Origin of the sequence: Evansella clarkii (assembly GCF_002019695.1) — a bacterium.
GTDB lineage: Bacteria > Bacillota > Bacilli > Bacillales > Salisediminibacteriaceae > Evansella > Evansella clarkii.
The window spans coordinates 4,378,347-4,436,017 of record NZ_KV917376.1; the positions used below are offsets into that span (position 1 = coordinate 4,378,347).

Below are 57,671 nucleotides of genomic sequence, written 5' to 3' on the forward strand. Positions count from 1 at the left end.
CTGAGATTTCCACATTTACTTTATCTGTTTCAAGCTCTACGAGGTCTTCCCCTTTTTCCACGTAGTCACCTGGCTGCTTAAGCCATTCTGCTACCGTACCTTCTGTAACGGATTCTGCTAATTCAGGAACTTTTATTTCTATCATTTCCCGTCTCTCCCTTCACTGTTTCGAGTCAGAGCTTCATTTATAATGCGTTGCTGTTCTTTTTTATGTGTTTTAGGATCCCCTTCAGCAGTACTTGAGCGGCGGCGGCGGCCAATATACCTCAATGGCAGTTCATCGCCTCCGATATCACGGAGATAAGGAAGGGCGTAATGCCATGGCCCCATGTTTCTCGGCTCCTCCTGAACCCAGAACCACTCTTCCACATTTAGGTATTCCTGTTTAATTTTTTGTACTTGTTCTGTAGGGAACGGATATAGTTCTTCCACACGTGCTATATGGAGCCAGTCAGGGTTTCCGTATTCTTCAAGTGATTCTTCAAGGTCAACAGCTATTTTTCCTGAGCAGAACACAATACGTTTTACTTTCTCTTTTTCTTCTCCCAGGCCAGGCTGCATTACTACAGGCTGGAACTTACCTTCTGATAAATCGGATACGGAAGAAGCAACTCTTTCATTTCTAAGCAGGCTCTTCGGTGTCATAATAACAAGCGGCCTCACTTCATCTTTTCCAAGTAACTCTGCCTGTCGTCTGAGAATATGGAAGTACTGACCTGCCTTCGTTAAGTTGGCAACATGCCAGTTATTCTCAGCAGCCAGCTGGAGGAACCTTTCCACACGTCCGCTGGAATGCTCAGGACCCTGTCCTTCATACCCGTGAGGAAGAAGGAGAACAAGACCTGACTTCTGGCCCCATTTTGCTCTTCCTGCGGAAATAAACTGGTCAAACATCACCTGCGCTCCGTTAGAGAAATCCCCATATTGTGCTTCCCAGATAGTGAGAGTTTCAGGAGCATGTACATTATAACCGTATTCGAAGCCGACACAGGCCATCTCTGAAAGCGGGCTGTTAAACACCGCGAATGACGCTTTAGCGGAAGGCATTGTATGCAATGGCGAATATATTTTGTCTGTTTCGTGGTCATGGAGCACTATATGCCTTTGTGAGAACGTTCCTCTTTCCGTATCCTGCCCTGTCATCCGGATAGGCGTACCGTCATTGATAATACTTGCAAGGGACAGCGTCTCAGCAAGTGCCCAGTCGATTTTGCCCCCTTCATCAAAAGCATGAAGCCTTCTCTTAAGTATTTTCTCAAGTTTAGGAAATACGTTGAACTCCTCTGGGAATTCCAGTAACTCCTTATTTATTCTGGCAAGTACGTCAGAATCCACCTTTGTTTCAATACCTCCAAGTGTGTTTCGTACATACTCAGGAGGCTGCATTTCATCGTCAATTTCAGACTTCTTCTTTTTCTTTACTTCTTCAAACTGCCCTTCCAGATCCTTCAGAAAGGCTTGTCTTCGTTCATCAATCTCATTGCTGCTGATGATATTTTCCTCAACAAGCCGCTGTCCATATAAATTGTAAACTGTTGGATGCTTTTTGATTTTCTTATAAAGTTTCGGCTGTGTCGCTAAAGGCTCGTCCATTTCATTATGGCCGAATCTGCGGTAACCGATCAGGTCGATAACGATATCCTTTCTGAACTTCCTTCTGTATAAATAAGCCAGGTGAGCCGCAGCCACACATGCTTCCGGATCATCTGCATTTACGTGGATAACTGGCACTTCGTATCCTTTTGCCAGGTCACTGGCATATGTCGTAGACCTGGAATCTGAGCTCGTCGTTGTAAAACCGATCATATTATTGGCAATGAGGTGGACAGTTCCGCCAGTTGCATATCCTCTCAGTTTACTAAGGTTAAGTGTTTCGGCAACTACTCCCTGTCCCGGGAACGCAGCGTCTCCATGGATAAGAACTGCCATAGCTTTTCTCTGGTCCTGTTTAGGGTATCCAGGCTCTCTCCGATCGTCCTGTGCTGCTCTTGCGAAACCTTCAACAACCGGATTAACGAATTCCAGATGACTTGGGTTATTAGCCAGTGTAACTGTCGCCTGAGCAGTTTCCCCTTTAATTTCACGATCAGCACCCAGATGATATTTCACGTCCCCAGTCCAGCCATAGTTAATGCCGATTGAACCTTCCGACGGAACGAGTTCCTTGTTTGGCGCATCATGGAATTCGGAAAAGATCGCTTCATATGGTTTGCCAAGTACATGAGCAAGGACATTCAGGCGTCCTCTGTGCGCCATACCGATCATAATATTTTCCATGCCGTCCTGGCAGGATTCTCTCACAAGATCATCGAGCAGCGGCACCATAGCATCAAGTCCTTCAATGGAAAAGCGCTTCTGCCCTACAAATGTTTTATGCAGAAAGTGTTCAAAGCCTTCCACCTTGTTCAGACGCTCCAGTATCTCTTTTTTCGTCTCTGAAGTAAAATCAGGCTTGTATTCTCCCGATTCTACCATTTTCAGAAGCCAGTAGCGTTCTTCTATATCGTGCACCTGATTGAATTCAAATGCCATTGTACTTGTATAAACTTTTCTCAGATGCTTAATTGCATCTAAACCATTTTTCACGTGGGCAGGTGCGTGAGGGGCGAGAAGTTTCGCAGGCAGGCTTCTCAACGCATCTTCGGTGAGATCATAGTCTTCATATTCAAACGATTCGTCACCTCTGTCTTTTTCAAGAGGAGATATTTCCGCTAACAGATGACCATTTCTGCGGATAGCTTCCGCTAGTTTAATCGCATTAGCAGCACTGAAAATACTATCTTCGGAAAAACCGGAAGCGGGAGAATATGATGATGACTCTCCTGATTTATCTTCTGATACCGAAGGAGCTCCCCATTTTTCGAAAAAGATACTCAGCTCTTCACTGACCGACTCAGGATTTTCCTTATAATCCTCGTATAACTCAAGCATATAACCCAGGTTTGGCCCGTAAAACTGGCTCCACCCCTGGTCAAAACGAATTCCACTGTTACTCATTGCCTGTAACCCTCCATTGTCCTCTTTTGAACACGAAATAGTTTTTTCTTAATTATCACTATGTAAACAGTTTAAACGCTTCCATAGATATTTTATCACTATAGGAATTTTTACTCAAAAGAAATTCATCAATTTTTTAAAATTTTCTATCCAAATATTTATATTCCCTGTTTTTTTGCCGGCAATCGTGAAATTTACATGCTTCTTTGTAAATAATACTCTTGTTTTTCCGATCCTGGTTTTTTAATTTTAATACCACTTTACATTGCCTGAATACAGGACGGGGAATTATTTCGCGGATTATTCACCTCTTCTGCCACAGGGTACGCTGTCATCAGCTCCGATGGAAAAGGATCGAAAAAGTGACTCGCCTCTCTGCTGGCAACCCATTCCTGCCACTTGTCTTCCTGAAGAATAACCGGCATCCTGTCATGCAGTGAGTTCATTAATTTATTTGGCCTCGTGGTAAGTATGGTACAGGTGGTGAGCAACTTCCCATCATCACTTTTCCACCGGTCCCACAGACCGGCAAACAGGACAGGGGCATTATTCGCCATCTTAATATAATATGGCTGCTTCCCCTCTCCCTCCTGCTTCCATTCATAAAATCCATCCGCTGGAATCACACATCTCCTTTTTTCTACAAGATGTTTGAACGCGGGTTTTTCATGAACTGTTTCTGACCGTGCATTAATCATTTTGTAACGTGAAGAAGGAGCAGCACTCCAGGATGGAATGAGCCCCCACTTTATTAAACCGCCTCTGTAGCTTATTTTCCCCTTAACCACAGCGAATACAAACTGGCCAGGTGCTATATTATAGCGGGCTTCCATCTGAAAGTCTTCTTTGTTTTCCAGATTAAAATAGCCAGCGAGAAAGTCAGGATCTGCATACAGTGTAAAACGTCCGCACATTTCACTCACCTTCTTTGTACTTTTTTCCAGAACTGTTCAAGCCTGTTAAGTGCCTCTTCAAGTTCCTCCATGCGGTAGGCATAAGACAATCTGATATAGCCTTCACCATAGGAAGAAAAAGCATTTCCCGGCACAACAGCAAGTTTTTCTTCCTCAAGGAGCCTCACAGCAAATTCAAACGAACTAAGCCCTGATTCACTTACCGACGGGAAAACGTAAAAAGCTCCTGAAGGTTCATTCACTTTCATCCCCATATCTTTCAGCCTGCTGATGACAAAGTCTCTTCTCTTCCTGTATTCCTGTTTCATATACAACGGATCTTCCGCGCCATTTTTTAGGGCTTCCAGTGCGGCACGCTGAGACACAGAAGAGGCACAAGTAATATTATACTGGTGCACTTTTAACATATGTTTCACGATATAAGCAGGGGCAAGGGCGAACCCAATCCTCCATCCTGTCATAGAATGCGATTTAGAAACCCCATTAATAACGATAGTCTTTTCTTTCATATGGGGAAAAGAAGCGATAGAAATATGCTCCTGCCCATAATTCAGTTCAGAATAAATTTCATCGGAAATAACGAACAGCTCTTTTCCTGCTAAAAAGGATGCCAGCTTTTCAGCCTGGCTGTACGTAAGGACCGCGCCTGTAGGGTTTGAAGGGTAGGGAAGTATGACCGCTTTCGTTTTTGCAGTCAGATTAGCTTCTATTTGTTCGCTTGTTATTACAAAGTCAGATTCTGTCGTATCTACAAATACCGGGGTTCCTCCACATAATGAAACAATCGGAGCATAAGCAGGATAAACAGGTGCAGGAATAATTACTTCGGATCCTTCTTCTAAGATTGTCCGCATCGCAATATCGATTGCCTGAGAAGCCCCTGCAGTAGTAATAATTTCACTATTCCAGTCATAAGAGAGGTTGTATTTTGATTCCATAAAATGTGCAGCTGCTTTAAGAAGCTCCTCCTCACCGGCATTTTTTGTATAGCCGGTTCTGTTTTCATCAATAGCCAGTTTTGCGGCCTCTTTGATGTGGTGAGGAGTATGGAAGTCAGGCTGCCCCAAGGTGAGCTGTACTGCGTCAGGCACCTTGGCGACCCTGTTAAAAAACTGCCTTATACCGGATATTTCTATATTTCTTACTTTAGAATTGATTAAGTGTTCCATTGTATACCTGCCTTTTTGGTCTGTTTACAAAAACCAGTCTATGCTTAATATCATAATTATAAAATAAATCATATAAAGAATTATTGCACTTATTGCAACTAAAAACAAAAGTTTTGTGCCTGAGTATTCCACCTTAAACAATCTGCGTACATAACCGCTGGAAAAGAGGCTGATCATAGCCAGGAACAGGACAAGAAGTATAATATCTGCTATGAAGAGGTTCAGCTGCAGTGTTTCTGCTATAGTTCCTGCCATTATATTTAAAACAACCACTGCAAGAGCGATAGCATTAGCAAGAAACAGTTTACTGTGAAGAATAATTGTTAACCACCAGCTCCAGGTTTTCTTCATCAGCAGACCAACAGAAGATATAATCAGAAGCAGATAGACACTATCTGATATAAGATCAAGAAGTATCCTCTCCGTAAATCCCCACTGTATACCGATATAAGCATAATATATAAAATAAACGGCTACTAATAAAATCTGAAGTATTGCAATGATTTTTACAAATAAAGGTGTTTTTTCATCCATTAGATTCTCTCCTTCAGCCGCTGTTTTCAGACAGACAAAAAGCGGGAAGGCCCGCTTTTGTCTTTTACTGATTAATAAAATTAGCTCCTGTTCTTCCAAGAAGGTATGCAGCTATCGCAAAAGCTTCCGTCTGGTCCCTGACCCTGTCGAAGCCCTGAGGCGGCTGTCTTACCTGCAGCTGATACGGGTCTGTTACCTGCAGTGTATCATCATGAGCGTGGCGAAGGAAGCTGGCTGCTTCCTGGAGACCATACTGGCCGCTCTGCATCACTTCATAGAAGGAAACAAATCCATGCATTACTCCTCTGTATCTGGTGGCTCTCACCGGTACTCCTGATTGAGCCAGCCTCTCAGCATAAGCTTCCCCTTCGTCTCTTAACGGATCGAATTCCGCGGTTATCACCAGCGCAGGAGGAAGGCCGCTCAAATCTTCAGCCTGCAGAGGGGAAGTATACGGACTTCCCCACATCGTCTCATCCGGGGTGTATAAGTCTCTTGCCCGGTACATCACTGATCTGGATAACAAATAATATCCGCTGTCGTATATATCCCGGGACTCCAGAGGAACGTCCTGAAATGTTGTTAACGGGTAAAGGAGAACCTGGGAAGTAATATCAGGACCGTTCCTGTCTCTCGCCATGAGTGTCATTACCGTTGCCAGGTTTCCACCTGCGCTGTCTCCAGCTACACTTAACCTGTCAGCATCCCCATTAAAGGTTTCTGAGTTTTCAACGGCCCAGTTAATCGCAGCATAACTGTCTTCCACGGCAGCCGGAAAAACATGTTCCGGTGCCACTCTGTATCCAACTGCAACAACTACACTTTGCGTTCTGGCAGCTAATGAACGTACAATATTGTCATGAGAATCTATATCACCAAAGCCTTGCATGAAAGCTCCACCATGGTAATACATTACGATTGGAAAAGGTCCCTCTCCCTGAGGCCTGTACACTCTTACAGGAATCTGGACATCATCCTGAACAGGAATATACAGGTCTTCCCTGAGGAGGGGATTTCCTCCTCCGCCGCTCCCTCCTGAAACAATTTGCGGGACTCGGATATTTATATCTAAATTAACGAGGTTATTATTAATAGCATGAAGCACGACTGCAGTTTTTGCAGGCAGCCTTCCTTCATCAGTTGTCTGCCATAAATATACTGAAATGGCAATCAGGACAAATAAGGAAGCGGTCAGCAATGAGCCGAGAAGAAATATATTTTTTAGCAGACGGCTGGCCCATTTCATACTACGTTCCCCCTCCCCGGTTGATGTTTAATATAGTATATTATTAAACTGCCTTTTAAGTGATTTTACCATCTCCGCTAAGTAAATAAAACGGAAGGAAGACAATTATTTTCCTTACATAATGAATTTCATATATAGACATTGAAAAAACTAACATTACTTTTCGATTGCAGCGTAAGACGGCGACTGTCTCTTCCTCTGCTCCTGCAGTTACTCGTCGCAAAAAGAGTTTTGCCAGCTCAGCTCCGCAAGAATATCCGTCGATACAAATCGATGCATTTGCGGTGAAGAAGATGCTCGTTCCGACGGGAGAAGCGCGGGCTGAAAATCCATTTTTGGCGGCGGTCAGCCGGCAAAAATTAGTTGAAGCCGTGCCCGCAGAACGCGTCCGTCTGAAGCGCAAATCGAACAACAAAATAACATTATAAGATAAGGTTCCTATTAATGAGGAAGATCTGGAATTAACTTCACTTATGGCTGTGTAATCCCGTTTGTGAGGATCAGTGGAAACCCAGTAATAATAAATAAGTCCAGGAGTCTCTTCAACCGGGAGTCGTCCTCATTTTCGATTTCTGTATAAGGCCCGTCAATACTGAACCAGGGAAGTTCCACCATTTTTCTTTCCTCAAGCTCTACTTTCATAATTTCCCGATCATCCTCTCCGTAAACGAAGACAATTCCCTGATCAGAAGAAATATTCCAGCTTACCTCTTCCCCTTTCCTCACGGTAACGGGGATTGGTTCCGGAAAAAGATAATCCCGCAAGTATGGTTCATTTTCAAAGCTAATGTACCTCGTTTCATAACCGCTTAATGCATACTCGGCAGCCGCAAGTGCATCAAGACGGGCATGCTCCTTAGAAGGAGCCTTCAGAGTGACGATGATAATTTCCGTCCCGTCTCTTTCAACTGCTGTGGATAAAGTATATCCAGACATAGTAACAAACCCGTTCTTAATGCCGATTACTTCTTCTTCAGATCGGAGCAGAGGGTGGTGATTGTAAAGACGGGTCTCCCACCCTTCTCCTGTCCAGTCAGTATATTCTGTAGCAACAAGCTCCCGAAAAGCCTCGTTTTTCATCGCGTACGCACTTATTTTCGCCATATCAGCTGCTGTAGTAATATGCTCTTCTTCAAAAAGACCATGAGGATTCGAGAATGATGAACGGGTAGTGCCTGCTTTCGTTTCTGTAAAACGGTTCATTCTATCAGCAAATGCTTCGACAGAACCGTCTATATGCTCAGCGATAGCGATTGCCGCATCATTACCTGAAGAAATCATAAGACCTTGTAAGAGCTGGCCAAGTGCCATTTCTTCCCCTTCCAGCAAATACACTCTCGTGCCTTCTGCATGCACTGCCTTACTGCTGACTGTAACCATTTCATCAGGATCATTTGTTTCAATAGCTATAATTGCTGTGATTATCTTCGTGATACTCGCAGGGTACATCTGTTTTTCGCCGTTTTTTTGAAAAAGAATCTGGCCCGTGTTACTATCAATTATTACTACGGACTCACTGAAAAAATCAGGAACCGTTATTCTTTTTGAAGCCGCAGCTCCCGCCGGCTGAATAAGAACAAAAAGGGAAACAAACAAGATTATCATTATTTTTATAAAAGAATGCATCAATCTCATATTTTTCATTCCTTTTTAATAGGAGGTACTTTAGTCCTAACTATAAGGCGCTTTACTGTAAAAAACAATATATTTTTTAAAATATTTTGATAACATTTTTTTCTAACAGTTCAGGTTGAATTTAAATGGAACACTCTATCCTTAACAGAAGAGGTGAAATTGAAATGAATAAACTGGCAGATCAGCTTATGAAACTCGATGGGAAAGGATACAAGGCTCTAAAATCAGTAACAGGTACTTACACAGGAGCTTTTTACAAGTTACATATTGATTATGTACAAGGAGATCCATTTGCAAGCCCCTCAAGAATAAGAGTATATGTGCCGTTTTCTGAAACAGATTTTAAAAAGAATGATTTTGACAGGAAACACAGGAAAACAGCTTTTGAACATTTTTTCGCAAAAGTAACAAGCTGTAATATTCGCTCCCTTCCCAACCCAGTTAAAGGTACGGGTAAAAGCGGCGTTGTATTTATAGATACTCCCGGGCAGCAGATGCTGGACAGAACGGCGGTAAGAATATCTGAAATGGGTATTGAATTCCGCCTCTCAATTGGACTCCCAGCCCGGGGCAGAACAATCCTGGGAAAACAGGCGGCTAACCTTTTAAAACAATTTATCCCTTCAGTCATTGAAAAAACAATCAGAAACTATGACCGGAAAAAGCTCCGCCGAATTATTAGTTTATCTGATGAACAAAATGATATCCGCAAGTACATAAAAGAAAACCAGCTTATTTGTTTTGTTGGCAATGAGGCTGTACTTCCAAGGATAAGTGGCGTGAGTGATAAACCTATGCAGGAAAAGACAGTGATATCGTTCCGAACTCCGGCAGAATACGCCGTTACTATTCCTCTGTCTACAGGAAGAGAAATAGCCGGAATGGGAGTGCCTGAAGGGATTACTGTCATAACAGGCGGTGGATATCACGGTAAAAGCACACTTCTTCAGGCAATTGAAAAAGGAGTTTATAATCATGAACCAGAAGATGGCAGAGAATATGTGATTACCGATGATACTGCCATGAAAATCAGAGCAGAAGACGGACGGTCCATACAAAATGTAAATATATCGCCGTTCATAAACCAGCTTCCGTTTAATAAAGATACTGTTAAATTTTCCAGCCCTGACGCAAGCGGAAGCACCTCACAGGCAGCAAATATTATCGAAGCCATGGAAATGAGATCGGGCGTCCTCCTTATTGACGAGGATACAAGCGCTACTAATTTTATGATCAGGGATGCACGAATGCAGAAACTTATAAAAAAAGAGAAGGAGCCAATTACCCCATTCATCGACCGTGTAAGGCAGTTATATACGGAAAAAGGTGTATCTACCATTCTCGTAATAGGAGGATCTGGTGATTATTTTGATGCTGCTGACCATGTCATTGCTATGGATGAATATCTCCCATACGACCGGACGGAGGAAGCGAAGGAAATTGCCGGGCAATTAAAAAGCGGACGGGTAACAGAATCAAAAGATGCTATTGGCAGCCTGATGTTAAGGCCTGCAGCACGGCGTAAAATCGCTGCTTCTCTGGACAGAAAAGGAAAAGTTGACAGCAAAGGGCTTCACACCATTCTGATTGGAAAAAACAAGCTTTCACTGAACGCTGTTGAGCAGCTGACAGATGAAAGCCAGACGAGAGCGATCGCCTTGATGATTAAAAAGATAATAACAGAAAGCGGACCTGAGGAAATGATTCGGTCCATCGATCAACTGTACAGGGAAATCGAGGAAAAGGGGCTGGAGGCTGTTTCGCCATTTAAAGGCCAGCATCCTGGAGATTTAGCCTTACCGAGAAAAAATGAGGTTGCCGCGGCGTTTAACAGAATCAGGGTTTAATTATGGTGTGAGGGAGTGCGTCTCTTACGGTACCCCGATGGTCAGACTGACATCACTCAGTGACTGCAAGACCCTCCTGAATCAAAAAAGTGCCGCAGTTTATAATGCTGCGGCACTTTCATTTAAATGCTATTCTCCAAAAATCGCTTTATACTCGCCGTAGCCTTCTTCATCAAGTTTATCTTTCGGGATGAACCTGATTGAGGCCGAATTAATACAATACCTCAGTCCTGTCGGTTCCGGACCATCATTAAAAACGTGCCCTAAATGGGAATCCCCTTCCCTGCTCCTTACTTCAGTCCGTACCATAAAATGGGTAAAATCGTCTTTTTCCACAATGTTTTCTTCCTCTAAAGGCTTGAAAAAGCTTGGCCATCCGCATGTTGAATGAAATTTCTCACGAGAGCTGAACAATGGCTCCCCTGAAACAACATCCACATAAAGACCTTCTTCAAAAAAGTCCCAGTATTCATTATTAAACGGCTGCTCTGTAGCATCATTTTGTGTAACTTCAAACTGGATAGGAGTCAGTTTCTTCTTTAGTTCTTCTTTATTTTTAGCCATTTACATCACTCCAATTTTTATTAATAAAGTCTTCTCTGCCGCTCCCCTTACGATATGCTTTGTAATGGAGAGGATTTTTACGGTAGTAATCCTGATGGTACTGCTCAGCAGGATAAAAAACAGACGCTTCACGTATTTCTGTTACAATCGGTTTGCTGAAGCGGCCGCTCTCTTCAAGAGCCTTTTTTGATGCTTCGGCTTTTTCTTTCTGTTCCTGATTATGGCAGAAAATCGCGGTTTGATAAGATTCTCCACGATCGTGGAACTGTCCGCCTGGATCTGTAGGATCAATCTGTGCCCAGAACAGCTCCAGAAGCCTGTCATAAGAAAATATTTCCGGGTTGAATGTTATTTGTACTGCCTCAAGATGCCCTGTTGTATTGGAACAAACTTCTTCATACGTTGGATTTTCTGTATGTCCTCCTGTATAACCGGAAATAACCTGATGGATTCCCGGCTGTTCATCAAAGGGGGATACCATGCACCAGAAGCATCCACCTGCAAATGTAGCTTTCTGTAATGAATCGCCTGCCATAGAAAAACCTCCTTCACTTTTGTTTCCAGATATTTTAACAGATATATAATTATTTTTCTTACGAGGCGACTTATATTCATAAGTAATTAAATCAGGTACAGTCTTATCAGACAGTATACTTCTGAATCACTTTGTCAACATGCCATCCGTACATCTCACCAAAACTATTCAGATGAACGAGCAGATAAAACAGCTGATACAACTCTTTCCTGTTATCATACTCCTGATCCAATGGTTTGCAGCCGGAATATGCTTCATAAAACTCCGCTGAAAACCCTCCAAACAATTCTGTAAACGCTATTTCCATCTCATTGTGGCCGTAAAATACAGAAGGGTCGATAAATACAGGTTCCCCATTAAAGCGCGACATCCAGTTACCTGACCAGAGATCCCCATGAAGAAGTGCAGGCACAGGCTGTGCAGGTATCCATTTTTCAAGATTGGCTGCAATATATTCTGCCCCGGTTCTTCGTTTCCCCAGGAGAAGGTCCTTGGCGGCTGCCTGTTCCAGCTGTGGAATAAGACGTTTCTCCCTGTAGTAATCAACCCAGTTTTCCCACCAGCCATTTTCCTGTTTCATTTCCCCTATGTATGTGTCTGACCGGTAACCGAAACGTTCAGCAGTAACTCCGTGCAGGCGAGCAACAGCTTCTCCAAGCAATGACTGTAGATTGTTTTCCGGTCTCTCCTCAATCCATTCAAGAATAAGCCCATTATATCCCATACCTTCATATAACCCGTACACTTCCGGAACGTATACTCCTCCTTTTGTTTGCAGCTCCAGGAGGCCGTCTTTTTCACTTTGAAAAAATTCCGCCGATACATTTCTGTTAAGTTTAAGAAAATAAGGCTTTTTCTCTGTTTCAGCATAGAAAGCTTCGTTGATGTCTCCTCCAGACAACTTTTTTATATTTAATATCCGTTCCTTATCTCCCATGGCTTTAATTGCTTTTCTTATGACGTTTTCCATAATATCACCCCTGAAATTATCATAAAAAGGAAGAATACCCAAAGAAATTTTGCAGCATGTACCTCCTGGTTTTATAATGGTATTAATCCCTTAAAAAGGAGGCTGCTATATTGCCAGAAAATAAAAGATGCCCTGAATGCGGCGGATTGTTAGTAGAAGATGCATGGGAAACTGTAAAAACAAATGACGATGGGTCCTATACAATTGATGCATTTCTAGCTTATAAGTGTATACAGCGATGCGGGTATTATATACCTATAGACAGGAAGGACCAGCCATAATCATTCTGGCCGGTCCTGTTTTCTTTTGACTTCATAAACACAGCTTTCAAAAGTGCCAGCTGGGCAGATGATTTTCCCTAAGGCAGTCTCTTCAATATATTTTCGTATGCGAATCCTCTTACAGTTTCTTCACTGTATCTTTTTAATAGTTCATTAATCAGATTCTGGTACTGCCCGGCATTTTCCAAATTATCCACATACTCGGTAATACCATCGAAGTCAGAACCGAAGGCAAGATGCTCCCGCCCCCCCAGCTCACAAAAATGTTCTATATGCCGGATCAAATCATTAAAATCCGCCTTATCTCCTCCTGTAATAAACGGCGGAGTGAAAACAAGGCCGATAAATCCCCCTTTACTGAACAGAGCCTGCGCCTGTTCGTCTGTTAAGTTACGGGGATGCTCGCAAATAGCCATTGAGTTGGAGTGGGAAGCTATTGGATATGCGGCTGTTTCCATCACATCCCAGAAGCCTCCCTGTGATAAATGGGAAACATCGGTCCAGACTCCGTATTTATTGTTTAGCTTTACTACTTCAAATCCCAGCTGAGTGAGGCCTCCACCCCTTGGCTCACCTGCCCCGTCAGCACACAGATTAGCATTATTCCATGTGAGCCCGAGAGATTTTACCCCAAGCTGGTAGAGCGTTCGAAGTTTCATCAGGTCGTTTCCGAATGCATCAGCGCCTTCAAGAGAAAGTACCGCGCCAATTTCTCCGTCCTTGAGCTGGCGGATATCGCTCCAGTTATGTATTTTCTTAACATTATCATGTTTTCCTACGACTTCCTGATGAAATAGATCAATTTGCTCAAGAGCATACTGGAATTTCATGTCGCTGGGCAGTTCCGGCTCAATAAAAACAGCAAAGAGCTGTAAATTAACTTTGCCTTTTAACAGCCTTTTATAGCTTGCATCCAGGTCTGGATGATCGGTAAAAGACCGGCCTCTGTCTTCCCAGAGCCTTAATAATACGTCGCAATGAAGATCGAATATTTTCATGATTTTCCTCCGTGCTCTATAGTTTTCTACAACAATAGCATACTCCGAACCATTAATAAACTTGTTTAATTTTTGCCTTGGAGGCAAATTTATAATTCCAGATTTTCATTTTAAATACGAAGGTTATCTGAAAATATTACTTTTCCGAATGTTCGTCTTTTTTTATACAAAGCCAACTATAAAGTGAACTTTCAATCAGTGGGGGTTTTGTTCCTCCCCCACTGATTGTTAGTTGAACCAATCGGGATGTTAGCGTCCGTTATCTCCCACCTAAACGTCACCGGTTAAATTCATGTTTTGAGGTGGGAGTTTTACGGACGCTTTCATCGGGATAAAATTGATTCCCTTTAATTAACAATATAAAGAAAACTCGCCGATTGGCGAGCCTTAAGGCGAAGACAGAGGCGTAGTTGCACTTATACTTTAGCCCTGAAAATTTTCTCTGCGCCGAATCAACTTCCCTGCTAAAATTTTATACTTTCTTAAAGTGTAAGAAAAACCCCCTTATGCTAAGCAAAGGGGGCAGTAAAAGTTATTCTGACGGGCTGACCATCTTTTCAGGGTTTACATACTCGTCAAACTCTTCTTCTGACAGGTACCCGAGTGACAGCGCCGCCTCTTTTAGTGTGGAATCATCATTAAATGCTTTTTTAGCTATTTCCGCTGCTTTTTCATAACCAATATGCGGATTTAATGCCGTTACGAGCATTAAGGAATTTCTTACATGCTCTCCGATAACTTCTTCATTTGCTTCCACTCCAACCATGCACTTTTCATTGAAGGAGTCCATTCCATCACTTAACAGCCTTACTGACTGAAGGAAGTTGTATATAATTACCGGCTTAAAGACATTAAGTTCAAAGTTCCCCTGGCTTGCAGCAAAGCCGATTGTCGCATCATTCCCGAAAATCTGGGAAGCCACCATTGTAAGAGCTTCACTTTGAGTCGGGTTAACTTTACCAGGCATAATCGAACTTCCAGGCTCATTCGCGGGAATCGTAATTTCTCCAATACCTGAGCGTGGGCCGCTGGCAAGCCATCTCACATCGTTGGCAACTTTCATCAAGTCTGCCGCAAGAGCTTTTAAAGCTCCGTGAGCGTAAGTGATTTCATCATGGCTTGTTAAAGCATGGAATTTGTTGGAGGAAGAAGTGAATTTCCTGCCAGTGATTCTGCTGATCTCTTCAGCTGTATAATCCCCGAAGTCTCGGTGTGCGTTGATTCCTGTACCAACTGCTGTCCCGCCAATCGCCAGAGATCTTAAATGTTCTGCTGATTCTTTAACCATTTCTTCGCTTTTTTCCAGCATATACTCCCAGCCGCTGAATTCCTGGCCAAGGGTAAGAGGTGTAGCATCCTGAAGATGAGTACGTCCGATTTTTATTATTCCTTCAAACTCCTGTTTTTTACTGCTGATTGTTTCCTTCAGCCGCTGAAGAGACGGGAGAAGTCTTTCTTCAAGACTTGATAAAGCAGCTATGTGCATAGCTGTTGGAAAAGTATCATTGGAGCTTTGGGACCGGTTCACATCATCGTTAGGATGTATTCTCGTTTCCTTTCCCTGCTCCCGGAATTTCTCATTCGCACGGAATGCCACCACTTCATTCATATTCATATTTGACTGGGTTCCGCTCCCGGTCTGCCACACTACTAATGGAAAATGCTCGAAATTTCCTTCTTCACGAATTTCACGGCAGACTTCTCCGATCATTTCCGCTTTTTCTTCCTCCAGTTTACCAAGACGTTTATTAGCTGCTGCTGCAGCTTCTTTCAGAATACTGAAAGCTTCCACGACTTCCCGGGGCATTTTTTCCGTGCCTATTTTAAAGTTTTCAAGGCTTCGCTGTGTCTGCGCCCCCCACCATTTATCCGCCGGGACATTAATTTCACCGAGTGTATCTTTTTCTTTTCTCGTTTCCATCAAAACAGCCTCCTTTAATATGTAATCCAGTTCATATATTTACCCTGCCGCTCTCCACAGTTAAACAACTACAGGGAAAACGAAGCGGCAGTTTCCACCATTGACCGTACAAAATAAATGACTAATAGTACAAGGCCGGCAAAAGCTGCCAGTTTAATAACTGTCCACAAAAACCTAATGAGCAGTATGCCTATTAAAATAACCGCCGCCCATGCAAGCAGTTCCATGTTGAGTTTCCCCCTTAATGACATCATTAACAAAATAATTGTGCGGGTTCCTCTTCCTTTACCATACAATTAACAGCAAATAAAAATCAAAAATTCTGCTTTCTTTATGTTCTGAATGAAAGCTCGGGATCAGCATAATAAGAAACCGAGGGGATTTAGTTTCGTTGAGTGATTACGTTTCGTTCATTGAACCACCAGTTTCGTTGATTGAACATTCGATTTCGTTCATTGAATTTCCATTAGTTGATTGAACCATCACGAATCGCGTTAACTGGACCATAAATTAAAACATATTAGTTTATTTAAATTGAACTTTCTGAATTTTGTGTTTATGATAAAATTAGATTTGTAGTTTTGAATATTTTTGGAGGTGTTTATATGCAAGCATTGAAGCCAAAAGAAGGACATTACAACTTGCAAAACTACGAAAAAACACGGAATAATTTTCACTGGGACCAGGTAAAAGAAAAATTTACCTGGTCACGGACAGGTAAAGTAAACATGGCTTATGAAGCCATTGACCGGCATGCAGACGAAGGGAATGGAAACAAAACAGCACTTTTGTATTCTGATCAGGCAAGAGAGGAAACTTATACATTTTCTCAATTAAAGGAACTGACAAATCAGGCTGCCCATATGTACAGGAGGCTGGGTGTCAATAAGGGAGACAGAGTTTTCATCTTCATGCCCCGCACCCCTGAACTTTATACCTCCCTGCTTGGCGCTATAAAAGCTGGCGCAGTAGTTGGCCCCCTTTTCGAAGCGTTCATGAAGGAAGCTGTAAGAAGCCGGCTGGAAGACAGCGGAGCGAAAGTACTGGTGACCACCCCTGATCTCCTTTCAAGAGTTCCCTATAAGGAACTTCCGGACCTGGAAACCATCATTATTGCAGGAGGTGCAGCTCCCCAGGAAAAAGGGTTCGTTTCTTTAAATGAGGAAATGCAGGCATCTCCAGCAGATGATACAGCTATCGAATGGCTTGACCTGGAAGATGGGATGATTCTTCACTACACGTCAGGTTCAACAGGCAAACCAAAAGGCGTTTATCATGTACACAATGCTATGATTCAGCAGTACCAGTCCGCCAAATGGGTTATGGACTTACAGGAGGACGATGTTTACTGGTGTACCGCTGATCCAGGCTGGGTAACCGGTACTTCATACGGCATTTTCGGACCCTGGTTGAACGGTGTGACGAATGTAGTCAGAGGGGGGCGTTTCTCTCCTGACGACTGGTACAGCACGCTTGAAAAATACAAAGTTACCGTATGGTACAGTGCTCCTACTGCTTTTCGCATGCTTATGTCAGCAGGTGCTGATAAAGTTGAAAACTATAACCTGTCCTCGCTGAGGCACATACTCAGTGTCGGCGAACCGCTGAATCCGGAAGTTGTAAGATGGGGCTACGACACTTTCAAACTAAGAATTCATGATACGTGGTGGATGACTGAAACTGGAGCATTACTCATTTGTAACTACTTATCGGAGCCAATAAAGCCAGGATCAATGGGGAAACCTCTGCCTGGTATTGAAGCAGCGATTATAGATGATAAGGGAAATGAACTCCCTCCTTTCCAGATGGGCAATCTTGCTATTAAAGCCGGCTGGCCGTCCATGATGAGAAAAGTGTGGAACAACCAGCCGAAATATGACGAGTATTTTTCCATCCCTGGCTGGTATGTTTCAGGAGATACAGCATATAGAGACAAAGAAGGGTATTTCTGGTTCCAGGGACGAAATGATGATGTAATAAACACATCCGGCGAAAGGGTCGGCCCATTTGAAATCGAAAGCAAGCTTGTTGAACACCCGGCAGTTGCAGAAGCAGGAGTAATCGGAAAACCAGATGAAGTCAGGGGCGAGATTATCAAGGCGTTTATTTCTTTAAGGGAAGGTTACGAATATAGTGAGGAATTAAAAGAGGAGATACAAAAGTTTATTAAGACAGAACTTTCCGCTCATGCAGTACCGAAAGAAATTGAGTATAAAGAGAAATTGCCTAAAACAAGAAGCGGGAAGATCATGCGCCGTGTCCTGAAAGCGTGGGAACTGGGACAGCCTGCCGGCGATTTATCCACTATGGAAGACTGACAATAACTACACAATAGAGGGTGTCCTGAAAGCTCGCTTTTGGCGGCCCCTCTTTCTTTTAACCTTAAAGTAATTTTAAATAGTGCTGTCGAACCGTTCCAGAATACCAAATTCCATAAGGAGCGCTGTTTCCCCGCCTGCCACCCTTCCCTATAATCGGTCTGATGACTCCATGGTATTACATCACATACATTCTGAAGAGATTCTAAAGAGAATTTTTAAGCTGCGGCACTGATTTCCCAAGTAATCCAGATATGAAGACCGAATATCGCCTGAAATTCAGCCTATCTGTAATTATTCCCCTAAAACAGGCATTGCCTCTTCTCTATTAAAATTATATGATAAGATTGAATATGCTGAAAATTCGGCACTAAGATGGATTTCCGGCATTAACCAGGAGGGTGTATGTTTGCATCAGATAAAGATACTACAGAAATGTTAAAAGCAATTTTGGAAAGTATTGACGAAGGAATCCACGTAGTGGATAAGAACGGAATTACCATTTATTATAATGAAACCGCCGCAGGGCATGATGGACTGTCTAGCAGAGAAGTGATCGGAAAACCTTTACTGGAGGTTTTTCCTTCCCTTTCCCACCAGACATCCACCTTACTTCAGGTAATCAAATCAGGGCTTCCGATTTATAACCAGCCCCAGTCATACAGGAATATCAAGGGCGAGCTTATAGATACAATTAATACAACCATTCCCGTCATGGCAGATAATAATATAGCAGGTGCAGTAGAGATTGCTAAAGATTATTCGAGAATTAAAAAACTGTCTAACATGCTTATTGAAGTACAGACAGAAAATGACCGCAGGAAAGTAAAGGCCGAAAATGTAAGCGATAACCAGGCTTTATACCGTTTTACGGATATTCTCACAAGGAATGCTTCGATGACGGAGGTACTTCGGAAAGCTGAAAAAATAGCGAGAACATCCTCCCCTGTATTTGTCTACGGTGAAACAGGTACAGGAAAAGAACTTCTCGTGCAAAGTATTCATCACAGCTCTCCAAGAAGCAACGGGCCGTTTATATCCCAAAACTGTGCTGCTATCCCCCCTTCTCTGCTGGAAAGCACATTATTTGGTACTGTAAAAGGGAGTTTTACAGGTTCAGAAGATAAGGAGGGTCTGTTTGAACTGGCCCATACAGGAACATTGTTTTTAGATGAGATTCATACCCTTTCTTATGAACTGCAGGCTAAACTGCTCCGGGTGCTGGAAGACGGCGTCATAAGAAGAGTTGGCTCTAATAAAAGCATTAAAACAAATGTCAGGGTGCTTGCTGCGACAAATGAGCCTCCTGAAAAACTGCTGGAGAAAAAAGTGCTGCGAAAAGATCTCTTCTACCGCTTAAAAGTCGCCTCTCTTTCGCTGCCTCCGCTAAAAGAAAGAATGGATGACCTGGATGTTCTTGTACCGGCTTTTATCAGGTTTTACAATGCTCAATTCAGTAAATGTATAGAAGATGTTAACGAACCGGCCATGAGAGCGATGAAATCATACAGCTGGCCAGGCAATGTCAGAGAGCTGAAGCACTGTGTAGAATCAGCCATGAACCTTGTTGAGGGAAAGACCATCAGGCTTGAAGATCTCCCTGCAGAGCTGCTGAAAAACCAAAGCAACAGCACTCAACAGATAAATTTCTTTGAGACTGAAGGCTCTGGATTAAAGGAAACCCTTGAAATATTAGAAAAAAAACTGATAACAGAGAAACTGAACAACGTGAACGGCAACGTTAAGAAAGCTGCAAAACTATTAAAAATTCCCAGGCAGACACTGCAATATAAAATAGCAAAATATAATATAGAGTAAAAGTGCTGATTTTTCGGCACTTTCTTTATTATTAACGTCTTCCATTTTTTATAAAACCCTCATGTATCAGCATTTCTCCTCTTTGGCATAAAACTTGCATTACTAAGTATGCGAGAAACCGTAAAACGAGGAGGAAATTAGAAATGAAGATGGATTTGTACAAACCTGAACGCCACTGGAAGGAGATAGAATTGTGGGAGGATGTTACGGAGGAGCAATGGAACGACTGGATGTGGCAGCTTACTAATACGATCAGGACACTGGACGACCTGAAAAAAGTAATTAATTTAACCCCTGAAGAGGAAGAAGGAGTACGGATTTCCACAAAAACCATTCCTTTAAATATTACACCATACTATGCATCCCTGATGAATCCTGACGACCCGCGCTGTCCGGTCAGAATGCAGTCTGTCCCTATATCACAGGAGATACAGAAAACAAAGTATGACCTTGAGGACCCTTTGTTTGAAGATGAAGATTCTCCAGTGCCAGGCTTAACTCACCGTTATCCGGACCGAGTCTTATTCCTGGTAACAAATCAATGTTCCATGTACTGCCGTTACTGTACGAGACGCCGTTTTTCAGGGCAGATCGGCATGGGTGTTCCGAAAAAACAACTGGACGGAGCAATTCAGTATATTGCCAGCAATCCTGAAATCAGGGACGTACTCATCTCTGGCGGTGATGGACTGTTAATAAATGACCAGATTCTTGAATATGTACTGAAAAACCTTCGGGAAATAGACCATGTGGAGATCATCCGGATTGGCACGAGAGCCCCTGTCGTGTTCCCACAGCGTATTACAGAAAACCTCTGCAATATATTGAAAAAGTATCACCCGATCTGGCTGAATACACACTTTAACACTTCCATTGAAATAACCGAAGAGTCAAAAAAAGCGTGTGAGATGCTCGCTAATGCAGGAGTTCCGCTTGGAAACCAGGCTGTTATACTCGCCGGTATAAATGATAGTGTTGAAATTATGAAAAAATTAATGCATGACCTCGTAAAAATCCGGGTCCGGCCTTATTATATTTATCAGTGCGATTTATCTGAAGGAATCGGCCATTTCCGGGCTCCTGTATCGAAAGGGCTGGAGATCATTGAAGGATTAAGAGGACACACTTCTGGCTACGCCGTGCCCGCTTTCGTAGTCGATGCACCAGGTGGCGGCGGAAAAATTACACTTCAGCCAAATTACCTGATCTCCCAGAGCCCGGATAAAGTTGTTCTCCGGAACTTTGAAGGAGTGATTACTTCTTATCCGGAACCTCAGAACTACGTACCGGGAAGAGCAAATGATTATTTTTATTCTTACTATGAAAAGAAAGAACAAAAACGTGTTGGTGTATCTGCCCTGATGAATGATGAGAAATTCAACCTGGTTCCGGAAGGTTTGAACCGCCTTGACAGACGAAAACAGTATGAAGCAAGCGAAAACCATCAGACGCTTAAGCAGCTGCGGGAAAAACGGGATCAAATGAAAGAAAGAAAATGGAAAAAGGAACAGGAAAGGCTTAAAGAAAAGAATACGACAGAAACACCGGAAACGCCGGAACAGGTATAGGACGGAGGATGATTATGGTTTGTAAATGGTGCGAGTCGGAAGAAGCGATTGTTTCGCCCGAATCCGCTTACTGGGAGCTTCCTGACGGGACACGGGCAGTTGAGATTAAAAAGGTGCCTTCAGTTAAATGCCCGTCATGCAGCATGATATATGTAGAAGAAGATCTAATCGGAGAGATTGAGGAGCAGATGATGCTGATCAATACGAGAAATCTTCCTAAAGAATTTACTTTTGAAGATTTGATGGAACAGCCAAGGTTGCTGAAGAAAAATTATTTTAATCTGTGACAAAAAAAGGGCTGACTTTTTCATAAGTCGGCCCTTTTTCTTTATCCAAGTTTTTTTGTCCACATATTCATGTCCTCGTAGCCAGTAGAGATAATACAGTTGTTCGTGAGCGTCCCCTGATAATGGTAACCTAGTCTTTTCACAGTCATGTTCATCCCAAAAGATTTAGCTCTTGTGATAGAATATACGTGTTTTATCCCCTGCCTCATAAGCTCTTTTTCAAGCTCAAGGATTATACCGTGCAGTATCTGCTTGCCTCGGTACTCCGGAAGAACCGCACAGTCAGTTATTTCCGCACTCCCGTACTCGGAGTCCATAGCGGACGCTGCACCGATAATTTTCCCGCTCTCGTCTCTTGCTGCAAAAAAAGTGTATTCCGTTTCCATGGCAGCTTTTAAGTAGTCCGGATCAAATACATTTGTGGGATATACAGGAAATACTATTTTAAAAAGTTCAGCCAGTTCCGGCAGATCGGCTTCTGTTACCTTTTCAACTGTAAACTCCGGTTTAAAACCTGTAAGGTCCTTTGTATCCTCCCCTGCAGCTTTCAGCACTTGTTCATTTTCTTCTGCTTGCTTCGAGACAGCTCTGCTATTATTGAAATACCTCGTCATTACTACCGCGTCATTTCCCTGAAAGAAACCAGCCATTTCCGCTTCTGTCGTGAAATCCATATTTGTCAGCTTCTCTTCGTACAGGGATGAGGTGTAAATAATCAGCTTGCCAGGTTCTTCAGGAAAAAACTTATTCGTAATGATAGCTGCTTCTGCTTCATTAATAGCTGGAAAATAAGCAACGATCCGGTCATTTGGCCGGTCAAACTCCCACTTGTTTTTCATAATTCTGTACACCCTTCCTGCGGCCATAAATAAACCACTTTCTTTTCTGAATAATTCTATATGAGTATCAATATTTCTTAGAATTATCTTTATTACTTTAGATAAGGTGTGTTGATGAGCTCTACACAAACTCGCTTTCCTCGGGCAACGCCTCAGCCCCCTCGGATACCCCTCCCTGCGGGGTCTTCGGCCGTTGCTTTTCCCGACCGGAAAGAGCATCGCTCCTCCGCAAATGCTTCGATTTGTCTCGACGGATATTCTGCGGAGCTAATCTGGAAGAGGAAGAGACAGTCTCCTTTGCTCCGATCTCATCAACATCTCTATTATAAATGAATTTTATAGTCATTCTGAGCTAATGACACACTTATTTAATTTCTATTATACATGTACAGCTCGTCTATTTGGGTCTTTAGACTCCATTCATGATATAGTGCTGACCTTTTCAGGCATTAAAAACTCCGCTCCTGTTTTGTTCTTCACTTCCTCTGCAGTAAAAGGCTCAAATACTTCCCTGAGAATGAGACCTTTCTCTTCTATGGTAAACACCGCCATTTCGGTTATTATCATATTTACGCATTTTTCAGAAGTGAGAGGGAGGCTGCACTGTTTGACTATTTTCGGATTACCGTATTTATCCGTATGATTCATCAGAATAATAACCTTTTTTGCTTTTTGTGCCAGCTCAATCGCCCCGCCCATTCCAGGGACCCGTTTTCCCGGAACAATCCAGTTGGCCAGATCTCCTTTTTCACTCACTTCCAGGGCGCCAAGTATCGTTATATCAAGAAGTCCTTTACGGATAAGCGCGAACGCTGTTGCACTGTCAAAATAGGAAGCTCCCTTCACCACTGTGATTGGAAAGCCCCCTGCATTACAAAGATGAGGATTTTCTTCTCCTTCTGCAGGGCTCGGCCCTGTGCCGAGGACTCCGTTCTCTGCGTGGAACATCACAGAACTGTCCTCTACAAAATCAGCAACTAATGTAGGTATACCGATTCCTAAATTAACGATCATGCCCGGCTCAATTTCTTTGGCAGCTCTTCTTGCAATTGCATTTCTTATTTCTTTTCCCATGCCCATGTCCAATTCACTCCTTCACTCTGGACGATATAGTCTACAAATGCTCCCGGGGTAACAATCTCTTCCGGATCAAGTTCCCCAGCCTCCACAATTTCCTCCGCCTCTGCGATCGTTATATCTCCAGCCATTGCCACAAGTGGATTGGTGTTTCTCGCACTGGTATCATAAACGAGGTTTCCAAGCGTATCAGCTTTTTTAGCAAATACGAGTGAAACTTCTGCAGTCAGTGCCGGTTCCACCAAATATTCTTTTCCATCTATTTCAATCTTTTTCTTTCCTGCTTCTATAATCGGATTCTCTGCTCCAATATCGGTAAGTATACCGCCAAGCCCTGCTCCCCCCGCCCGAATGCGTTCTGCCAGCGTACCTTGCGGAGAGAAAATAACCTCCAGTTCTCCGTCAGTCATTTGTTTACCTGCATTAGGGTTGGAACCAATATGGCTTGCGATCAATTTTTTGATACGTTTTGCTGTTACGAGCTGGCCGACGCCAATATGAGGAAAACCAGCATCATTACAAATGAGTGTAAGCTCCCCCACTCCACTTTCCATCATTTCCCTGATTAATGAAGGCGGATTACCTACTCCGCCAAAACCGCCAATCATCACGGTCATCTCATTATTAATAAATTCAGCGGCCCTCACTGCTTCAATCACCTTGTTCTTTTTCTCTGCATTCACTTTGTTCATTATTTTTCCCTCCTAACCTGCTGAATGAAAAAAACCCTTTACTTGAAGTTCCTCCTGCAAATCTTTGATAACGCTTTCAAAGATAGTGATTATCTTATCGATTTCTTCATTTTTTACTATAAGCGGCGGAGCAAGAATTACTGCGTCCCCATTCATTTCCGGCCCACCGGCTGATGCCGGGTAAACGAGCAGGCCCTTATCTCGACAGGCTGAAGTCACTGCTTTTGTAACATTTATTTCCTTCGAAAAAGGAAGTTTATTAAATATATTTGAAACGAATTCCACACCAGTTAACAAACCTTTTCCTCTTACATGGCCAATGACAGGATACTTTTGCCTTAGCTCCTGCAGTTTTTCAAGCAGATAAACACCTTTCACCTCTGCTTCTTTTATTAAATTATTTTTTTCAATATATTCAAGAACCGCCAGCCCGACAGCTGCGGACTGAGGATTTGCACTGTAAGTGTGTCCACTCATAATAAGTTTTGACCCGTTGAAGATCGGTTCCATAACTCTGTCACTTATAATTGTTGCCGCAAGAGGAGTATAACCGGCACTCATGCCTTTGCCGGCAGCGATAATGTCAGGCACCACATTCCAGTGATCTATGGCGAATTTTGCACCGCAGCGGCCGATCCCGGTCATTACCTCATCCGCTATAAATAGTATACTGTGATGGTCGCAAATTTCCCGAATTTCTTCATAATATCCTTTCGGGGGTACGATAGCAGCTCCCGAAGCCCCAATCACAGGCTCTGCAATGAATGCAGCTATATTTTCTGATCCAGTCCTTCTTATTGCTGTATCAAGGTCTTTGGCGCACATTAGCTGGCATTCAGGATAAGTGGTGTTGAAGGGGCAGCGGAAGCAATATGGCGGTTCCACACCAGGAAACTCTTCCAGAAGAGGCTCGAATCTTGCTCTTCTCTCCACATGCCCTGACATTGACAGAGAACCAAGGGTAATCCCATGATAGCTCATCCATCTGGACAAAATTTTAGTTTTTCTTGGTTTCCCTTTTTCCTGCCAGTATTGAAGAGCAACTTTTAAGGCAGTTTCTGTTGCTTCTGAACCACTGTTTACAAAAAAGGACCAGTTCAGGTCGCCTGGTGCCCATTCCTTCAGCTTTTCAGCAAGTTTTTCAGCAGGCTCGCTCGTAAATTGGGAGCGGTACACAAAAGAAACTTTTTCAGCCTGTTCTCTCATCACTGCTGCTATTTCAGGCACACCATGTCCTATGCTCGATGTTACTGCTCCTGATGAACCATCTATATATTCTTTTCCGGCAGAATCATACAGGTAAATTCCCTTCCCATACTCTGCCTGGGGATATTCCTCATTTAGAGCAGGCTTTATCAAGAAGCTGTCCTTCATTTTTAATCCCTCCTGTCTGGAAGTAAAATATTGCTGTCTTAACATTAAGAAAGTAAACTAAAATGAGATTATATATCCTTTCCTATATCGTATTCAAAATCGACCTTACAAACTATTCTCTCTTCTAAAGGAATTTTACGCAGAATTTTTATACATCTTGTATAATTTCTTATTAAAATCTTGTATAGAGGTGTCCAAATATGCTGACTATCTACGAAGCAATGAACCTTCCTGCGTTAAAGGGGACAAAATTGATCGCTGGAAAAAAAGGAAGGGATAATCCGATTAACTGGGTAACAACCATTGAGATTATTGAAGATATTTCACGTTTTAACGAAGGGGAATTTATCGTCACTACTGGCTACGGACTCATTGATAATCCAGTGTATATTGACAGATTAACCGAGCTTATTAAGTCAGGCAGGCTGTCTGGACTCGCTTTTCATACAGGATTTTATCTCCAATCGATTCCCGAGGCTCTGACAGATGCAGCTGATGAACATCATCTTCCTTTAATAGAAATTCCTAAGTCCATCAATTTTTCTACAATTACTAAAACTATTGTCGAAGAAATTGGCAACGAACAAATGCGTCTGCTTCAGGATTCCCTTAAAATACATAAAGAAATGACTAAGCTGGCATTGAACAATAAAGGTCTGGATGAAGTGCTTAAAAGAATAAGCAATCTTACACATTCTACATTTCTCGTATTTAATGATATTGGAGAGCTTCAGGCTGTGGAAAATATACATCAGGACTTTGTTTCAGTAACCGAAGAATACGTTACAGTTTCAGAAGAAAAGCATTCTGCCGCTTCACTCTTTGAAATGATTAATAACCACACGCCGGGAGAACCAATTAAGATCGCAAACTTTTATTGTTTCAGCACCCCCGTATCTGCCGAGTCCTTTACTTATGGATACCTTGTTGCTCTGCAGCATAAACCCTTCTGGTCTGAGATGGACAGTATTATTATGGATCACGTATCCACACTGGTGGGAATCGAATTAGTAAAACAATATGCTGTGGAAGAAACGAGGGTGCGGCTCAAAGGGGAACTGGCGGAAGAAATTCTGCTTAAAGATAAATTTAATAAGGAGGCAGCGCTCAAACGGGGGACAAAATTAGGCTACGACCTTTCAAAACCCCACGCTGTTTTATATTTAAGAATTCATGTTAAAGAAGATGAGCGGTATAGCATTAATGAAGATTTAAGCAGCCATCTTCATTATGTAGCTGCCCAGACTCTCCAGCATTCAGGAAGGCAATATATTATATTGCCGAAAGCGGAAGAACTGTATGCCCTGGTCCAGGTCGATTTTTATGACAAAATCAATGAAAAAGATGGATTGAAAAACATATCTGCAAAAATACAGGACAGATGGACAGTTAATTTCAAACAGCAGTTAACAATTGGTATTGGAAACGGCTATCGCCAGCTGAACGAAGTATCCCAAAGTGCAAAAGAGGCTGAATATGCAGTCCGGTACGCCCCATTGTTCTTAAACGGACCTTCCGTTGTCCATTTTGATGAGCTTGGATTTTATCAGATGCTTATCAGGATGCAGGAAGCGGGTATTTCACTTAAAGTGTTTTACGAAACTCATTTAGGGAACCTGCTCGTAAATAAACAGCACAGAACGGATTTAATACTTACGCTGGAAGTTTATCTTGCCCATAACTGCAATATTCAGCAAGCTGCTTCCAGCCTTTTTATACACAGACATACGTTAAAGTACCGGCTGTCTCAAATTGAGAAGTATACAGGGCTCAGTCTGCAGTCACCTGATGACCGATTTAATCTTCATCTCGCGATACTTGCTTATAAATTCGCCGGGATGCAGTCTTCAGACTAAAGGCAGTGTGAACACATGAAATCTCTGTACCTGCTAACAATAAAAGTATCACAGCATTCAGCCAGGAACTTCAGCTCAATAGCTGGCTGATATGAACTACCGTTTAAAACAATCAGAAAGGGGGCATTACTAAATGAAAAATAACAGCGAAAAGGCTAAAGATACAAGCACCCGGCGATCAGAAAAAAATAAACAGGACAGGAAGCTGCATTACCAGGTTTATTTGGATGAGAACCGCCCGCTCCAGCCGAAAGAAGTGGACGAAATCGAATATTGAGAAACTTCATGTAAATACATGTCAGATTATTACTTTTTTTCGGGAAGCTATTTAAATTTCATACTGCTTGTACGATAATATAACAGAAGAATCTGAAGATTTACTATATGGAGAGTGCCTTATGAGTATAAAAACTGAAATAGAGCAGAAACGTAAGGAATTGCTTAATATTGCTAAAACCAGCGGGTTATCATCAGAAGCAACCCTTCTTTGTTCCGAAGAACTGGATCAGCTGATTACAGCATACCAGCTGGAGAAAGCAAAAAATAATGGCTGAGCATTATACGATAAAAACAAGGTGCACACTGGCACCTTGTTTTATTTTTCTTCCTGTCACCTGTTATTAGCTTCTCCCGTTTTTTTCAAAGCTCTTTCTGCATTAATAATCCCGTAGCCATAGTAAGGGTCATATCCCTTGTCTCCTGCATCATCAGATGTGCTTCGAATTATCTCATATACTTCTTCATTAGAAAGATCCGGGTTTACAGAACGAATTAAGCCTGCCAATCCTGCAACATGGGGAGAAGCCATAGATGTTCCGCTCATAACTACGTACTGGCTGCCTGGATATGTGCCGGGAATATGTTCGCCAGGAGCACTCACATCAATATGATTACCATAGTTAGAAAAGAATGCCCTTTCCCGGTGAGGTGTTACCGCTGCTACCGCTAATACCTCTTCATAAGCTGCCGGATACATCGGTATATGGACATTGTCATTCCCTGAAGCTGCAATCAGAACTACGTCCTTTTCATAAGCATAACGGATTGCATCGTGCATCAATTCAGAATCATGGCTGTCCCCTAAACTTAAATTTATTACTTTAGCTCCGTTATCGGCAGCCCAGACAATTCCTCTGGCGATAGAGAGAGAGCTGCCTTCCGCGTTATGATCAAGCGCTTTTACCGGGAGGAGCGGATTATTCCAGGATAAACCGGCTATTCCGTCACTGTTATTAGTTACTGCTCCGGCTATTCCTGCTACATGAGTGCCATGGCCGTGTTCATCGTGGTAATCTCCATTGTTTTCAAATGCATTATACCCCCTGGATATCCTTCCGCTAAGATCGGGATGCTCCGGGTCCGCCCCGCTGTCTATTACCGCTATCGGAACGGTCTCATCTCCTGTGGAAAATAGCCATGCTTTATTTGCACCAACCTGCTCGAGATTCCACTGGTACGGCTTATAAAATTCATCATCGGGGGAAGACGTATCAGCTTCCTTTCCTGACACGCTATTTCTCGCCCGCCCTCCACTCTTTTCAATCTTCCCCTGTCTTGAATACATATAATTGGGTTCCAGCCACGTGACGGCCGGATCCCCGAACAAACCCTCCATCAATTGTTCCGTTGTCCGTCCAGGTGCCCGTATAATTGCCTTACTGTCTAATTTATCTATAACTACAGCACCTTTTTTCTCTGCCCATTCTTCGGCCTCAATTTCCGGGAGGAGGTTTACAATAACCTCCCCTTCTTTGGCATGTGGGCCATCGGGCTCTTCTTCCCCGCTCTGGACATATATCTGCCAGCCAATATCCTCTATTTGCTTCTTAGTGTAAGGTAGTTCTGCTTCTTCTTCTGAAAAAGAGAGATCCATTTCCTCATTTCCAATAAAAAATTGTCCATTGCTGTCAGCCAGTGCTGCTGTGTCTTTAACAAAGTCCTCGATAAATGTAAGATTCACTTCAGCCATCCAGTACTCTGTCTCATCACCCGCGCCCATAAGCATTCTTTTAGTGCCTTCTTTAACATATGGACTCGAAAGTCTTATGCCATTCGATTTTTCATTTGTCAGTTCAGCAAAGCTTTCTTCAGGCTTCTCTCCGGCTTCAGCTATATTCACACCGTTTTGCGACAGTTTCAATCCATTTATATGAGGATGTTCATCAATCTCTTCCCTTAGCTGTTCCTTCTGTTCTTCCAGCGGAACAGACCCTGAGCTCCACCTTAACAAATCTCTTTCAAGCTGCGAAATAAACATATTTATCGTCAGGCTCATGTCTTCAGCTGCCAGCTCGTCCATCGAAGCTTTAAACGCTGGGTTATCTTCCTCCCCAGTGCTATTTTGCTGATGATCAGACATAAACCAGATAACCAGAACTAAAAGCAATACTGCACTGAAGGAAAAAGCTAATCTTCTGAAATGATCCATTTGTCTGTATACTCCCCTTTTTAACCGTCTGTATAAAGTGAACCTTCAATCAGTGGGGAGGTTATTCCTCCCCCACTGATTGTTAGCTGAACCAATCGGGATGTTAACGTCCGTTATCTCCCGCCTGAATTCGCTTCATCTCATGTTTTGAGGCGGGAAGTTTACGGACGATGACATCGGGATAAATTTAGGGTACCCATAAATACAAGGGATATCAGGGAAGTTTGGGTTAATGGAAGTCCAAAACGATTATAGTGCCAGTTAACAAATCAAATTGCATAAAAAAAGGTCCCAATTATCAATTCGATAACCGGAACCATTTTGACTTTATTGAAGCTGTTCTGCCCCAGCCTCTGTCCATTAACTGTAGTATGGAGATATAAGAATGTAGACCAATACTCCTGTAAAGCTGACGTACAGCCAGAGAGGCATTGTCCAGCGCACCCATTTTCTGTGGCGTGCCTCTTCCCGCTTATAGCCAGTAAAAAAGCTCATGAGCGCAAGAGGAACTATTACAGCTGCCAGTATAATATGAGTGATAAGAATGAAGTAATAAAAACCTGCTATAAAACCAGTACCTCCAAAAGCAGTGGATTCAGCAAGGAAGTGGTATGTTACATATGACAGCAGGAAGAAAAAGGTAGTAGTAAATGCTGCATAGATAAATTTCTGGTGCCTGTCAATATTCCTTTTCTTAATAGCAATCAGGGCGAGCAGCAGAAAAACGAATGTTAAACTATTTAATGAAGCATTCAGCAATGGCAGCTGTCTAACCCACGCTGGAAGGTCTCCTTCATATGGAGGGATGTATGACAGGGCCACCACAAGCAGGTTAATAACTATGGCAAGGATAATAACTGTCTTGCCTGAATTGTCTAAGATTGTATTCCATAGCTTTTTCATAATATTTCTCCTTGTTATTATTGGCTGTCTTCGATGATAAATTCGTTAAATCCATCTGTCTTGAGTATAAGACTTCCGTAAATATTTGTTTCATAAACCGGAATTTTTTCCTTTTCCAGGGCATCAAGGACCTCAGGACTTGTGTTTTCTTCCTTGCTGTTGTATATAGCTATTTCAGGATTAATTTCTTTAAGAAGTTCAGCTGCATCCTGAACGGATGAATCATGGCGGCCTGGTATAAACACCTGTGCATTTAAATCAAGCCCTCTGTTTAATATTTCATTCTCCCCGCCAGCATCAATATCACCAGTTAGAAGAAAACTGAAGTTTCCGTAACTCACTCTAATGCTCAAAGAATCACTGAGAATATCCCCTGATATAGATTCAGGATGAATCACTTCCACTTTTAGAGAGCCAAATTCGAAATGCTCACCGGCACGTGGTTCATAATAATTCAGATCAGAAGACATAATAACTTCCACTGTCCGCTCAAATGCATGAGAATTACTGACTCCACCTGACATCCAGATCTCCTTTACAGCAAATTCAGAAATTACGTTGGAAAACTGATCGATAGACTCACCGGAAGGGCTTGGACCTACCAGCAGATCGATCTTTTTTATTCCACGATCTTTCAGATAAGAAATTACATCGTATCGTCCTGTATAATCATCATGTACTAATATAACTGTATTGTCTGCCTGAAATAATGCTGCATCACCCTGTCCGGCATCAATAAAATGAACTTGAAGAAACCCTTCTGTGTCACCATTTGTGTTTTGATCATGCAGCGCTTCACTGTTCAATGAAACCTCGTCAAGCGAACTTGATTTAGAAACTGCCTTGAGGTTTTCACCTGCACTGCATCCAGTAATAATTAAAAACAGAAGTGTCCACATATAAAACACTGGACTGAACTTCATTTTGTTTCTCCCCTTTTTTACTTCTCTCTGTACTATGTTTAATGGCAGGGTCAGGATATCCTCCCTGCTGAATTATCTGGAAAAACATTGAAAGAGCCATTGCTGGACAATGGCTGCACAGTAATCTATAACTTTGATGGTTTAACTTTATTAACCTTTTCGTTTCTGTTATTTTGCTCTAATTTATCTAAAAGCTGATTGATCTCTTTTTTATCTTCTTTTAAACCGAACACTCGTCTCTTTTCTTTCTTCAGCAGACGAATTAGCAATTGTTTCTCCTTTTTAGTAATTAGCATTTATTTACCGGCACTCCTTCACAATCAGACACTATACTATTATTCTAGCATGTTATTGCTTCAACGTGAATTATTTGGTAAACAGTCTTAAGATTCTGAGAATGTTCCTTTTTCAGAAGAGGCTGATTTCACTCTTACAACAAGATATAAACCAGCCGCTGCCAGGAAAAATAACAAGGAGGAAAAATAAAAGACAGAGGATATAGAGAAATATCCAGCAATCAGGCCTCCTGCCACAGGGCCGACTACATTTCCAAGAAAACGAAAACTCTGGTTGTACCCAAGGACTTCTCCCTGTACAGAAAGAGGGACTGCCCGCCTGATATAAGCAGTAACATTTGGAATAATTCCGCCTATCTGGAGGCCGAATAAGAAACGTAAAATGACTAGTTGCCAAATATCAACCGCGAAAGCCTGAGGCAGAAAGAAAAGCCCTGCCAGGATAAGGCATATGATAAGTACTTTTTCATGGCCGATTCTGTCACCAAGTATTCCCCATGCTCTTGTGGTAAGCGCATTTCCAAGGCCTGTTACTGAAAAGGCAAGCCCCGCGAGGAAGGCAATGTTCTGGGTTTCAAGAAGCTGGTTTACATAGAGAGCAAGCTGTGGCTGTATACTGAAATTAGCAGTCTGTATAACAAATGATAATATCATTACCATGAGAAGGACAGGATTTTTAAAAATTACAAAAACACTTCTTTCATGCTTCGGTACTCTTTTTCACTCTGCTTTCTTTCAGCAGTTGAGATTTCTTTCACACCAAAAATCACAAGTACAGAGGCGGCTGAAATAACAACAGCGGTAATTATAAAGGTATAGGTAAAACCAAAGGAGTCAGCAAGGGAACCGCCAAGCAGAGGACCAAACAATCCTCCGGAAACAGTACCCATTTGAAGAGTTCCAAGCACCCTGCCTGCTGTTTCTTTATTTGTCTGGGCTGCAATGAGGGCCATCGAAGTAGGAACAAAGCCTGTCACAATACCCATAAAAAATCTAAGGACAAATAAACCTTGCACAGAATTTACATGGCCCATCAGAAATATGGAAAATGCAATTCCAAACCCGGTTATAATAAGTATTTTTTTTCTGCCGAAGCGGTCGCCGAATCTTCCCCATAAAGGTGATACGGCAAATGCAACCAGAAATGTAATCCCAAAAACAAAGCCTGACCACCTTTGTACATACGCATCGGAAAATTCTCCGAAAGTTTCTATGTATAAAGAAAGGAAAGGCAGAACCATTGTAGCACTCGCTGCCACAAAAAAGTTAGCTATACACATAATGAGAAGATTTCGTTTCTGAGGATTAATAGTATACACCTTCTCCAGGATAATATTTCGCTTCTCTAAGGATTAGTATATAAGAAACCTGAAACAAATAACAGGAATAAAGAAAACTGCATACGCCTTCTGTGGAAGCGAACGCAGCTCATCTGTCGATCTGCAAGTTGCTTTTAACTTTATCTGTCCTTTAACGAATACTTCAGTAAATTATATATTCCATTGACAGCCAGTAAAGAGCCGGTAATTACAGAGAAGATTAACACAGCAGGCACATCTGTCATGATCTCTGACTCACTGAGAAGGAAAACCCGCCCGGTCAGTCCGCTCACGCCGTAAATTGCCATAATTATTCCTGTGCTTAGAAACAACGCGGGCACCCATGCCCCGGACAAGCCTCTTTTTGAGCCTGTACCTGCTTCCTGTGTACCTGCATTCCCGATGTCTTTTCTGTTCTTCCGGTCTGCGCTTAAAAGGAGAATTATACTCACTGCAACAACCGTTGAAAGTATTAAGTAAATGATTGATCGTGAAATTAAACTTATAAAAGCTATAAATAAAAATAATGCGAGTAGCCGGTAACCCTTTTTCCGGTTCATCTGAACACCTGCTTTATCTGAAGTATAAAAGCTTATGACAGTGTTATGTACAAAACAGCAATGCAGACGAAAGAGCTCTGTCAAAATAACAGAGCTCTTTTTCAATTCCCTGTAGCCTGGCGGCGAACAGGCTCGGATTGTAAAAATGATTTTAGTGCTTCATGCTGTTGTTTTGCCTGTTCATAACCATGGTCATATAAAGCCTGCAGCCTTTCTTTTTTCCGTTCAATTCTGGATACGCCTTGTAAATTTTCAGGGCGAAAAACGAATGCCTTTCCTTCCTGTTCAAGCTGACGGACTTTTATCAGGGAGTCGTTATACACCTTGGAGCGGTTTTCGATAATTTCAATAAGCCCCGGGTAATCGCGGTATTTTCTGCGATACCACCATATCCCCCGTTTTACAGGCTTTTTCATGTAATCTTCACATTGGGTGAGAATTATAACATGTTTTTCATTACCATCATTCAGTGATTTATTAACAGGAATTGGATCACTTATTCCTCCGTCAAGAAGAAAACGGCCGTCATATTCAATGAAAGGGGAAAGCATCGGTAAAGAACATGAAGCACGGAGTATTTTATTAAGATCTTCTCCTATTTCTGACTTTTCATAATAGATGGTTTCTCCCGTTTTACAATCTGTAGTACCGATATAAAACTTTTCTTCAGAACTGTTAAAGGTTCTGTAATCGAATAGATTTTCTCTGTTTGGTATTTGGTCAAAGATCAAGTCAAAGTTAAATAATTCGCCGTTTTTAAACAGCCTTTTAAAAGAAATATATTCAGGATGATCGGCGTAACCAATCGTTACTGCTTTATTCCTTCCCTTCTGCCTGGATATAAAGGATGACGCATTACAAGCCCCGGCAGAAACTGCGGTAACATATGGAAAACGTATATTGTTTTCCAGAAAATATTCCAGTATTCCCCCTGTATATACTCCTCTCATACCTCCGCCTTCCAATATTAAGCCTGTTCGCATTGTCTTCCTTGCCTCCTTTACATATCTCTCATTGTAACTTATTTGGAATTTAGTTAACAATAATTAATTCTGTATGAACCTGTGGCCTAGGAAAATAAATGAGATCATCAGTGGGAAAAACAAATAAAACGAATTTCTGCTATTATCAGAAATTCGTTTTATTTAACCGCACGATCGCTTCATTTATCGTCTGTATAGTACATAAATGCAATAGCACCTGGACCAGTATGCGTACTGATTATCGGGGTGGTGTCAACGATTGGTATATCTCTGAAACTGGTAGAGTCTTTAATAACTCCACGGAGCTCTCCTGCAAGTTCCCGCGCTTCCACCTGGGCAATTCCCATCCCTCTGACTATTTTACCTGCTGTTTCTTCTTCAAAACGCTTTTTCATATATTTAACCATCTGCATATAGGACCTGACTTTTGAAACAGGTGTATATACTCCATCCTGAAGGGAAGCAACTGGCTTAATTTTTAACAGAGATCCTACTAAAGCCTTCCCACGGCCAATACGGCCGCCTTTAACTAAATATTCCAGCGTATCTACCATAATATATAGAGAGGTATTTTTCCTGACTGTTTCCAGTCGATTTACGATCTCTTCAACAGCAGCCCCGCTCTTCGCCATTTCACTTGCTTCCTTCACCTGGAAACCAAGTGCACAGGATATATATTTGGAATCGATAACTGTAACATCGCTTTTCGACATATCCGCTGCTGTTTTTGCAGAGGAGTAGGTGCCGCTCATTCCGCTTGTCATGTGGATGGACAAAACAGGACTGCCATCCTTTCCCAGTTCATCATATACTTCAACGAAAGATCCTACAGATGGCTGAGAGCTTCGGGGCATTTCATCTGAGTTAACGAGCATGTTCACAAATTCATGGGCTGTTATGTCCACTCCATCTATATAAGATTCATCTCCTATAGTTACAGAAAGGGGCACAATTGTTATGCCTAACTGTTCTATTTCTTCTTTTCTCATATCAAGTGTAGAATCAGTTACTATTTTTACCTTTTGGCTCATTAGAACACCTCCTTTATAAATCACTCCGTCAATCATACTATAGGAACTGCTGCTTGTTAAGAATAGTTACCTTCCCGAACCTTATTCAAACGGATTTAATTAATATATTTCCGCAAAAAGACAAGTATAAAAGTAAATATAATAGGTTTCCTTCTCGTTAGAATATGGTAGAATTAAATTTGTTTTTACTTAAATCGACATTTTTCAACGAATGCAAACAAAATAGTTAAGAAAGTAAATTATTCAAAGAAAGGAGGCGTTTTACGATATGAGCCAGCAGTTTCGCGTCCCGTTCATCGCTGTAGAAGGCCCAATAGGAGCCGGCAAGACCTCCCTGGCTGAGCTGTTGTCGTACTATTATAAGTTTGCACTGCTGAAGGAGATTGTGGACGAAAACCCTTTTCTTGGAAAATTTTATGAAAACACCGAAGAATGGAGTTTTCAGACTGAGATGTTTTTCTTATGCAACCGCTATAAACAGCTGGAAGATACATACGAAAATTTTCTGTCCCAGGGGCTTCCTGTCATTAGTGATTACCATATATTTAAAAATCTTATCTTTGCCAAACAGACTTTATCGCAGGATCACTTCGATAAATATGACCGAATTTACAGGATTCTTACGAATGACCTTCCAAAGCCGAATATTATCATTTACCTGGACGCAAGTCTGCCAACGCTTCTTGAAAGGATAAAGAAAAGGGGACGTAAAATTGAAAAATCTATAGATCCTCTTTATCTTGAGACACTTTCTGAAAACTATCGCCAGTTTATTAAAGATCACACAAGGGTTTATCCCCATATTCCGGTATTGCAAATTAACGGAGACAAAACAGATTTTGTTAATAACCCCCATGATCTTCAGCGGATAATAGACCAGGTCACCGATATAGCGGATAAGCAGCAATCGTTATTTTAAAAAAGCAACTGACAAGCACTTATATTGAGTAATTTTTATTGGAGTGGAAAATTTTATGCCAAAATTAAACCATAACTTACGCCCTGATTCCTTAATTACATTAGCAGGTACGGTAGGGGCCGGAAAGTCCACGTTAACAAAGACCCTGGCGGAAGCACTTGGATTCAAACCTTCCTTCGAAAAAGTTGACGGGAACCCGTATCTGGAAGACTATTATGACAATTTTAAGAAGTGGTCGTTCCATCTGCAGATCTATTTCCTGGCAGAACGCTTTAAACAACAGAAGAAAATGCACGAAACCGGGCTGGGGTATGTGCAGGACAGAAGCATTTATGAGGACACCGGAATCTTTGCCAGGCTTCAGTATGATAACGGAAATATGTCCGACAGGGATTTTGAAACCTATCAGTCTTTATTTGATGCTATGGTTATGTCTCCTTATTTTCCTAAACCGGATGTTCTGATTTATATAGACGGCAAACTGCCAAGCATTTTAAACCGTATCGAGGCAAGAGGAAGGGAAATGGAGATTAACACTCCAGTGGAATTCTGGAGTGAGTTATACAACAGATACAACAACTGGATTTCTGCATTTAACATTTGCCCCGTCCTTCATCTCGATATCGATTCTTATGACTGTTATAATGAAAAATCTGTAGAAGAAATAGTCCGCTCACTTGAGAAGCTGCAGACTGATCCTGATCTTAACTATATAAAATTATAATAATCCCATAAAAAACTGCCTTCCATTTACAGAAGGCAGTTTTTTGTTATGGTTTTATTTCGGCTTCCTGTTCTTTTTTCATCCTTCTCCGGTACACTATTCTGGAAAGATTAATACTGACTTCATAAAGGAAGATAAGTGGCACAATTACCAGTATGTCAGAAATTAAATCAGGCGGTGAAATCAATACACTGACAACGACGATTCCAAAATAAGCGTACTTCCTGTTCTTTTTCATGCCGTCAGGTGTAAGAACTCCAATACTTGTGAGGAACATTACGACTAAGGGCATTTCGAATAAGATACTGAACGGTACTGTCATCCTTATTACGAACTGAAAATACCTGTCCGGAGTAAACATCGTCTGAAACATTTCATCCCCCAGACCGACTAAAAAGTTAAGCACAAGGGGCAGGACTATAAAATATCCGAAAGCCAGGCCGCCGGCGAATAAAATAAACGATGCAGGAATGTACATCACTGTTACTTTTTGTTCTTTTGGAGTAAGTCCAGGTTTTACAAAAAGCCAGATCTGCAGGATAAGTATTGGCACAGTAAGCGCAATAGCTATAATACCTGCTAAGGAAAAATAAACCCATATAATATCCAGGGGGCCGAGTACAGTCAGAGTCATATCCAGATCTTTTACAAACCACTCATAGATGTCCCTGATAAAAATGAAGGAAAGAATAAAGAACAGTATAAAAGCGCCCAGGGTAATCATTATTCTTTTTCTCAGTTCACCAAGATGTTCCATGAGATTCATGCTTTCTTCATTCATGGCTTGACGCTCCTTAAACATAAAAAGATGTAAGATGGAAGACACCTCACATCTTTTCAACCTATTTGTTTTAAAAGTTAGCTATGTTAAACTTTGTTGTTGATTTTCGTTACAGGACGCTCTTGTCCTGTTGGCATTGCTTCAAAGAGCGTTACTTCACCGCAAAAGCGTCGATTTGTCTCGACGTATCCTCTGCGGAGGCTTAGCTGGCAGAGGAAGAGACAGTCTCGCTCGCACCTCTCACGAAAATTAACCATCCGCACAAAATCAACATCAGCCTTAAACAGAGCCTAAAAGTCATATTTCAGTTCAGAACTTTCTTATAAATCCGCTGCATGCGGACACTTTCCGCGGGCAATGCTCCAAAGAGCGTTACTTCACCGCAAAAGCGTCGATTTGTCTCGACGTATCCTCTGCGGAGGCTTAGCTGGCAGAGGAAGAAACAGCCAGCTATATGAGAGGACTTCTGTCTCTTCCTCTCAGAGCCTCCCTTGGAAGCTGCATGCATCGAGACAACTCGTAGTTTTTCATGATGCTATGCTCGCAGCTATTGCTATTCCCGCAGGAGTCGCCGCCTTCCACTCATTTATCTTTTTAAAATCTATTAGAAAAGTATTAATTAAATACCTACTGGTTTTTCTTCTCGTCTTCTTCATCTTTTGTTAGTTCTCTTGTTGAGTTTTTAAATTCTTTTAATGTTTGTCCCATAGCTCTTCCAATCTCGGGAAGTTTTTTTGGACCAAAAATAACCAGGGCAATTACAAGAATTAAAATCAGCCCGGGAATGCCGATATTTGATAGCATAGCTAACCCTCCTAACGGTTTTGCTGATGTTGGTTCTTTTCAGCTCATATCAACTTACCACCTCATTATAAAGGGTGAAATGCTTTTTTGCCAGAATATGAAGGAAATTATCATATAATCTTCATATTTAGAAAATTAGTATAGTTAAAAGTATAGAAAGTATTAATACAGCCTGTCCCCCTGCCGTATACAATTTGAATTTTTAAAAACTTTAAGGTCTAACAATGTTATAATAAGTTAGCATTGTTCATTTTAAAGGAGACACTTATGTACATAGTAATTATTAATTCATACTCCGGCAGAAGAAGATATAACCTTGTTTTAAAGCTGTTGAATGAGAACCTCTCCTCTTCCTATAAAGCTTTCCTTTCCCACAAGTTTCAGGGTAAGGATATGTATGAAGAAATCAGGAATGCTATTACACCATACGAAAGCGAGCTAAAAGGCATTATTGTTGTCGGGGGTGATGGAACACTGCATCAGGCGGTAAACGAGCTGTATTCTCTAAGGCTGCCTTTCGGGCTCATACCCTCGGGTTCCGGGAACGACTTTGCCAGAGCACTTAAAATTCCCGGCACTGTCAGGAAAGCAATCGGGAGGATCAACAATGACCACGCACAACAATATGACATTCTGGAAGTGAATAATCGCAAAGTCCTTTCAATTATCGGAGTGGGAGTGGATGCGGAAACTGCTATCAACTGCCAGACTTCCATTATTAAAAAACTGCTTAACAGAGCGTTTCTCGGCCGATTGACATATCTGGCAGTCTTTCTCAAAACTGTAACCCGCTACAAACCCCTTGATGTGAATGTCATTAGTGAAGATGGAAATACTCATAGTTTCACTAATGTCTGGCTGCTGGCTGCCGGAAATACTTCCTACTATGGCGGTGGAATTCCCATGTGCCCGGAGGCGGATCCCCGTGATGGCGAAATCGACTTAGTGGTTGTTCACAGCCTTGGTTTCTTTCGGCTCCTTGCTGCTATTCCATCTGTCTATTTAAAAAGGCATTTATCTCTCCCCTATATCACTTCTCTTAAAGGGAGAAAGTTTACAATACAGTCAAAAGGAAGACAGGCGGTGCAAGGAGACGGCGAAGAAATAGGAGTAACCCCCGCATACATAAAAGTACACAGAAACGCCGTTAAATTTTTTTGAAAAAGGGAGCAGCGCCGGCTGCTCCCTTTTATAATTAAGATTCCTTTATACAATTTTAAAGGTAAACCTTGCTTCAGCTGCAGATGGAACATATGACCTTTCCACAAACGTACAATTATCATATTTATCAACAAGTACCACCGTACTGGACCTTGTGCCGTATTGATCACTGCTTATAAACAGCGGCGACAGCATTCTCTCAAGCTCGGTGCCCACCCCTGTATCCGGAAGCTGTTCAACTGGGAAAGCCTGGTCAGCCTTAAGGAGGGTAAATAGATTTTCCTCCAGTTCGGATGATGAGTGGACAGAAACAAGCTCCTTCATCCCGGCTTTTAATTGCTCTGTTTTCGGCCAGGGTGTGTTTAATGCTGCGTTGCTAAGGGCGTGCACACCATTTGTGAGACTAGCCTTCAGCTCTGCTCTGTTGGAAAAATAGTTTAGCTGCCGCACATTTCCATAAATGATATTAAACCCGCCATATACAGAAGCGTGCTCAAGATTACTATTAAAGACTTCCCTGTTCTCAAAGTAACTCTTAACAAGTTCTCCTCTTGATTGTTTTCCTTCAGAATCAGCCGTCGGCTCCCTTACATTCGTCAGAGCAGCAAAATCACCAGACATTGTTAATCCCAGCCAGGTACCGCCTTTTTCCACGTCCTTTCCTGCTATCAATCCAGGAAGTCCTTCCCATTCACCAGCCTGTTTTGTTTCCCTGCTGTAAAATTCATCTCTGTTTGAAGCAAAAATAAAGGGATACTCCGGATGTTCATTTATCATAAAACCGATGAGACACATATTTATAACCTCACAATTCTATTTTTAGAGAGAACATAATAAGCTGCAGCTGATAGGGCAAAAGCGATAAAACCAGGGGAGTAATCTGCAGGCAGAAGCATATACACAAGAAGGCCGAAGCCTCCTGAATAAAGGGCATTCCTATTAAGCTCTATGCTGTTCTCCGCCAGCTTTTGCAAATCAGCTTCAGAAAACTTTCTTTTCTTTATGAGCAAGAAATCGGCCACTATAACCCCGGACAATGGAATAATAAGCATTCCAAGCGCAGAAATAAAGGATGAGGCCTCATCTACTATTGCTGGATAGGTACTGAGCATTACCCCTGCTGCTCCGAAAATAAGGGCACTCTTTACTCTTCCAAGCCGGGGGACGCTGTTCAGAAGGCTGAATCCTCCTGAATAAGCATTGTTAATGTTAATAGAAACCATACTTCCAATCGCAGCTGCAAATATAATTATAAGAAACAAGACAGAGTCTGTCATTCTCGAGGTAATAAGAAAAGGATTCCAGTGTCCTGAAACAGCTGCTGTATATGCACCAAGAACTGCTGTGCAGAAAAAACCGGCAGTATTGCCGATAAATATGCCAGTAAAAGCTCCCCGTGGAGTTTTACCGTATCTTGCTAAATCAGAAGAAGCACTAACCCCGGAAATATACTGAACAAAAGCAAGGCTGGCAAAAAAGAACATCGTGCCTGCCGATCCGGTTCCTGATGCTGACAAAATTTCTAATGGCTGGCCCCCCACCCCTGTTCCACCGGTAAAATAGACAAACAGCATTACTGTCGCCCCGAGAAGAAGCACAGGGGTAAAATAAGAAGTAAATGTTTTTATAGCATTAAATCCTACAAGGGCTAAATAAGCCATAACCATAGCAAGGAAAACGGAGATTAGTAAAAAAGGCAGGTCAATTTGAAAAATCCTTCTGAGTATTTCCTGGACTATGTATGCCCCGCCTATAGTCTGTACACTGAACCAGTACAAGGAAGTGAGTGCCCTTACAGGTGAGGATAAATACATGGCACCTTTTGTCCCCAGTATCATTCTTACGGAAAACTGCGCCGGAAAACCATACACTGATCCTGGTAAGGATAACAGGGAAACAAAGAAAAAGGCCGCAACGGCACCAGCAACTACTGAGAATACTGCCTGCAGGAAAGTCAGCCCTCCTTCCAGCACTGCCAGCGCCGGGACAAGGAAGTTACCTGCGTTCACTGAAACCGCAGTCTGTATTTTTATGTAATCAAAAGCAGTTGTTAAACGCATAGAAACCGGTACGGCTTCAAGTCCGAGCCGTTCTATAAAATGCTCCTTTTTTTCTGCTGCAAGTTCATTCTCTTTCATTTCCATTCCTCCTGACGGGAAGAACCCAACACTTAATATAACATATTAATTCACAGAGAACTCCCTTCACTGTTGTACGTTCATAAACTGGACTGTATAATTTTAATATGAGGTTTTATGAAACCTAACAGAGGATAATTCGTATATACAACTGCAGATAATAACTAATTCCTCATAATCAGGAGGTTATATATATGACGGAAAATAAAAATACACCGAAACCTGCTGGCCCGGAAAATACGAACAGCAGCCCGGCAGGATCCGCAGCAGAGTATGTGGAAAAAATCAGGAAAGGCAGCGATTTAAATAAAATCCTTGAAAGCCTTGGAAAAATAGGGACTGAAGAACAACAGAAAGCCGGAGAGTCTCTGGAAGCCCTCAAACGGCCAGTACGGGATATGATGACCAATAATGACAATGACCTTCCTGACCAGCTTACAAAATTAAAAGAAATGGTAGCCGAACTGGAACCAGATTATCTTAAAGAAGGCAAGTGGCAGCGTTTCTTTAATAAACTTGCCCGTAAAAGCCCGATTGAAAAATACACCCAGAAATATCAGACAGTCGAAGCTGAAGTAGAGACAGTCGTCGGGGCTCTCCTCCATGGTAAAGACCGTTTAGAGGAAGACACAATTATGCTTCAGCAGCTTAAAGAGACCGCAAGGGAAAGAATCGTATCTCTTAATGGTCAGATCGACATTGGGAAACAGCTGAATGTAATGCTTGAAGAAGAGATGAAAAAGGAAGAATGGCAGACTGACCCAACCCCTATCCAGAAAGGGCAGCAGAAAGTTCTGTCACGGGTAAAGAATATGCAGCAGGCAGTCCTTGTGCTCCAGCAATCCCTTGCCTCTGTTGATATTATTGTAGAGAATAACGATAAACTCGAGGAAGCTATTTTTAATGCTATTACTATGACTAAAAATATCATTACAGTTACTGCTTCCATTCAGCTGGCCTTAAGCAACCAGAAGAAAGTCATCGATGCTGTGAAGAATGTAAATGATACGACAGAAGCAATGCTTCTTTCCAATGCACAGCTTCTTAAATCTAATACTGAAGAAACACTCAAAACACTGGAAGAGCCTGCAGTTGCAATGGAAACTTTTAAGAAAGCTTATGAAGATGTTTATGCAGCGATTGAGATGACAGAGCAGTCTAATGAAAGAATAATACAGTCCAGTAAGCAGTTTATCGAAGAAATGGATGAGTTAAACCAGCAAATGGAACGGAAGCTGTTAAATTAACAGAAAAGCGTAAGCACCTTGGCCACGAGCGACACTCTTTATCTGCGGCGAGTAACCGCAGACCCAAGCACTGCCTCTTCCTCTGCGAGCGTAGCTGCGCAGTGGATCTGTCGAGGCAACTCGCAGCGTTTCAAGAGGCTATGCTCGTTGGGACAGCTTACTCGACGATGCCTGACGGAAGCCGCTCTTTGGCATACTAAAAGGCCTGAATTGACCTCAATAGCTGTCTCTTCCTCTTCGAGCAGCACTTCGAGGTGTATCCGTCGAGACAACTCCAAGCATACTCGTGATGTAAACGCTCGTCGCTGAAGCTAAACAACTATCGTGGGAAGTTATACTTTCTTATCTTATAAAAATATAGGACAGCTTTCGTAAAAATTAAACTTCTGACTTCGTAATAATTGGACTCATGTAAATGAGGTGAACGTCTTGAACTGGCGTGATCGCGTATGGGAACAAAAATGGCTGGAGCCATTCCTCCCCAACTACTTAAAGCCATTAAATGACAGCAAAGTTGAAACAGAAGAAACAAGAGAACTGGTCAGTGAAGCAGCGGAATTTCTGTCTGACCTGGCTACTTTATCTGAGCTTCCAAGAGTAAATAAAACTTTCAAACGAAACATTAAAGGCTATTTGTTTAAAGTGAAAATAAAACAAAAAAAGATATACCTGGAGCTCCTTGATACAAAAAAGTCACCAGTCTCTGTAAAGAAAAGAATATATATTACTGTTTTCCGAAAGCAGTTCAAAGCAGAAAAAGGGATGGGCAAATGTGCAGACTCTACAATATATTATACGTCCGGCACCCGTACTATCGTACGAAATGTAAGAAACCATCCATTATTCCAGCCGGTATTTTATGAACTTCACCGGCTGGACCTTTCACTTGCAGGCAAGACACTTACCGAAATAGAGACTGAAGAACAACAAAAGGCATTAATGAAGCCGGAGCCTGAACCTGCAAAAGAAGACGAGACGAAAATCATACTGACAAATCTGGACTCCTTAAAAAAACAGTACCAAAAGTCAGAACCAGCATTCCATAAGCAAATTAATCAGCTCCAGGAAGATATCCTTGTCTGTATTAAGGATATTCATCTGCTGGATATTGAAGAGAAACATCATCTTAAAAGAATGGTAACTTATGATCTGCCTAACCTTCTGGAAACGTATGACTCACTGTCAGAAGACCAGAAGGAAAAAACGTTTGATGAAGTCATGTCTACCATAAATTCCATGAGGGACTTTGTTATTAAGCAGACGGAACAGCTACAGACTTCAAGAATGGACAGAATGAAGCATCTCCTCAAATTAAATGAAGTCCGTTATAATAACAATTCCGGAGACGTGAAAAAAGATGCAGAATAAACTTAAAGAGCCGGTACAGTAATAAAAATCCAGAAAAACAGTTGAAATAATATATATTATGTTAACAACATATAAAGACAAGATGCCTGGATTTTATTATCCAGGCGTTCTGTTTGTTTGTGTTGGGTTATTCAACTAAACTACTCGTTTTATAATGTATGGGCTTTTGGCGGTGTGGATTCTCGTTCCGCTCACAATAACTGGGCACGTATCGCAACACGTACGGATCCTATTTGTTAAATTTCTTATCTTAAGAAGATTTTAGGATTCTGGGGTTAAAAAGGGGCTTTATGACGGTGAAGCGGCTCCTCATTCCGTTAATGGGCTAAAAATTGGTGATTTTAGTGGTTTGGCCAATTCAAATAACGATTAATAACATATCCAGTAATTAATAATATAAGAAAAAATAACAGACCATCCCCTAAGATTTGGTCTGTTATTTAAAATGCTCTTTCATATATTTCTTCATGGAAAGGGAACCATTTTGCACAGAAGGGCTATCCCTTTTTTCTATGTTTACTTATTTCCTTTTCCGGGATTACCACCTGATCCAGATGGATTTCCTCCAGAACCGGAATGAGGGGGAGCTCCCTTCCCCTGACCGTTTCCAGTGTTTCCTTTGCTGTCACCCGGCGCACTATTCCCCTTATTTCCACTGTTCCCTTTATTCCCGTTGTTTCCGTTGTTTCCTTTTTTATCTGAATTACCGCTGCTATTCCCTTTACTTTTCTGTTCACTGTTCGTGTTGCCCTGGCCCTGGCTGTTATTGTTATTGTTATTGTTATTGTTATTACTATTACCCTTAGTTTCCGGCTTATTCCCATTTTTACTTCCCTGATTCTGGCTGCTGTTTTTTTCTTTTAACTGGGATGGGTGGTTCTCCGGTTTTTTGCTTTTCTCGGCTGAACTGTTTTTGTTTTGCGAAGGATGTTTATCAGACTTGCCAGCTGGACTGCTGTTTTTTTCTTCACTATTGTTTTCTTCGCTCTTTTCCTCCTGATCAGCTTCATTATGATCTTGTTGTGCATTATTTTCTTCTGACTCTTTTTGTTCAGGAACCTGGAACGAAATTACTTTAGTATCATTTATCAGTTCATCTAAATTAATAGTTTCAGCTCGTTTTTCTTTCTGGGCAATGGAGTGGTTTGTCCGACTGACTTTCACGTTTTCGGGAGAAAGAAGAGCAGTGACTTCTTTTCCCGTATCTCCCTGAATATTGTTAATAGTTTCGTTTTTAACCTCATTAATCTCAATGGTGTGCCCCTCGTTTACTGCATCGTTAAAAAGGAGAAATTTTACAGGAGATAAGGATACTTCTCTGGCCTCTCTCATGATATGCTCTTCGAGGCTTAATGTTATGAAATTAACAGTAAACTCATCCTGTATTGATTCTATCCAGTCTTCGTAACTTTCCCCCCAAGTCATTTCATCAAAAAGATTCAGGGGGGAAGAAATATAAATATCCCTTGGTTCAGCCATTATTTCCGACCCAAGCCCCTGCTCGATAGCAGCTTCCACAGCCGAATATAACGGCCTGCCGTCTAACTGGCCATCGAGTTCATCGAGCAAATCCCTGCCTTTTTCGTTATACCCGTAAACAGAAATAACTTCAAACTCCTCATCTACGGAGAATTCAATGCTTGGGTTCATATCAAGAGCAACAACACCATGGACTTTTTCAGGAGAAAAAAAAGTAAATCCCGGATACACGAGCAGAATAATAAGCCCTGCTGTCAGTGGAAGGCTGTATGCTTTATTCTTATATATAGGATACTGAAAAAAAGAAGCGGGCATATAAACAACTTCTTCTCCTACTTCAGCTTTTCTGTTTAATCTGGCTCTGACAAATTCTCCTTTCCCGGTCATAACAATCATATACCGTTTATTCTTTTCCATGACTACCCCTTTTTTCATGAAACCCACTCCTTCAAATAATCCTGTAAGTAACGATAATCCTCCAAGAGCACGAGACATAATGTTATTATGTATTTTCTGTTTCTCTCTATTGTTTTACGGCTCATTGAAATACTCTTAGTCAGTTCTTTCATTGGAAGACGCTGTTTTTCCAATAAAAACTCTTTAAACTTTTCATTACTTACAACCACCTGAGCTATCTCCAGCATATTTTCTCTGGCATCCTGGTGTTTTGGCGACTGTGCAGCCACTTCAGACAGGCTGATACCGAATTCTCCGAGCTTTTCCTGGAGATGTAAAATTTCTTCCCGTCGATGTTCTGTTTCTATTATCTCTTTATATTCCTTAAACGACGCCTGGACCTCCGCAAGATTTTCCATATTCTCTTTATCTTCTTCTGTAAAATCTATGGAAAGGGTTACACGCCTTCTCTGTTCCTGCCTTATGTAGTCAATGACTCTGCGTCTTATTACTAAACTTGCAAAAGATAAAAAAGAACTGCCTTTATTAGAAGAATACTGTTTTATCGCTTCATTAAAAGCCATTAATGCAACGCTGAACTCCTCATCTTCACTTGTTCGTATATACCTTTTACAAACCTTGGCAGTAGTTTTGCGAATAAACGGGATGTATTGTTCAATAAACAAATTCTCCTGTTCTGAATCACCTTCCTGGATTGCTGCGACTGTCTGCTCTATTGTATCTGTTTCTTTCTCTTTATACATTAGGCGCTTCAGCACAAAAAACACCTCTCAGTTTCAATTATATTTATTCGATTTCTTCTTTTAATTTTAGGGGGGCATTTTAACATATTAACTTTATTTGCTAAAAACAGCAGGGGACTATAGTACTATAATTTGTTTACGTTTGTGTGTTAGAAGGTTTACAAAGATGTAACGATTAACTACAATGAAGAAAATATACTACTGGAAAAGGAGATGTAAAAAATGATTGCAGATGTTTTCCCTGTGGATGAAAGAACTTTCTGCGTTGATGGTTTCGATATGGGGACGGCCAAAAGAACTGGGTCTTATGTCCTGGATGAAAGACCACATGGTGTTGCTTTAATAGAAACAGGCCCGAGTATCTCAATTCCTTATATAAAACATGCTTTGAAATCGAAGGGGATCACTCCTGATGAAATAAAATACATTATTGTAACACATATTCATCTGGATCATGCTGGCGGAGCTGGATTATTACTTAAAGAGTGCCCGAAAGCGAAAGTAATTGTACATCCTGCCGGCAAGCGGCATCTCGAAAATCCTGAACGGCTTATACAAGGGGCAAAAGCAATCTATGGTGCTCAATTTAACGACTTTTTTGAACCTGTGCTTCCTGTACCAGGACCAGCGCTTATGGAAATGAAAAACAAAAGCACCCTGACCTTAAGTCCCGGCAGAAAACTTACCTTCTACCATACCCCTGGACATGCCAGACATCATTTCAGCATTATGGACTCACGGACGAACACTTTCTTTACAGGGGATACTTTAGGTATCAGGTACCCTCAGCTGGAAGAAAGTGGTGTTCAATTATTTCTTCCTTCTACCTCTCCAAATCAATTCGATCCTGATGCTATGTTAAATTCTGTTTCTCTGGCAGAAAACCTCCAGCCAGACAGGATTGCATTCGGCCATTTTTTTATAAGCGAGGAACCGGCGAAAGTATACAGAGATATAAATAAATGGCTCCCTGTATTTATAGAAAAGGGAAAATACGTACTGAAAAAAAATCAAGACTGGAATGCTTTAAAAGAAATTCTTCTTGTAGAAGTAAAAAGAGAGCTGGACGAATTCGGTATTCCTGAAGACGATCCTGTTTATGAAGTGATTCAGCTTGACTTAACTGTCAGTTCTCTGGGTATAGTTGACTATTTAACAAAACAAAAAGTCTAATTTAAACCTTCACCTTCTTCAAGGATTATTCATAGTTGTATGGTTTTGCCTGCATGAAATATATTATAATAGGAGGAGAAAATTCAATACTTGTAAACAAACTGTTCTGAAAAGCCAGGCTGTAAAGTCCGTTTACAAAACAGCCTGAACGGATGTATGATTTAGTATATAAACAGAACACTTACAAACACATCAAAGTGGGGAAATATTATGGACCGTAAAACAGCATTTAAATATAAAGGTAAAGAAGTAATCCTGGACGAAGGGAATAAAGGCAGCTATGTTGCCGTTCTGGAAAATATCCTTGCTGATCCAGGCAAGCCATGGCGGGCAATTCTCAGAATTACGGGAGTGTATGACTATCCTGATTTCAGTGAAGAACTTGAGCTGGCACCCCCGCATTTAAAAGCGAATGACAGGATCGAATGTCCCGGACAGCGAATAAAAGTGCTGAAACATAACTTCATATACGGATATGACGAGTCTGTTACGAAAGCTCTTAAAGTAAAATGGGATAAGATTCAGGAGCTGAATGAGAATACAGAAATTATGCTTTCGACTATTCAGCAGGAATTAAGACGGCTTCATGCTGAACATCTGCTCTTTGAAGAAAGTTATGTGTATTACGAACTCGTGGAAAAGTCAGGCAGCAGCTATATTGTAGATAAAGATAAAGGTGAGATACTGGCCTTAGATGGTTGTCCATTTGAATTTGAAGTGAGGTCAGGTGACGAGTGGGTCCCCGCCCTGCATCTGGATGGCACATTATTTGAATTTGCCGACGGACAGCAGATCCGCCTTAAGTATGGCAGCTTAATCAGACTTAATAAATCACAGTTTGATCCATACAAAATTTTAATTAACGAGCTGGAACATCCTTCGTTAATAGCCCTCGAAAGAGGACTTCAGCAACTGGGAATTGGTCATGAGCACTCGGTATACTGTCATAACTCCCTCCTGCTTCAGATGATGGATTCCTTTACTCGTGACACATTTTCCGGCGTAAACTTTCTTTCCTACGCAAGTGAGAAAAAGCAATTCGTTGTGCAGCATCATTACGAACGAACGTACAGAAAAAATGACGATGATCATACTTATGACAGATTTGAATTTACTTCCGATAGTGGGGAACGCATACTTACCACGTATACAACCCAGTTTTCTGGAGAATAAAAAAGAGCGGAGGATTATTCCTTCCGCTCTTCTTCTGTTTCTTCATAGGAATACCATTGAAACTGATCGTCTCTCTGTTCTTTGCCTATATGCTTCAGGGAAAACGTTTTTCCTACAATGCTCGTTATAATTGACACATGGATAGTGAATAAATCATCAAACTTCTGCAGAACATTTTGTGTGGAAGTCATTGCCTGAATTCTTTTTCTCGGCACGATTACTTCTGAACGGGCAACAGACCTTGATCTGATCCATACCATACCTGAGCCGTTTCCGATCCCCGCGTCAATATACTGCCAGTAGCCATAAACCGCCGCAACCATCGGCAGTATGAGAGAGAGCCAGCCAAAGGGGGCAAAATAAGTAATAATGGCGGCTGCAGCCAGAGCAGGCATCAGCAGTCTCAGCATATATCTTCTTAAGCTTTCTTTAGGCAGTGCGCTGTATTCGCGCTTCACTGCATATTCAGGAAGAATATCAATGAGAAGACTGTCTACTTCTTTCATTTTACAAAGGGGAATGAGAATGGTTGATAGATCCTCATCCTTCCTGCCCCCTCCTTTACTTTCCACATAGACAGCTGTGTAGCCAAATGGCTGCCTCAGTAAGTTCTGAACGAGCCGTACTGCAGTAATTTTATTTGCCGAAAGTGTGAGCTGCCTCTGTTCGAGGACGCCTCTTGAAATATGAATTTCATCGTCTTTTTTACGAATAGTGAAGTATCCATACTTCAGGACAGTTCTGATAATAGTAATCAGCCAGCCAATAAGGAGTATCACTACGATCCAGAATCCAATCAGCATTACTCCTGAATGAATAATCCAGCCAATCATTCTCTCATATAAAAATGGAGGTATAAACTGCTGTACCTGAGAAACAATGGCTGCAACAAAGGTTGCCGCTATACCTATTCCGCTGGATGTTAAAGCTGCAGCAATTAAACGCTGAGGCGACAGCTTCCATTTATACGTCCCCTCTTCCTCTGCCTCTTCAGGTTCAAGTATCTCGTCATCCATTACTGCAGATGTTTCATAAGCTAAGCCAGTTTCTGTTTCCTCTGTGAATACATCGGAAGCTTCATATGCTTCAGCTTCCTCGGGTTCAGAGACAGAGGCACTTTCTTTAAGAAGCAGTTCACGTTTAATGGCAGCTGCTTCTTCTTTTCTCAGGGCAATTAACCTGAATTCAGGTTCACCACCGCCTCCTGCGGTCTCAATCCTCAGCTCTACAAGCTCAAATAACCGCTGAAGGATGTTTGCATTAATATCGATGCTTTGTACCCGTTCTTTTCTGATATATCTTTTTTTACGGAAGATAAGACCTTGTCTTACCTGCAGTTCATCCTCCTGGAGCTGGTAACGGAAAGTCCACCACTTAATTATCCCGCTTACGAGTGAAACAAATAAAATCCCCGCAAATAAAATGGTATAAAATAAGGTCCCTCCAGCCTGGGAAGACTGGCCAAAAATAAGTACAGCAATCATAGTAATAAAAACTTCTTTCAGATTACTGAGGAAACCGATAAATATCGCTGCTGAATGCTGCCGCCTCCATTTATTCATCAGGATCAGCTTCCCTTGCCAGTTCTGCAATATGATCCCTCAGGATATTAGCTTTTTCCTCATCGAGCCCTGGAATTTCATGAGTGGTAGCAGCAGTTGAGATCGTTACCGCAGACAGCTGATAATGTCTGAGCAGGGGTCCTTGAGCTGTATCTACATGCTGAACTCTGATCATTGGAATAATTACTCTTCTTATTACAAATACACCATACATAAGCTCAACTTCATTATCGTAAATCTTATAACGCCATCTTTTCCATTGCATTTTCGGGATGATAAGTATTTTAAAAATTCCCGCCAGAATAACTAAACCGGCAAGCACGTATAAAGGCCATTCCGGGATTGGAAAATAGCGCGTCGCCACCCAGTAACCCACTGGAACAAGAAGCAGAAACAACCACTCTGCAGCAGCGACGATTGTCCATACCTTTAATACTTTTTGATCTAGCGCCTGATCTGGTTTCTCCCTCATACTTGTCTCCCTACTCATCGTCCAGATAAATAATGGTTACGCCGTTTTCTTCAAGGAGTGAAATGACTGCATTGTTCAGCCTGTCATCCCGCAGCAGACCGAGAGAGCGCGCCAGTTCAAGCTCTTCCAGTTCTCCATTTTCCGCGTCTTCAATAAGTTCCACTATTTCATCCATGTTATTTTGTTTTAGTTCCTGAATCAGTTCATCTCTTTTCATAACCAGATTCCTCCATATATTTCGCTTCATGTGTACTTTATCATAACCATTTTTTTATTGCCATTTCTTTTATTATTTAAGATCTGTTTAGCTTTGTTGTTGTTTTTCGCTACAAGAAACTCACGTGCCCAAGGCATAAAAAAATCAAAATCAGCCATTATCTAAAAAATCCGTCACTTGGACGGATTTTCTTTTTCAGGAACGGTCAAAGGCTTCTGTCATCTGTTTCCAGACTGAGCCCTTTGCCTCTTCACCTTCTTCAATTCGCGTGAGTGCTAACTTAGCCTGCATGGCTACTTCAAATTCAGGATCATCTACAGCTTTTTGCAAAGCAGGGACAGATGTCTCATCACCTGCTTCATAGAGAAACATTGCAGCACGCCAGCGGACTAATTTGTTCTTGTCCTCCAGTGCCTCAATCATCGCAGGGATAGCTTCAGGACTTCCAATATCCGATACGGTATCGCCAGCAGTTCTCCTTACTGTTACAGAAGAATCTTTTAGAGCCTTATAAACATAAGGAAGCACTTTTTCATCTTCTATCATACCTAAATAAACAACAGCGAGACGCCTGATGGAAGCTTTTTCATCATTAAGGGCTTTCTCCAGGACAGGCAGATCCTCAAGCTTCGGATCCATTTGTTCAAGGACAGCGAAGCGCTTTTTCCAGTCAGGATCATCCAGCATTTCTTTTGTAACTTTAATCCACTTTCTGTTTCCTTCTTTTTGCTTTTCTGGCTCATGCGCCTGCTGGACAAGTTCATTCAGGCGTTCTTTCGTATAGGTTGCTTTAATCTCTTCGGCAACCTCTTCGGCAACTTCCTGGAGGTCGCCATAGCGTGGGCGCTGTTCCTCCCATTTCCGCTGCATAACTACATTATCCTCAGGCTTCGTTGCCTTTACCATAGCTTCTTTAAAATCATCAGTAAGCCCGACACGAACCTCTTCTTCTCCAGTTGATACTTTCACCTGTATTGGAATTCCTTTAAATTTATGCACATATACATTGACTTCCCCGAAGTGTTCATCGACAGATTCATTCTGTGCTCCCGTTTCTTCTGCTTCTTCTCCAAATACTTTTCTTACCTCCGGGAGAATTTCTTTCCAGTCAACTTTCGCGTTTCTTTCCACCGCAATAAAGTCAGCCACATGATAAACACCTTTGACTCCATTAACTGCTAAAATATCACGGACAAACCCGGGCGCATCCTCTGCATTTTCTTTTTTATAATTATGGCTTTTCCCCTGTGGAAGTTCTTTATCGAGTGTAAACTTCATTGTATTAGGGCTCGGTGTTGGCTCTACGGAAACAATTTTCATGTTCGCAACCCCTTTCCACTGCTTATATAGTATTTATATCGTATCATAAATGGTGTGTCTGAAAAACTTTCCGGCATCGTTTTTCATTGGGACAATACTTTTCCAGCAGCCTGCAGAATCTCCTGAAAAGATGCTTTATCATTAAACCTTGCTGCTATTTCATGGTCAGCGTTTAAAAGATAAGTAGTTGGTACAGACATACACTGATACAAGTCATAAATGTTTGTTCCGTTGTCTTTTAAAGAAAGAAAAGTAAATCCCTGCTCTTTGTAAAACTTTTCGCCTGCGTCCGGAGCAGCTTCTCTTCCCGTAACATTGATCATTATCATAGCTAAATCATCCGTCTGCATTGCCCTGTTCAGGTGTTCTTTAGCAGGAAGATCCCTCTGGGAGTCAGGACACCACGATACCCAGAATGTAATTAACACTGCCTTGCCTGTATAGTCTGCTAAGGAAATTTGTTTTTCCGTCCCCATTTCAGGCAAAGTAAATGAAGGTGCTTCTGGCATAAAATTTGTTCCCTCCTTTTTAATCGATTCACTGCTCTTTAGCAAAGCTGTACAGTTTTGTCACTGATTCAAAAGCATAAACCTTATCTCTTAATTCACTATTTTCTATGTACAACAGGCAGGGAACACTGGAGATTTCCCATTTTGCAGCTTCTTCCTTAAAGTAATTAATATCTATCTCTATTATTGCTGGCACTCCTTCAGTCTGTTCAAGTACAACGAGTAACTGTTTCGCCAGCCGGCATGTTCCGCACATTGGCGTAAAAGCATAAACTAACAGAGGCTCCCTGCTGTCTTCGATTATTTTACTAAGCTCTCTGCCGGAATTTATTTTCTTCAGTATCTTTCCCTCCCATAGAAAACAATTTAACATCATACTATAAAATAACAAAGAGTAAAACGGTAACCGATATTACACTTAATATCGTTGTAATCAATGTGATACTTGAGACAAGCTGCACTCTCGTATTAAACTGCATTGCATATATTGCTGTTGTTACCGCTGCAGGCATGGAACTTGCTATGATCAGAACTTGCTGCATGAGAAGGGACATTGGGAGTATTTCAGTCAGCCCCCAGGCGATAAAAGGAGACAGAATGAGCCTGATGATGACACCATAGGATATATACCCCCACTCCAGGCGGTCAAGGCGGATCTCTGCCAGCTGCATGCCTAGCATTATCATAGTAACCGGGATAGCCGCATCAGCGATAAGATCAATAAAGTTGAATACTGGTTCTGGTACTGTGATGCCTGACCAGTTAACCACCCCAACTATGAAAACAGCATATGTCGCCGGCATCTTAAAAACTGTGGCAACGGCCGTCCTGACTCCTGTTCCGCCTTTAGCGGCGTAATATACTCCGGCAGTTGTCATGATAAACGATTGTACAACCATATAAATTACTGCATAGGCAAAACCCTCAGGTCCGAAAGCGAATAAGACAATAGGAACACCGTAATTACCTGCATTCATAAAAGCTGTTGATAAAATCAGCCCGCTTTCCGTATCAGAATCCAGGCCCCGGAACCGAGAGTATATTTTGTTTATCCCTATATAAATTAACAAATAAATAACTGCAAACACAACCAGGACTATATGGTCTGCTGACAGCTCTGAATTATACAGTGTTCTGAAAATAAGCGCGGGAACAAGGATATAGATAATTAATGATGATATAGGGAGTAACGAAACTTTTTTCCACTTCTGAAAAACATACCCTGTTAAAAAGATAAGCATGACAGGCAGAACTACCTGAAAAAACAACATCCGAAACACTTCCATTCCAATTAAAGGGATTAAATGTCAGCTGTACCGGCACCTTTCACCTTTATATTTTCGTTTTATGTACATGAATTAATTTCATAATTAAAGATTTAAATCTTTAATACGAACATTATCTTAAAAGGTTACTTTGTTGTTCGATTTACGCTTCAGAAGCTGGCAGAGAAAGAGAAAGCCGCCGTCTTACACTGCAATCGAAAAGAAACGTTCGTCTTGTTTTATCCCGATGTAACCGTCCGTAAAACTCCCGCCTCAAAACAGGAGTGGAAGCCAAGATGTTTAGGCGGGAGATAACGGACGCTAACATCCCGATTGGTTCAACTAACAATCAGTGGGGGATGAATCCCCCAACTGATGGAAGGTTCACTTTATACAAAGTCTATATATGAAATTCATTCAATTTCCTAAACAATAATAAAACCTGGCGAAAGCCAGGCATAAGTTAAAACTATTTTACTTAACTTCCATTCCTTTTTCTAATACTTTCGCTCCTAAAGAGCCGCTAAAATGAGTCAGAGCCCATTCATGGCCAGATGGGTTAAAGCTGTCTACAGCATCCTTATGAACTGTTACAGAAAACCCGAGATTATAAGCATCGACAGCAGTATGAAGGACACATATATCCGTACATACCCCCGCAAGATGAATCTCAGTAATTCCCCGTTCTCTCAGCTTTAACTCCAGGGTGGTTCCTGCAAATGCACTGTATCTCGTTTTATCCATCCACTCTACATGTCCTGTGCCGCTATAATAGAGCTGGTTATAATATTCTCCGAGCAGACCGTATAATTTTCGTCCCTTCGTTCCTCTGATGTTATGAGGTGGAAACAATTTTGACTCCGGATGGTAAGGGTCATTCTCCTCATGTACATCTACAGCGAATACCACATACTCATCATTTTCTGCAAATTCTTTCGTGAGTTCTGTAATCCTGCCTTCTATAGCCTGTCCTCTTTCACCGCAGGTAAGCTTTCCATCATCAGCTACAAAATCGTACGTATAATCAATAACTATAAGTGCTTTCATACCTGGCCCCCCTCTATATACTAGTATCATTATAACATTGTTACAAAGAAAACTCTCAGCGTGGACAGCTTACCATTAAAAAAAATAACCCGCATGTATACGGGCTATCCGACTATAAAGCCTTTAAATACCTAGAATCATTTTGTTCTGAAGCTGATGTACCCTTTGCTGAAGCCTGAACAGTTCATCCCGGTCTTCCGCAGAAGCACTTCTCAGCAGGTTATCCAGTTCCAAATTTGCTTCTTCCAGTTTCATTTGGGCATTCGTAAACTCTTCCGGATTGCTCTGCTGAATTCTTTTAGATTCTTTCAGCTGCTCCTCTGCATAAGCCATGACATCCGTGATCTCTTTTACCGCCCCTGTTATATGGGAATTAGTCATGATTTTCACCTCAATAATAAACTTGGCAGTTTGCCACGTTTTTATACAGACGGTCAAACCAGAAATATTTTATGTATTTTCTGATTTGTTCAGCATTTTAATAAGCTATAATATATAATGAATATATGTTAAAACCGGGAGGGAGACACGCTCTATGAAAATTAAATATAATATTATCCCGAAAGAAGATGTAAAATTTGTAACAGACAAATACACGATCAGAGAAGCTGCAGAAGAGCTCGAACAAACCGGATACAGATGTATTCCTATACTGGATAAGAGCGGAACCATTTTTCTTGGTAATATTTATGCACAGGATGTTTATAAGGCAATAGTTAAAAACCAGTATTCCTGGGATGATTCTGTCATGCTTCTGAAAGAGGATGAAGAAGTTCACACAGATGAGCAAGCCTCCTTTATCCGTATATTTTCAAAAATAAAAAAGTATCCTTATCTGGCTGTTCTCCATGATGATAATACTTTCGCAGGTATTCTGACGCACGCTAACGTTATGGAGATTCTTGAAGACTCCTGGGGGGTTAAGACAGGAAGCTATACACTGAATGTTTCCACACAGGAATATCAAGGGGCACTTAATTCTATTTTTTCTGTCATAAAGAAAATTACAAGTGTTCAGAGTCTCCTGACTCTTGATAATGAAAGCAAATTCTTCCGAAGAGTAATCATCACACTGCCTCGGGAAACTACCGAAGAAACACTGGAAAAAGTGGTTTCCCGTCTTGAAAAAGAAGGGTTCCGGGTTTTTGAGGTAGAGAAAATTTAATACAGTGGAAATCATGGCCGGGGATTACTCCCTGGCCTTTCTATATTAAATAAATAAGCGGCCTGAATTTTATGAATTTACCATATATTAACTCCCTAAAGAAT

Annotated in this window: 57 protein-coding genes and 2 pseudogenes (1 of these 59 only partly in view); 18 read left to right on the top strand and 41 right to left on the bottom strand. The window is 41.6% G+C overall.

Annotated elements, in window-relative coordinates; genetic code table 11:
* The 6 genes from odhB to BK582_RS20590 form a co-directional block, all read right to left on the bottom strand.
* Nucleotides 1-145 carry the 5' end (the start) of a 2-oxoglutarate dehydrogenase complex dihydrolipoyllysine-residue succinyltransferase gene (odhB, locus tag BK582_RS20565; protein WP_078596825.1) on the bottom strand. Its footprint begins 1,130 nt before the window's first position, so 145 of the gene's 1,275 nt are visible here — the first part of the coding sequence; it begins with the start codon at nt 143-145; the stop codon falls past the left edge of the window.
* On the bottom strand, nt 142-2,997 hold the full coding sequence (locus BK582_RS20570) for a 2-oxoglutarate dehydrogenase E1 component (protein WP_078596826.1): 2,856 nt from the start codon (nt 2,995-2,997) through the stop codon (nt 142-144). The genes odhB and BK582_RS20570 overlap by 4 nt, the downstream gene beginning before the upstream one ends.
* A 260-nt stretch (nt 2,998-3,257) precedes the next feature.
* Nucleotides 3,258-3,911: an SOS response-associated peptidase gene (locus BK582_RS20575; RefSeq protein ID WP_078596827.1), complete on the bottom strand. Its 654-nt coding sequence runs from the start codon at nt 3,909-3,911 to the stop codon at nt 3,258-3,260.
* 5 nt (nt 3,912-3,916) lie between these two features.
* Nucleotides 3,917-5,080 (bottom strand): aminotransferase A, encoded by a 1,164-nt coding sequence (locus tag BK582_RS20580; RefSeq protein ID WP_078596828.1) that lies wholly within the window; start codon nt 5,078-5,080, stop codon nt 3,917-3,919.
* 24 nt (nt 5,081-5,104) lie between these two features.
* A complete protein-coding gene (locus BK582_RS20585) occupies nt 5,105-5,614 on the bottom strand; it encodes a hypothetical protein (protein ID WP_078596829.1) in 510 nt (169 codons plus the stop codon).
* A 64-nt stretch (nt 5,615-5,678) separates the two neighbouring features.
* Nucleotides 5,679-6,860, bottom strand: a complete 1,182-nt coding sequence (locus tag BK582_RS20590; RefSeq protein ID WP_078596830.1) for an alpha/beta hydrolase — start codon at nt 6,858-6,860, stop codon at nt 5,679-5,681.
* A 167-nt stretch (nt 6,861-7,027) separates the two neighbouring features.
* Here BK582_RS20590 and BK582_RS26585 point away from each other — a divergent pair, with 167 nt between their 5' ends.
* Nucleotides 7,028-7,288: a hypothetical protein gene (locus BK582_RS26585; protein ID WP_134163588.1), complete on the top strand. Its 261-nt coding sequence runs from the start codon at nt 7,028-7,030 to the stop codon at nt 7,286-7,288.
* A gap of 43 nt (nt 7,289-7,331) precedes the next feature.
* Here the strand turns inward: BK582_RS26585 and BK582_RS20595 are convergent, their stop codons facing one another.
* Nucleotides 7,332-8,486, bottom strand: coding sequence for a D-alanyl-D-alanine carboxypeptidase family protein (locus BK582_RS20595; protein ID WP_218190747.1), 1,155 nt, complete (start codon nt 8,484-8,486; stop codon nt 7,332-7,334).
* A gap of 134 nt (nt 8,487-8,620) precedes the next feature.
* On the opposite strand from BK582_RS20595, the gene BK582_RS20600 reads away from it, so the two are divergent.
* Nucleotides 8,621-10,342, top strand: a complete 1,722-nt coding sequence (locus BK582_RS20600; protein WP_236939235.1) for an ABC-ATPase domain-containing protein — start codon at nt 8,621-8,623, stop codon at nt 10,340-10,342.
* Nucleotides 10,343-10,471: 129 nt separating this feature from the next.
* On the opposite strand, the pseudogene msrA reads toward BK582_RS20600, so the two are convergent.
* Nucleotides 10,472-11,441 (bottom strand): annotated as a pseudogene (msrA, locus tag BK582_RS28245) (peptide-methionine (S)-S-oxide reductase MsrA).
* 106 nt (nt 11,442-11,547) lie between these two features.
* The gene (locus BK582_RS20610; RefSeq protein ID WP_078598188.1) at nt 11,548-12,411 is read right to left on the bottom strand and encodes a fructosamine kinase family protein; all 864 of its coding nucleotides are present in this window, start codon (nt 12,409-12,411) and stop codon (nt 11,548-11,550) included.
* Between the two features lie 110 nt (nt 12,412-12,521).
* On the opposite strand from BK582_RS20610, the gene BK582_RS27285 reads away from it, so the two are divergent.
* Entirely contained in the window at nt 12,522-12,692 is a 171-nt protein-coding gene (locus BK582_RS27285) for a hypothetical protein (protein WP_167553224.1), read from the top strand.
* Between the two features lie 77 nt (nt 12,693-12,769).
* Here BK582_RS27285 and BK582_RS20615 read toward each other — a convergent pair whose 3' ends face one another.
* The 3 genes from BK582_RS20615 to BK582_RS27290 all read right to left on the bottom strand — a co-directional run bounded on the left by BK582_RS20615 (nt 12,770) and on the right by BK582_RS27290 (nt 15,838).
* The gene (locus tag BK582_RS20615; protein ID WP_078596832.1) at nt 12,770-13,690 is read right to left on the bottom strand and encodes a dipeptidase; all 921 of its coding nucleotides are present in this window, start codon (nt 13,688-13,690) and stop codon (nt 12,770-12,772) included.
* A 532-nt stretch (nt 13,691-14,222) separates the two neighbouring features.
* Nucleotides 14,223-15,611 carry a class II fumarate hydratase gene (fumC, locus tag BK582_RS20620; protein ID WP_078596833.1) on the bottom strand — a complete coding sequence of 463 codons (1,389 nt, stop codon included), beginning with the start codon at nt 15,609-15,611 and terminating at the stop codon, nt 14,223-14,225.
* Between the two features lie 68 nt (nt 15,612-15,679).
* A complete protein-coding gene (locus tag BK582_RS27290) occupies nt 15,680-15,838 on the bottom strand; it encodes a hypothetical protein (RefSeq protein ID WP_169911174.1) in 159 nt (52 codons plus the stop codon).
* A gap of 378 nt (nt 15,839-16,216) precedes the next feature.
* Here BK582_RS27290 and acsA point away from each other — a divergent pair, with 378 nt between their 5' ends.
* The 4 genes from acsA (at nt 16,217) to BK582_RS20640 (ending at nt 21,602) form a co-directional block, all read left to right on the top strand.
* Complete coding sequence (gene acsA, locus BK582_RS20625) at nt 16,217-17,929, top strand: acetate--CoA ligase (RefSeq protein ID WP_078596834.1); 1,713 nt, start codon at nt 16,217-16,219, stop codon at nt 17,927-17,929.
* A 405-nt stretch (nt 17,930-18,334) separates the two neighbouring features.
* On the top strand, nt 18,335-19,747 hold the full coding sequence (locus BK582_RS20630) for a sigma-54 interaction domain-containing protein (RefSeq protein ID WP_078596835.1): 1,413 nt from the start codon (nt 18,335-18,337) through the stop codon (nt 19,745-19,747).
* A gap of 143 nt (nt 19,748-19,890) precedes the next feature.
* Entirely contained in the window at nt 19,891-21,315 is a 1,425-nt protein-coding gene (kamA, locus tag BK582_RS20635; protein ID WP_078596836.1) for a lysine 2,3-aminomutase, read from the top strand.
* A gap of 14 nt (nt 21,316-21,329) precedes the next feature.
* Nucleotides 21,330-21,602 (top strand): YokU family protein, encoded by a 273-nt coding sequence (locus tag BK582_RS20640; protein ID WP_078596837.1) that lies wholly within the window; start codon nt 21,330-21,332, stop codon nt 21,600-21,602.
* Nucleotides 21,603-21,643: 41 nt separating this feature from the next.
* Here the strand turns inward: BK582_RS20640 and ablB are convergent, their stop codons facing one another.
* From ablB to BK582_RS20660, 5 genes are all read right to left on the bottom strand, one after another.
* A complete protein-coding gene (gene ablB / locus BK582_RS20645; RefSeq protein ID WP_169911176.1) occupies nt 21,644-22,441 on the bottom strand; it encodes a putative beta-lysine N-acetyltransferase in 798 nt (265 codons plus the stop codon).
* A 121-nt stretch (nt 22,442-22,562) separates the two neighbouring features.
* Nucleotides 22,563-22,787, bottom strand: coding sequence for a hypothetical protein (locus BK582_RS27710; protein WP_218190748.1), 225 nt, complete (start codon nt 22,785-22,787; stop codon nt 22,563-22,565).
* 74 nt (nt 22,788-22,861) lie between these two features.
* Nucleotides 22,862-23,521, bottom strand: coding sequence for a 3-oxoacid CoA-transferase subunit B (locus tag BK582_RS20650; protein ID WP_078596839.1), 660 nt, complete (start codon nt 23,519-23,521; stop codon nt 22,862-22,864).
* Entirely contained in the window at nt 23,500-24,210 is a 711-nt protein-coding gene (locus tag BK582_RS20655; protein WP_078596840.1) for a CoA transferase subunit A, read from the bottom strand. The genes BK582_RS20650 and BK582_RS20655 overlap by 22 nt, the downstream gene beginning before the upstream one ends.
* Before the next feature lie 12 nt (nt 24,211-24,222).
* Nucleotides 24,223-25,584, bottom strand: a complete 1,362-nt coding sequence (locus tag BK582_RS20660) for an aspartate aminotransferase family protein (protein ID WP_078596841.1) — start codon at nt 25,582-25,584, stop codon at nt 24,223-24,225.
* A gap of 200 nt (nt 25,585-25,784) precedes the next feature.
* Here BK582_RS20660 and BK582_RS20665 point away from each other — a divergent pair, with 200 nt between their 5' ends.
* From BK582_RS20665 to BK582_RS20670, 3 genes are all read left to right on the top strand, one after another.
* Nucleotides 25,785-27,440 carry a PucR family transcriptional regulator gene (locus BK582_RS20665; protein ID WP_078596842.1) on the top strand — a complete coding sequence of 552 codons (1,656 nt, stop codon included), beginning with the start codon at nt 25,785-25,787 and terminating at the stop codon, nt 27,438-27,440.
* A 133-nt stretch (nt 27,441-27,573) separates the two neighbouring features.
* Nucleotides 27,574-27,717 (top strand): hypothetical protein, encoded by a 144-nt coding sequence (locus tag BK582_RS27295; RefSeq protein ID WP_167553227.1) that lies wholly within the window; start codon nt 27,574-27,576, stop codon nt 27,715-27,717.
* A 121-nt stretch (nt 27,718-27,838) separates the two neighbouring features.
* Nucleotides 27,839-27,994 carry an aspartyl-phosphate phosphatase Spo0E family protein gene (locus tag BK582_RS20670; RefSeq protein WP_078596843.1) on the top strand — a complete coding sequence of 52 codons (156 nt, stop codon included), beginning with the start codon at nt 27,839-27,841 and terminating at the stop codon, nt 27,992-27,994.
* Nucleotides 27,995-28,050: 56 nt separating this feature from the next.
* On the opposite strand, the gene BK582_RS20675 is transcribed toward BK582_RS20670, so the two are convergent.
* The 8 genes and pseudogenes from BK582_RS20675 to BK582_RS20705 form a co-directional block, all read right to left on the bottom strand.
* Complete coding sequence (locus BK582_RS20675; RefSeq protein ID WP_078596844.1) at nt 28,051-29,868, bottom strand: S8 family peptidase; 1,818 nt, start codon at nt 29,866-29,868, stop codon at nt 28,051-28,053.
* Nucleotides 29,869-30,228: 360 nt separating this feature from the next.
* Complete coding sequence (locus tag BK582_RS20680) at nt 30,229-30,771, bottom strand: DUF420 domain-containing protein (RefSeq protein WP_078596845.1); 543 nt, start codon at nt 30,769-30,771, stop codon at nt 30,229-30,231.
* Nucleotides 30,772-30,788: 17 nt separating this feature from the next.
* The gene (locus tag BK582_RS20685) at nt 30,789-31,694 is read right to left on the bottom strand and encodes a ComEC/Rec2 family competence protein (protein WP_078596846.1); all 906 of its coding nucleotides are present in this window, start codon (nt 31,692-31,694) and stop codon (nt 30,789-30,791) included.
* 125 nt (nt 31,695-31,819) lie between these two features.
* On the bottom strand, nt 31,820-31,963 hold the full coding sequence (locus tag BK582_RS27300) for a hypothetical protein (RefSeq protein ID WP_167553024.1): 144 nt from the start codon (nt 31,961-31,963) through the stop codon (nt 31,820-31,822).
* Between the two features lie 114 nt (nt 31,964-32,077).
* Nucleotides 32,078-33,300: pseudogene (locus tag BK582_RS28360) on the bottom strand (MFS transporter).
* Nucleotides 33,301-33,449: 149 nt separating this feature from the next.
* Nucleotides 33,450-33,869 carry a hypothetical protein gene (locus BK582_RS20695; RefSeq protein ID WP_078596847.1) on the bottom strand — a complete coding sequence of 140 codons (420 nt, stop codon included), beginning with the start codon at nt 33,867-33,869 and terminating at the stop codon, nt 33,450-33,452.
* A 101-nt stretch (nt 33,870-33,970) separates the two neighbouring features.
* Entirely contained in the window at nt 33,971-34,852 is an 882-nt protein-coding gene (locus tag BK582_RS20700) for a patatin-like phospholipase family protein (protein ID WP_078596848.1), read from the bottom strand.
* A gap of 179 nt (nt 34,853-35,031) precedes the next feature.
* The gene (locus tag BK582_RS20705) at nt 35,032-35,883 is read right to left on the bottom strand and encodes a DegV family protein (RefSeq protein ID WP_078596849.1); all 852 of its coding nucleotides are present in this window, start codon (nt 35,881-35,883) and stop codon (nt 35,032-35,034) included.
* 268 nt (nt 35,884-36,151) lie between these two features.
* On the opposite strand from BK582_RS20705, the gene BK582_RS20710 reads away from it, so the two are divergent.
* The gene (locus BK582_RS20710; RefSeq protein ID WP_078596850.1) at nt 36,152-36,802 is read left to right on the top strand and encodes a deoxynucleoside kinase; all 651 of its coding nucleotides are present in this window, start codon (nt 36,152-36,154) and stop codon (nt 36,800-36,802) included.
* A gap of 55 nt (nt 36,803-36,857) precedes the next feature.
* The gene (locus BK582_RS20715) at nt 36,858-37,526 is read left to right on the top strand and encodes a deoxynucleoside kinase (protein ID WP_078596851.1); all 669 of its coding nucleotides are present in this window, start codon (nt 36,858-36,860) and stop codon (nt 37,524-37,526) included.
* Between the two features lie 46 nt (nt 37,527-37,572).
* On the opposite strand, the gene tatC is transcribed toward BK582_RS20715, so the two are convergent.
* Together tatC and BK582_RS20725 are read right to left on the bottom strand one after the other, a co-directional pair.
* Nucleotides 37,573-38,307, bottom strand: a complete 735-nt coding sequence (tatC, locus tag BK582_RS20720) for a twin-arginine translocase subunit TatC (RefSeq protein ID WP_078596852.1) — start codon at nt 38,305-38,307, stop codon at nt 37,573-37,575.
* Nucleotides 38,308-38,934: 627 nt separating this feature from the next.
* Entirely contained in the window at nt 38,935-39,111 is a 177-nt protein-coding gene (locus BK582_RS20725; protein WP_078596853.1) for a twin-arginine translocase TatA/TatE family subunit, read from the bottom strand.
* 267 nt (nt 39,112-39,378) lie between these two features.
* On the opposite strand from BK582_RS20725, the gene BK582_RS20730 reads away from it, so the two are divergent.
* Entirely contained in the window at nt 39,379-40,272 is an 894-nt protein-coding gene (locus BK582_RS20730; protein ID WP_078596854.1) for a diacylglycerol/lipid kinase family protein, read from the top strand.
* A gap of 45 nt (nt 40,273-40,317) precedes the next feature.
* Here BK582_RS20730 and BK582_RS20735 read toward each other — a convergent pair whose 3' ends face one another.
* Both BK582_RS20735 and BK582_RS20740 read right to left on the bottom strand, forming a co-directional pair.
* Nucleotides 40,318-41,067 (bottom strand): NRDE family protein, encoded by a 750-nt coding sequence (locus BK582_RS20735; protein ID WP_078596855.1) that lies wholly within the window; start codon nt 41,065-41,067, stop codon nt 40,318-40,320.
* 2 nt (nt 41,068-41,069) lie between these two features.
* Nucleotides 41,070-42,410, bottom strand: a complete 1,341-nt coding sequence (locus BK582_RS20740) for a purine-cytosine permease family protein (RefSeq protein WP_078596856.1) — start codon at nt 42,408-42,410, stop codon at nt 41,070-41,072.
* 194 nt (nt 42,411-42,604) lie between these two features.
* Here BK582_RS20740 and BK582_RS20745 point away from each other — a divergent pair, with 194 nt between their 5' ends.
* The gene (locus BK582_RS20745; RefSeq protein WP_078596857.1) at nt 42,605-43,657 is read left to right on the top strand and encodes a toxic anion resistance protein; all 1,053 of its coding nucleotides are present in this window, start codon (nt 42,605-42,607) and stop codon (nt 43,655-43,657) included.
* 429 nt (nt 43,658-44,086) lie between these two features.
* A complete protein-coding gene (locus tag BK582_RS20750) occupies nt 44,087-45,025 on the top strand; it encodes a hypothetical protein (protein ID WP_078596858.1) in 939 nt (312 codons plus the stop codon).
* A 516-nt stretch (nt 45,026-45,541) separates the two neighbouring features.
* Here the strand turns inward: BK582_RS20750 and BK582_RS20755 are convergent.
* Together BK582_RS20755 and sigI are read right to left on the bottom strand one after the other, a co-directional pair.
* Nucleotides 45,542-46,939 carry an anti-sigma factor domain-containing protein gene (locus BK582_RS20755; protein ID WP_169911181.1) on the bottom strand — a complete coding sequence of 466 codons (1,398 nt, stop codon included), beginning with the start codon at nt 46,937-46,939 and terminating at the stop codon, nt 45,542-45,544.
* A complete protein-coding gene (gene sigI, locus BK582_RS20760) occupies nt 46,936-47,679 on the bottom strand; it encodes an RNA polymerase sigma-I factor (RefSeq protein ID WP_236939237.1) in 744 nt (247 codons plus the stop codon). Before sigI ends, BK582_RS20755 begins: the two co-directional genes overlap by 4 nt.
* Nucleotides 47,680-47,886: 207 nt before the next feature.
* Between sigI and BK582_RS20765 the strand changes: the two genes are divergently transcribed.
* Nucleotides 47,887-48,837 (top strand): MBL fold metallo-hydrolase, encoded by a 951-nt coding sequence (locus BK582_RS20765; RefSeq protein WP_078596860.1) that lies wholly within the window; start codon nt 47,887-47,889, stop codon nt 48,835-48,837.
* 210 nt (nt 48,838-49,047) lie between these two features.
* On the top strand, nt 49,048-50,010 hold the full coding sequence (locus BK582_RS20770) for a DUF2777 family protein (RefSeq protein WP_078596861.1): 963 nt from the start codon (nt 49,048-49,050) through the stop codon (nt 50,008-50,010).
* Nucleotides 50,011-50,024: 14 nt separating this feature from the next.
* Here the strand turns inward: BK582_RS20770 and BK582_RS20775 are convergent, their stop codons facing one another.
* The 10 genes from BK582_RS20775 to BK582_RS20815 form a co-directional block, all read right to left on the bottom strand.
* A complete protein-coding gene (locus tag BK582_RS20775; RefSeq protein WP_218190749.1) occupies nt 50,025-51,602 on the bottom strand; it encodes a PH domain-containing protein in 1,578 nt (525 codons plus the stop codon).
* Nucleotides 51,565-52,062, bottom strand: coding sequence for a PH domain-containing protein (locus BK582_RS20780; RefSeq protein ID WP_244895450.1), 498 nt, complete (start codon nt 52,060-52,062; stop codon nt 51,565-51,567). The genes BK582_RS20775 and BK582_RS20780 overlap by 38 nt, the downstream gene beginning before the upstream one ends.
* Nucleotides 52,055-52,261 (bottom strand): hypothetical protein, encoded by a 207-nt coding sequence (locus BK582_RS20785; RefSeq protein WP_078596864.1) that lies wholly within the window; start codon nt 52,259-52,261, stop codon nt 52,055-52,057. The genes BK582_RS20780 and BK582_RS20785 overlap by 8 nt, the downstream gene beginning before the upstream one ends.
* 26 nt (nt 52,262-52,287) lie before the next feature.
* A complete protein-coding gene (locus BK582_RS28155) occupies nt 52,288-52,419 on the bottom strand; it encodes a hypothetical protein (RefSeq protein ID WP_276328221.1) in 132 nt (43 codons plus the stop codon).
* A gap of 37 nt (nt 52,420-52,456) precedes the next feature.
* Entirely contained in the window at nt 52,457-53,581 is a 1,125-nt protein-coding gene (locus BK582_RS20790) for a conserved virulence factor C family protein (RefSeq protein WP_078596865.1), read from the bottom strand.
* An 83-nt stretch (nt 53,582-53,664) separates the two neighbouring features.
* Entirely contained in the window at nt 53,665-54,090 is a 426-nt protein-coding gene (locus BK582_RS20795; protein WP_078596866.1) for a TlpA disulfide reductase family protein, read from the bottom strand.
* 28 nt (nt 54,091-54,118) lie between these two features.
* Nucleotides 54,119-54,466 carry a thioredoxin family protein gene (locus tag BK582_RS20800; RefSeq protein ID WP_078596867.1) on the bottom strand — a complete coding sequence of 116 codons (348 nt, stop codon included), beginning with the start codon at nt 54,464-54,466 and terminating at the stop codon, nt 54,119-54,121.
* 1 nt (nt 54,467) lies between these two features.
* On the bottom strand, nt 54,468-55,361 hold the full coding sequence (locus BK582_RS20805) for an AEC family transporter (RefSeq protein ID WP_078596868.1): 894 nt from the start codon (nt 55,359-55,361) through the stop codon (nt 54,468-54,470).
* A 468-nt stretch (nt 55,362-55,829) separates the two neighbouring features.
* Nucleotides 55,830-56,402 carry a cysteine hydrolase family protein gene (locus tag BK582_RS20810; protein WP_078596869.1) on the bottom strand — a complete coding sequence of 191 codons (573 nt, stop codon included), beginning with the start codon at nt 56,400-56,402 and terminating at the stop codon, nt 55,830-55,832.
* A gap of 123 nt (nt 56,403-56,525) precedes the next feature.
* Nucleotides 56,526-56,783 (bottom strand): DUF2524 family protein, encoded by a 258-nt coding sequence (locus BK582_RS20815; protein WP_078596870.1) that lies wholly within the window; start codon nt 56,781-56,783, stop codon nt 56,526-56,528.
* A 154-nt stretch (nt 56,784-56,937) separates the two neighbouring features.
* Here BK582_RS20815 and cbpA point away from each other — a divergent pair, with 154 nt between their 5' ends.
* On the top strand, nt 56,938-57,567 hold the full coding sequence (gene cbpA / locus BK582_RS20820; RefSeq protein WP_078596871.1) for a cyclic di-AMP binding protein CbpA: 630 nt from the start codon (nt 56,938-56,940) through the stop codon (nt 57,565-57,567).
* Nucleotides 57,568-57,671: the final 104 nt, after the last annotated feature.

Excerpts from the sequence above, each read along its gene's own strand:
- BK582_RS20570 (WP_078596826.1), bottom strand. The coding sequence starts at position 2,997 with ATGAGTAACAGTGGAATTCGTTTTGACCAGGGGTGGAGCCAGTTTTAC.
- BK582_RS20575 (WP_078596827.1), bottom strand. The coding sequence starts at position 3,911 with ATGTGCGGACGTTTTACACTGTATGCAGATCCTGACTTTCTCGCTGGC.
- BK582_RS20580 (WP_078596828.1), bottom strand. The coding sequence starts at position 5,080 with ATGGAACACTTAATCAATTCTAAAGTAAGAAATATAGAAATATCCGGT.
- BK582_RS20585 (WP_078596829.1), bottom strand. The coding sequence starts at position 5,614 with ATGGATGAAAAAACACCTTTATTTGTAAAAATCATTGCAATACTTCAG.
- BK582_RS20590 (WP_078596830.1), bottom strand. The coding sequence starts at position 6,860 with ATGAAATGGGCCAGCCGTCTGCTAAAAAATATATTTCTTCTCGGCTCA.
- BK582_RS20595 (WP_218190747.1), bottom strand. The coding sequence starts at position 8,486 with ATGCATTCTTTTATAAAAATAATGATAATCTTGTTTGTTTCCCTTTTT.
- BK582_RS20600 (WP_236939235.1), top strand. The coding sequence starts at position 8,621 with ATGGAACACTCTATCCTTAACAGAAGAGGTGAAATTGAAATGAATAAA.
- BK582_RS20610 (WP_078598188.1), bottom strand. The coding sequence starts at position 12,411 with ATGGAAAACGTCATAAGAAAAGCAATTAAAGCCATGGGAGATAAGGAA.
- BK582_RS20615 (WP_078596832.1), bottom strand. The coding sequence starts at position 13,690 with ATGAAAATATTCGATCTTCATTGCGACGTATTATTAAGGCTCTGGGAA.
- fumC (WP_078596833.1), bottom strand. The coding sequence starts at position 15,611 with ATGGAAACGAGAAAAGAAAAAGATACACTCGGTGAAATTAATGTCCCG.
- BK582_RS27290 (WP_169911174.1), bottom strand. The coding sequence starts at position 15,838 with ATGGAACTGCTTGCATGGGCGGCGGTTATTTTAATAGGCATACTGCTC.
- acsA (WP_078596834.1), top strand. The coding sequence starts at position 16,217 with ATGCAAGCATTGAAGCCAAAAGAAGGACATTACAACTTGCAAAACTAC.
- BK582_RS20630 (WP_078596835.1), top strand. The coding sequence starts at position 18,335 with ATGTTTGCATCAGATAAAGATACTACAGAAATGTTAAAAGCAATTTTG.
- kamA (WP_078596836.1), top strand. The coding sequence starts at position 19,891 with ATGAAGATGGATTTGTACAAACCTGAACGCCACTGGAAGGAGATAGAA.
- BK582_RS20640 (WP_078596837.1), top strand. The coding sequence starts at position 21,330 with ATGGTTTGTAAATGGTGCGAGTCGGAAGAAGCGATTGTTTCGCCCGAA.
- ablB (WP_169911176.1), bottom strand. The coding sequence starts at position 22,441 with ATGAAAAACAAGTGGGAGTTTGACCGGCCAAATGACCGGATCGTTGCT.
- BK582_RS27710 (WP_218190748.1), bottom strand. The coding sequence starts at position 22,787 with ATGACTATAAAATTCATTTATAATAGAGATGTTGATGAGATCGGAGCA.
- BK582_RS20650 (WP_078596839.1), bottom strand. The coding sequence starts at position 23,521 with ATGGGCATGGGAAAAGAAATAAGAAATGCAATTGCAAGAAGAGCTGCC.
- BK582_RS20655 (WP_078596840.1), bottom strand. The coding sequence starts at position 24,210 with ATGAACAAAGTGAATGCAGAGAAAAAGAACAAGGTGATTGAAGCAGTG.
- BK582_RS20660 (WP_078596841.1), bottom strand. The coding sequence starts at position 25,584 with ATGAAGGACAGCTTCTTGATAAAGCCTGCTCTAAATGAGGAATATCCC.
- BK582_RS20665 (WP_078596842.1), top strand. The coding sequence starts at position 25,785 with ATGCTGACTATCTACGAAGCAATGAACCTTCCTGCGTTAAAGGGGACA.
- BK582_RS27295 (WP_167553227.1), top strand. The coding sequence starts at position 27,574 with ATGAAAAATAACAGCGAAAAGGCTAAAGATACAAGCACCCGGCGATCA.
- BK582_RS20670 (WP_078596843.1), top strand. The coding sequence starts at position 27,839 with ATGAGTATAAAAACTGAAATAGAGCAGAAACGTAAGGAATTGCTTAAT.
- BK582_RS20675 (WP_078596844.1), bottom strand. The coding sequence starts at position 29,868 with ATGGATCATTTCAGAAGATTAGCTTTTTCCTTCAGTGCAGTATTGCTT.
- BK582_RS20680 (WP_078596845.1), bottom strand. The coding sequence starts at position 30,771 with ATGAAAAAGCTATGGAATACAATCTTAGACAATTCAGGCAAGACAGTT.
- BK582_RS20685 (WP_078596846.1), bottom strand. The coding sequence starts at position 31,694 with ATGAAGTTCAGTCCAGTGTTTTATATGTGGACACTTCTGTTTTTAATT.
- BK582_RS20695 (WP_078596847.1), bottom strand. The coding sequence starts at position 33,869 with ATGAACCGGAAAAAGGGTTACCGGCTACTCGCATTATTTTTATTTATA.
- BK582_RS20700 (WP_078596848.1), bottom strand. The coding sequence starts at position 34,852 with ATGCGAACAGGCTTAATATTGGAAGGCGGAGGTATGAGAGGAGTATAT.
- BK582_RS20705 (WP_078596849.1), bottom strand. The coding sequence starts at position 35,883 with ATGAGCCAAAAGGTAAAAATAGTAACTGATTCTACACTTGATATGAGA.
- BK582_RS20710 (WP_078596850.1), top strand. The coding sequence starts at position 36,152 with ATGAGCCAGCAGTTTCGCGTCCCGTTCATCGCTGTAGAAGGCCCAATA.
- BK582_RS20715 (WP_078596851.1), top strand. The coding sequence starts at position 36,858 with ATGCCAAAATTAAACCATAACTTACGCCCTGATTCCTTAATTACATTA.
- tatC (WP_078596852.1), bottom strand. The coding sequence starts at position 38,307 with ATGAATGAAGAAAGCATGAATCTCATGGAACATCTTGGTGAACTGAGA.
- BK582_RS20725 (WP_078596853.1), bottom strand. The coding sequence starts at position 39,111 with ATGCTATCAAATATCGGCATTCCCGGGCTGATTTTAATTCTTGTAATT.
- BK582_RS20730 (WP_078596854.1), top strand. The coding sequence starts at position 39,379 with ATGTACATAGTAATTATTAATTCATACTCCGGCAGAAGAAGATATAAC.
- BK582_RS20735 (WP_078596855.1), bottom strand. The coding sequence starts at position 41,067 with ATGTGTCTCATCGGTTTTATGATAAATGAACATCCGGAGTATCCCTTT.
- BK582_RS20740 (WP_078596856.1), bottom strand. The coding sequence starts at position 42,410 with ATGAAAGAGAATGAACTTGCAGCAGAAAAAAAGGAGCATTTTATAGAA.
- BK582_RS20745 (WP_078596857.1), top strand. The coding sequence starts at position 42,605 with ATGACGGAAAATAAAAATACACCGAAACCTGCTGGCCCGGAAAATACG.
- BK582_RS20755 (WP_169911181.1), bottom strand. The coding sequence starts at position 46,939 with ATGAAAAAAGGGGTAGTCATGGAAAAGAATAAACGGTATATGATTGTT.
- BK582_RS20765 (WP_078596860.1), top strand. The coding sequence starts at position 47,887 with ATGATTGCAGATGTTTTCCCTGTGGATGAAAGAACTTTCTGCGTTGAT.
- BK582_RS20770 (WP_078596861.1), top strand. The coding sequence starts at position 49,048 with ATGGACCGTAAAACAGCATTTAAATATAAAGGTAAAGAAGTAATCCTG.
- BK582_RS20780 (WP_244895450.1), bottom strand. The coding sequence starts at position 52,062 with ATGAGTAGGGAGACAAGTATGAGGGAGAAACCAGATCAGGCGCTAGAT.
- BK582_RS20785 (WP_078596864.1), bottom strand. The coding sequence starts at position 52,261 with ATGAAAAGAGATGAACTGATTCAGGAACTAAAACAAAATAACATGGAT.
- BK582_RS28155 (WP_276328221.1), bottom strand. The coding sequence starts at position 52,419 with ATGGCTGATTTTGATTTTTTTATGCCTTGGGCACGTGAGTTTCTTGTA.
- BK582_RS20790 (WP_078596865.1), bottom strand. The coding sequence starts at position 53,581 with ATGAAAATTGTTTCCGTAGAGCCAACACCGAGCCCTAATACAATGAAG.
- BK582_RS20795 (WP_078596866.1), bottom strand. The coding sequence starts at position 54,090 with ATGCCAGAAGCACCTTCATTTACTTTGCCTGAAATGGGGACGGAAAAA.
- BK582_RS20800 (WP_078596867.1), bottom strand. The coding sequence starts at position 54,466 with ATGATGTTAAATTGTTTTCTATGGGAGGGAAAGATACTGAAGAAAATA.
- BK582_RS20805 (WP_078596868.1), bottom strand. The coding sequence starts at position 55,361 with ATGTTGTTTTTTCAGGTAGTTCTGCCTGTCATGCTTATCTTTTTAACA.
- BK582_RS20810 (WP_078596869.1), bottom strand. The coding sequence starts at position 56,402 with ATGAAAGCACTTATAGTTATTGATTATACGTACGATTTTGTAGCTGAT.
- BK582_RS20815 (WP_078596870.1), bottom strand. The coding sequence starts at position 56,783 with ATGACTAATTCCCATATAACAGGGGCGGTAAAAGAGATCACGGATGTC.
- cbpA (WP_078596871.1), top strand. The coding sequence starts at position 56,938 with ATGAAAATTAAATATAATATTATCCCGAAAGAAGATGTAAAATTTGTA.